The organism is Lactobacillus sp. CA30L (assembly GCF_059900845.1).
Genome location: NZ_JBWXGB010000008.1, coordinates 1 through 41,744, shown reverse-complemented (window position 1 = coordinate 41,744; position 41,744 = coordinate 1). Strand labels below are relative to the sequence as shown.

Below are 41,744 nucleotides of genomic sequence, written 5' to 3'. Positions count from 1 at the left end.
CTCCTTTGTTTTGTCAAGCAGCTTTTTCAGAAAATTTGTCGCCTAGCGCCCTGTGCTTTTGCGCTCAGTGCCCGACGACAGTTATTAATACTAGCAACCTTTCGCTTCTTTTGCAAGCTTTTTTTGCAAAAAAAAGAATGTTTTTTGCAACATTCCTTCAAAAATACCGTTAACTAAGCTTTTTAGCGTTCTTCTCAACGTGTGTCAAAAGCAGATCTATACATTGATACACGTCTCTTATATCATGCTTGCATTCATGCACTAACCAATTATAGACCACTGCATAAATACCCATTGCAACCAATTGAACTTGTCGAACTGAAAACGCTCCGCGTGGTCTCAGGTAATTCTCTATCGCCTGGGCCAGCTCCTTTTTTAAGTCATCATAGAATGCGCGTGGATTCTTGGTGATTAAGAGAATATTCATGTAAAAAATCTTATTTTCGCGTATTTTTACCAGCATGCGGTAAAACATCTGCCCAATTGTTTCACCGTCTGAACTGCGCAACGTCCTTCTCAGCCGCAATCTAATGACGGATACGAATAAATCACAAATATCATGGTAGTGGTTATAAAAGTTGCCCCGGTGGATTTTTGCATCCCGACAATAGTCGACGACCGTATATCTCGCCTTGCTATGTTTTGACAGGCGGGAGAGCAAAATCCTTTCGGTCCTTGTTAACTCCATCTTTAAGCTCCTTTCTTTCAGGCTTATGCACGATTAAAGCGAGCGCTTACAGGTTCAATGTACCACACTATGTTTAACTTACAAGACAAATTAGTATATTTTTTGGCAATTGTAAACTTTATCAATAATCATGCGCCTGCGCCCGCGGCGTGCCCCTTGCCGCAATTTCGGCAGCAAAAAACGCCTGCTAGAGCTATCAAAGCCCAGTAGGCGTCATTAAACTTTATGCGGTGGATGCAGTGAGCATCACCAGCGTGATTTACTCTTTTTCAGCGCGGCGTGCCTTGCGCAGTCGCTTGGCCTTGCGCACCTGGTGGCGCTGCTCGAGCTTGCGCTTTTGTGCATGGTCCTTTTGAATTGCCTGCTTAATCTTCTTCTTGTAGCCCGGCTTACGCTTGTTTTTAACTTTTTTCACGTAACCCTTTATTTTATTATCGACGGTCTGGGCCGTGAGGCTGCGGTTCTTACGACTATGATAGTGCTTGCGGGGGCGCAGCTCGCCCCCCTTAAGTTCGACAAAGTCAAAGTGAATGCCCATCTTTTCAAGGCTGGCAATGCGGTCCATCTCCTCTTCACGAATCAGGGTCACGGCGTGGCCGGTCAAACTGTTGCGTCCCGTTCGCCCAATGCGGTGAACCACAAATTCTAGATCGCGCGGAATCTCATAGTTGACCACGAGGCTGACGCCATCAATGTCTAGTCCCCGCGCGGCCAGATCAGTAGCCACAACATACTGATACTGGTCAGCCTTCACCTCGCGCAGGGTGCGCTTGCGCTCACGCTCCGTGATGCCACCGTGAATCTTGGCCACGCGCAGTCCCTGCTCCTGCAAGAAGGCTGTTATTTCATCCACCATCTGCTTGGTATTGGCAAAAACAAGGGCCAAGTAGGGCTGCCCCATCGTTAGCAACTGGTACAAAATTCGTTTGCGGTTTTTAGAACCAACGTCAAGCAGATCATTCTTAATCGTAGGCGAAATCACCGCCGGATTGTCGATCACGATTTCCTGGGGCTTGGACATGTACTTACGCAGAAAAGTGGTCAGCTTGACCGGGATGGTCGCCGAAAAAGCGGCTATGGTAACAAGCTTGGGCAAGCGTTGAATGATAAAATCGATGTCGCTCAAAAAGCCCATATCAAGGGTCATGTCGGCCTCATCAATGACGAAGTTTTTGACGTAGTCCAAGGGCAAAAGCTTCTTTTCAACGAAGTCGTGCAGCCGTCCGGGCGTTGCGATAACCACCTGGGGCTTGTGGCTGCCGATTTTTTTCAGCTGGCGCTCACGGTCGCTGCCACCAGCCAAGTGGGCAATGGTGATGTCCAACCCCGCCACATCCCGCAGCTGGCGTGCAACCTGGTACAGCTGCTCGGCCAGTTCGCGACTCGGTGCCGTCAGAATAGCTTGCGGATAGGCCAGTTTTTCATCAACATCGTTCAAGACGGGAATCAAAAAGGCGTGCGTTTTGCCTGATCCGGTAACAGCCTGGACCACCGCATTTTGGTGCGTCAGCAGCACGGGAATCACCTTGGCCTGCACTTTCGTCGGTTCAGTAAAGCTGATTTTGCCAAGACCTGCCCGGATTTCAGGTCTGATGCGGTCGTCGTTAAAAATATTATTCATGTTGTTTTTGGTATTCCTTTGTTACTTGAACAAGTTCAGCAAAAATCTGCTTGACCTCGTCCATATCCTTAGCGTTAGCGCCACTTGCCAAGGCGTGGCCACCGCCATCGTGCTTGGCCGCCAGCTCGTTAATAACCGGCCCCTTTGAACGGTAGTGCACACGGAAGGTGCCGTCCTGGTTTTCAACAAAAACGTTCCACGCAATAATGGTCTTGATTCGACCAGGCGTTGAAACAGTACACGAAGCCTGGCTGGAATCAACGCCCAGCTTGTTCAAGGCCTCACTTGTCAAAACCGCGTAGGCCGCACCGCTCGGGTCAACCGTCATATACTCCAACACCTTGGCCTGCAACTTAGCCTGCTCAATTGTAACGTCGCTGATGTTCAGGGCAATCTCATTAATGTCGATGCCCGTGGCCGCCAGTTTGGCCACCACGTCAAAGGTGTGCGCGGACGTTTCGGGGTACATGAAACGTCCGGTGTCGCCAACGATCCCGGCATACAGCGGATATGCGACCGCAGCCGTGAGCGGCAAGTCTTCTGCGATCAGGAAGTCGGCAACAATCTGTGAGGCAGCCGGTGCTTGGTCATCAACAAAGCTCATAGGGGCATACGGTTCCACGTCCGGGTGGTGGTCAATTTTAATCAAAAAATCACCCTTGCTGTAGAGCTTGTTCGAGATGCGGGCGGCATTGCCCGTATCCGTCGTTATTACCAGGGCTCCCTGGTAATCCCCTGCAGACACATCATCCATCCGGTTAATCCAGGCGAGGTCGCCCTCATCGTTTTCACCTGCGCACAGGATTCGCTTATCCGGAAACTTGAGCCGCAGGGACCGGGCAAGACCAGCTTGCGAACCCAGGGCATCGGGATCAGGACTCGTGTGGCGGTGCAGAATAATGGTCGGGTACTCCTCAATTTTTTGATATATTTGCGCAAAAGTGTTCATCTATTTCTCCTTCAGATATTTTTTAATACTTAACTAGTTTACCAGAAAAATGCTTCATTCAGAAAACAAGTCCAGATCCACGTTTTCAAATTCGGCCTCCGTGAAGTCGGTAGCGGTAACGCCCAACAGTCGGATGCCGTCCCGCAAAAAGGGTCCGGCAAGTGGTTCAAACAATTCCCGGGCAGCCTCGTAAATTTCATCCTTGCGGTTGGTTGCATGACGCAGCTTGCGCCTCTTCATGACCGTTTCAAAGCGGTTGTTACGGATCTTCAAGACAATCGTGCTGGCGTAGAAGCCGTGATCCCGCAATTTTTGTTCAAGGTCGGCAACATAGCTTCTGATTTTAGTCAGGGCAGCCTGCTCGTCATAGACGCAAGGCTCATAGGTGCGCTCGATGCCAATCGACTTGCGGTTATGTTCGTCGTCTGGAACTACCCGTGACAGGTCAATGCCGTGGGCGTGCTCCGCCATCAAATAACCCATGCGGTTAAAGTGCTTGATTAGGACGCGCACCGGCATCTTTTGCAGACCTGCGCCCGTATAAATGCCCATTTCAGCCAGCTTAGACTGCGTTTTGGGACCAATCCCGTGAAACCGCGCAATCTCCTGCCGCGCTAAAAAAACCTTGGCTTCGCTGGGAAGAATGACTGTCCGGCCCAAGGGCTTGGAATATTCTGACCCCATCTTGGCCAAAAACTTATTATAAGTGACGCCAAACGAGCAGTTGAGACCGACTTCTTTTCTAATCCGCACCTGCAGGTCGATGGCCAGCCGCAGCGCCGAGGTCGACCCCAACTTATTGCTTGTTACGTCCAAATAAGCCTCATCGAGGGCAATCGACTGGACGGTATCCGTGATTTCATGCATCATCGCGTGGATTTCCGCAGAAACCTGGCGGTACTTGGCAAAGTCGGGCGCCAAAAAGACGAGTTTCTCCGGGGGCACAAGGCGCAGGGCCTTAATCGACGGCATCGCCGAGTGGACGCCAAACTTGCGGGCGGCATAGTTAGCGGTCGCAACCACCCCATGACCATTATTTTGCCGTGGGTCCTGACCGATCACCAGTGCCTTGTTTTTCAGTTCCGGGTGATCGCGCGTCTCCACCGCTGCATAAAAAGCATCCATGTCAACGTGAATGATTCGCCGGTGCGTGTCGTTTTGGGGCAGCAGCCCGTCACTTGCTCTGCCCCTACTCATAAATCCAGCGTTCGGTCGGCGTCTCAAAAATCTTATTGGCCGACTTAGGGCCCATGCGGTACGGCGCGTACTGCGCGGGCTCACGTCCACTCTTGTTGTCCTGCTCCCACGCGTTTTCAACCGCATCGATGAACTTCCAGTAATTCTTCAACTCACTCCAGTGCGTAAAGTTGGTTGAATCGTTAACGAAGACGTCGTGCAGCAGGCGTTCGTAGCCATCAGGCACCTGGTCCGACTCGTCCTTAGTAAAAGCATAGCTCAGGTTTTCACGCCTAATACCGGACGTCGCAATCTTCTTGCCGTTAATGGTGATGTAAATCTGCATGTCCGGATCAATAACAATCGTGATGTTGTTAGAATGGGCCTGACCGTAAAGGTTAGACACGTGCTTCAACACGATGTCGATCCGGCTCTTCTTCTCGCGCATCTCCTTACCGGTCCTGAAGTAAATCGGCATGTCCGCAAGCGGACCCTTGCCGAACTTGACCTCGCCGGCAACGTAGGTTTCAGTGTTGGAAGTGCTGCTTACGTTAGGCTCCTCGCGGTAGGCAAAGGTCGAATCGCTGCCCAGGTACTGACCGCGAACAAAGTGCCGCCCAATCTCGTCTGCAGTGGGAATATGCAGGCTATCCAACAATTCCTGCTTGGCCGCGTGAATGCTCTTAGCACTCAGGTCCTGGGGCTCCGGCATGGCCAGCAGCGTGATAATCTGGAAAATATGATTCTGAACCATGTCCCGCAGTGCACCCGAGGTTTCGTAGTAGCCGCCCCGGGCCTCAACACCCAGCTGTTCGGCCAGCGTCACCTGGATGTTTTTGATCGTGGCGCTGTTCCACACGTTCCTAACCAGCGGGTTGGTCAGGCGCAAAGGGAGGATGTTCTGGATCATTTCCTTGCCCAGGTAGTGGTCAATTCTGAAAATATCATCCTCGGCGAACGACGCGGTAATCTGCCGGTTCAACGCGCTGGCAGTTGCCAGGTCGCGGCCAAACGGCTTCTCAACCACAATGCGGTTAAAGCCGCTGCTGGTCAGGTGCTGGTCGTTAATGTGTTCCGCAATCGTACCGAAGAAGCGCGGTGCCATCGCCATGTAAAAGATGCGGTTGCCGCGCGCACTGTAGCGGTCATCGAGTTCCTGGGCCAGCGTTTTGAGCGTCTCGTAGTGTTCAACGTTGGTCACGTCGTGGGACTGGTAGTAAAAATGACTGCTGAAAGCAGCAAGGTCATTCTCATTGACCTCACCGTGGGTTTCGTGAACGGCATCCCTTACCTGCTCGCGCAGATAGTCGTGCGACCACGGCCGCCGGGCCGTCCCAATGACGGCAAAATTATCGTGAATCAGCCCCTGCTCATACAGGTTGAACAGCGCCGGGTAGAGCTTGCGGTGCGCCAAGTCGCCGCTGCCGCCAAAAATAATCATAACAACTGGAATATTTTTCATGAAGGAATCCTTTCCGATAACTACTTTAGGTCAACTTTATTCTATAATATTTTGCCGGTAAACAGCAGTTTTTTGGCAGGCAATATTAAAATCTTTGTTTTTATAAACAAAGAAAAAGTGCCGACTGGCACTTTTTCTTAATTCTTATTATCTTCAGAAGCTCTATCAGCAGGTTCCGTGCTTGAAGCATCCGGCCGCTCCTCTTCCGGCTTATCCGCACTAGGAGTGCTTGCCGGGGCAGATTCGCTTGCGCTATCCGCAGCAGGTGTTGCTGGTGCTTCCGGCAGAATCTGCTGCACTGCCATCCGGCTAAAGGTTAGGTAGATGCCGTCAGCATCAACGACCACCGTCTTATCCTGCGCGTTGACGGAATCAATCTTGCCGTGCAAACCATCGATCAGGACGACATGGTCACCCTTTTTCAACTCGTTCATCATTTCCATCTTTTTTTGCTGCTGCTTCTTCTGCGGCTTGATCATCGTGAAATACATCAAGGCAATCAATCCAATGAAAATAGCGATCGTCCACACGCTGCTCATTCCATTATTAGCTGCTAAAAATAAAGTATTCACATTTACACCTCATCGTTTCAAAAAATACCAATTACTTAATTATACAAAAATTGTGAGGGCTTTGCACTACTTGTTCGGCATTTGCAACCCAAGCTGCTGGTACGCCTTCTCCGTGACCATCCGCCCCCGGGGCGTCATCAACAAAAAGCCGTGCTGCATCAAGTAGGGTTCGTAAAGCGACTGAATGGTCTCCACGTCCTCGCCGGTATTGGCCGCAAGCGTCCTAATGCCCACTGGACCACCGTGATAATTCTTAATTATCACTTCAAGAATCTTGCGGTCCGTCTGGTCAAGTCCCTCATCGTCCACCTGCAGCTGCTTGAGCGAGCTGGTGGTCGTGGCAAAAGAAATCACCTCTTCGCCCTTGACCTGGGCAAAGTCACGCACCCGCCGCAGAAGCCGGTTGGCCACCCGGGGCGTTCCGCGCGATCTGCGGGCCAATTCATGCGCTGCCTGCGGTTCAATTTCAATGCCAAAAACGCTGCTGGAACGTGCAATAATCTTGCCCAGTTCCTCGACGCTATAATACTGCAGGTGCTCAACAATTCCAAAGCGGCCCCGCAAGGGTGCCGACAACTGTCCAGCCAAAGTTGTCGCGCCAATCAGCGTAAAAGGCGGCAATGGCACGTGCACCGCATGGGTTGTCTGACCCTCACCAATCACAATATCGACGTAGTAATCTTCCATTGCAGAATAGAGCACTTCTTCAATCGGTTTGGCCATGCGGTGAATTTCGTCAATAAACAAAATGTCGCCCGGATCAAGGTCGGTCAGAAGGGCTACCAAGTCCCCGGCCTTTTCAATTGCCGGTCCACTAGTGCTCTTTAAGTGCACTCCCAATTCATTAGCGATGACGAAAGCCAAGGTGGTTTTCCCCAGACCGGGCGGTCCGTACAAAAGAACGTGATCAAGCGCTTCGTCGCGCTTCTTGGCGGCTTCAATGTAAACCGCCATGTCCTTTTTGACGCGTTCCTGCCCCAAGTACTCGCTTAAAGTCTGCGGACGCAGCGAGAATTCCGCTTCTTCTTCCTTGGTTCCCTGGCTCTCGCTGGAAACGATTGAATCTTCATTACCTTCCACCGGCTTCACTTCCTTTAAATAACTTCATTCTATTATAGCAAGATTTACTTCTTTAAGAGCAGGGCCAACCCTTTTTTAATATATTGTTCGGCTGTTGCTGCGTCTTCCTCAACCAGTTTCGGCGTGATCCGGTCAACCTCTTTTTTGGTATAGCCAAGAGCCAGCAGGGCAAGCAGGGCATCGTTCAGTGCGGGCGAATATTCCTGGGTGCTTTGATCAACCCGCTGAACGTAATCACCCAGCTTGCCCTTAAGATCGAGGACAATCTGCGAAGCCGTCTTTTTGCCAACGCCCGGAAAATGAGTCAGGTACTTGACCTCCCCCTGCTCAATGGCAGCAGCAAGCGAATTGCTATCCTCAGCCGCCATGATTGCTAAGGCCGACTTGGGACCAATGCCGCTCACACTGAGCAGTTTTAGAAAAAGCCCCTTGTCTTCTTCAGTCTGAAAGCCATACAGCGTAATCCCCGTATCACGCACCACCTGTTCAATAAAAACACGTGCTTCCTGGCCCTCTTGGTATGCAAAGGGCGTGGGGCTAAATACCTTATAGCCGACGCCGCCAACTTCTACAACAACGTAGTTAGGCTTGATTGCGGTGATTACACCGGTCAAGTATTCAAACATTAATCATTCATCCTTTTTTAAACATTTTACGCAGCTCGCTTTGCCGCAAACGGACAACTACCAGGTTGCCCTTAGCATCATGATAGGGATCAGCGCACCGGCGCAAATTGGTCAAAATAGCGTCGCAGTCAACCGCAGTGAGCTTTTTGTGCCCCGTTACCTTGCGCTCGGCCTGGTCAGCCGCAATGCGCTTGACCAGATTGGCAGAATTGTGCTGGTCAACGTTCAGGAAACTGTCTAAAATTGCCCGGACATTGCTTTCCACGTCGCCACCGAGCCAAGTTGGGTAAGACCGCAGAATAAACGTATCCTGCCCAAAGTCTTCCAGAAAGATCCCGATTTTGCCGATTTGTTCTAGCTTACCCTTAATCTGAATAAAATCCAAATTACCAAACTCCAGGATTAATGGGGTCAACAGGCCCTGCTGGGTGATTTTTTGACTCGCCAGCTCGTCTCTAATCTTATTGTAGGCAAGTAACCGCCGTGCTGCCACTTGGTCAACCAAGTATAAGTCGCCTTTTGCAGCCGCAACAATATAGGCATCCGTCTGGCCCACCAGGCTGAATTCGGGGAGGCTGCTGGCCATAGTCTCATCCCCAGCCGAAACAAGGTCTTGGCTACCGCTGCGGTGCGCAAACGGCGTACGCTGCTGCTGCTTAGCCACATTTGCGCGCCATGTTTTGGTAATCAAATAACGGTCGTCGCTGCGGGGAAGGCTTAAATCAACATATTGCGGGTGCTGCGGACTAGTAATTGGGATGGGCTCAGCCTCGTGCACTTCATTATCAAGCTGTTTCTGCCGCGTAGTTTCAACAACATTTTTATTCAAATTGAACTTCAGCTGATCAACCAGTGTCTCGGTTTTTGTGGCATTCAAGTTGCCCAGCGCATCCCCCTGAATGCCCTTGGTCTCAAGTTCACTGCTGATTGTGCTGACAATCAAGCGCCCGAGCTCCGCCTCCTTCGAGAGTCGCACCTCACGTTTGGTGGGGTGAACGTTGACATCGACTAGGAGCGGGTCGACCTTAATCTTGACGACGGCAATCGGAAAGTGCTTGGCCGCAAGATTAACGCCGTAGCCATCCAGCACGGCCGCGGACAAGTGAAAGTTCTTAATGTAGCGGCCGTTAAGCAAAATTGAAATATAGTTGCGCGTGGACCGCGTTAATTCAGGACTTGAGATCAGACCCGTGATTTCAAAATCACTGTCGCTGCCCTTAACGGGCAGCATCTTTTCGGCAATCTTGCGCCCGTAGACGCTTGAAACGGTCTGGCTCAAATTACCGTTGCCCGCCGTTTTGAGCAGGGTCCGATCCGCGCTAACCAGGGTAAAGGCAACCTGCGGGTACCCCAGGGCAATGCGATTGACAATGTCAACAATTTTCATTATCTCGGTGCGCGGACTACGCAAATATTTCAACCGGGCCGGCGTGTTATAAAACAAATCCCGCACTGTAATCTGCACGCCCTGCGGCGCAGCTGCATCTTCCTGCAGCTGCTTAACCCCAGCAGCAAATTCTGCCCGCGTTCCGTTTGTCCCCGTCGAATTAGTGAGAATTTCGCAGTGGCTGACCGCCGCAATTGAGGCCAGGGCCTCTCCCCGAAAGCCCAGCGTAGCAATATTGAATAGGTCGCGCTCGTTTTTGATTTTGCTCGTTGCATGCCTGGTAAAGGCAAGGTCAATCTGATCCCGGGCAATGCCCGCACCATTATCCTGAACCACTATCTGCTTTAATCCGGCGTCCGTAATTTCTACGCGAATACGGGTACTGCCGGCATCAAGCGCGTTTTCGACAAGTTCCTTGACGACGCTGGCCGGACGCTCGATCACTTCTCCGGCTGCTATCTGATTGGTTAAATTAACGGGCAGCTCACGAATCTTTGCCATAATTATTGTTCATCCTTTAAATCTGCCTGCCAATTTTCCACAAGCTGCATTACCTGCAAGGGGGTCTGATCCGCCAGATAGAGGTTAGAAATTTCGTCCAGGATGTCTTTTTTCTTGTCGGTCACTTCACTTGCAGCTGCACCAGGCGCTTCTTCCGTTTCACCGTCCGGACCGTCGTTCACGCTAAACAAGTCTAACTGAGCCGCTGCGGGATTAAGGCTACTGCCCTGTGCTTCCAGGCGTTTGAGCAGCTTGGTCGCTGTACGCAGAACCTTGCGGGGCATCCCTGCAAGCCGCGCAACGTGAATTCCATAGCTCTGATCGGCTGGACCCGGCAAAATTTTATGGAGAAAAATCAGCTTGCCGTTCTCCTCGGTTGCGCCAACGTGGATGTTCTTCAGGTGCGGCAGCTTTTGTTCCATCACCGTCAATTCATGGAAGTGAGTGGCAAACAATACCTTGGCCCCGACCTCGTCATGCAGATACTGCACGATTGCACCGGCCAAAGCCATGCCGTCATAAGTGGCGGTGCCGCGCCCAATTTCATCAAACAAAACCAGACTGCGCTTGGTAGCATGAAGGAGCGCGTCATTTGCTTCCGTCATTTCAACCATAAAGGTACTCTGCCCCGAAACCAAATCATCAGCCGCACCAATACGCGTAAAAATCTGGTCAAAAACGGGTAAATCGGCACTATCTGCCGGAACAAAGGACCCAATCTGTGCCATCACCACAATGAGTGCCAGCTGTCTCATGTAGGTGCTTTTACCCGACATGTTGGGGCCCGTAATGAGAAAAATATCGGTATCTTCCGTTAATTTGACGTCATTGGGGATGTACGCCCCCGCCTTCATCACCTGTTCAACGACCGGGTGGCGTCCCAATATGACCTTCACATCCTGGCTCTCGGTGTGAAAATGCGGCCGGCAATAATTGTTTTCTTCCGCTACTTGGGCAAAGGAACAGTACACATCGAGTTGCGCAACCTGGCCGGCCAACTGCTGCAAAGCGGGAATATACTTTTTGACTTCCTCACGCAGCTTGACAAACAAATTGTGCTCAAGTTCGGTGGATTTGGTCTGCGCTTCCATGATCAGGCTTTCGTGTTCCTTTAATTCGGGCGTGATGTAGCGCTCCGCATTCGTTAGCGTCTGCTTGCGCGTGTACCGCTCCTGGGGAACCTTGCTCTTATTGGAGTTGGTAACCTGAATAAAATAGCCAAAAACCTTGTTGTAGCCGATTTTCAAGTTTTCGATGCCCGTCTTCTGCCGTTCGGCTTTTTCCATTTCGGCTAGCCACTTCTTGCCGTTGTTCATTGCATCCCGGTAGCGGTCAAGTTGGCTGTCCACGCCGTCCCTAATCAAGCCGCCCTCCATGGTCAGAACCGGCGGCTGGTCCACGATTGTCGTACTGATCAGCTGCGCCACGCCCTGCAGCGGCGTGATTTTTTGGGCAAAATCTGCCAATACGCGGCTGCTTGACTTCGTTAGCGTGGCAATCATCGGCGGAACGGCCGCAAGCGAATGGGCCAGCTGCAGCAGTTCACGGGCATTAACATTGCCAAAGGAAATCCTGCCCGTCAGGCGCTCCAGGTCATAGACACCCTTGAGGGCGTCGATCACGCTTGCACGCGTAAAATACTCGTCAAGCAGAGCCTGGACCATTTCCTGGCGCATAGTCAATTCGTCAACAGCCAGCAGCGGCCTTGCCAGCCACTGCTTGAGCAAGCGGCCGCCCATCGCCGTGTGCGTTTTGTCCAGGACCCAGAACAGCGATCCCATCTTCTTACCGGTCTTGGCCGAAGCCGTCAATTCCAAATTATCCTGCACGGTGTGCGACATCCGCAGGTACTGGCTCACTTCGTAGCTTTGAGCAACCTGGAGGTGGGCCAGGCTACGCTTTTGGGTTTGGAGCAAGTAGCCGACAAGCTGCTTAACGGCCTCTTTTTCAGCGGCGCTCGCCAGCTTCTGCTCAACGTAAGAAACCTCGGCGTGTTCGCCCGTGAGCTCCACCGGGGTAGAGACGGTAATATTCTCCTTAGTCAAAAAATCGCGGTCTGGTTCGCTCAAGTGGCCGTTATAGACCACCTCCCTGGTTCTGAGTGACAATAGTTCATTTGCGACTGCAGACCAGCTTTTTAAATGGGTTGCAAAAATTTCGCCCGTCGACAGGTCACTGTATGCAAGCCCAAAGCCGTTCGTGGTTGTAACCACCGACGTCAAGTAGTTAGACTCCTTGGCCTCGCTCGGTTTTGCGCTCATTAGCGTGCCCGGCGTCACTAGCTGGATAATGCCGCGCTTAACCATCCCGTGCGCCTTCTTCGGGTCTTCCAGCTGTTCGCACAAAGCAACCTTGTACCCCTTTTCAACCAGCGTATTAACGTATGAATCCACTGCGGCGTGGGGAACGCCCGCCATCGGGATGGGATTTTCGGACTTGTTCGAACGGTGCGTTAAAGTCAGCTCTAAAATTTGTGCGCCCTTAACCGCATCATCCTCAAATAATTCGTAAAAATCGCCCACCCGGTAAAAAAGGAAAGCATCGGGATATTGCGCCTTTATTTCATGATACTGTTCCATCATTGGAGTAAGATTTGTATTTGCCATTATTCCTCTTCTTCTTTTCCTTGTTGCTATTTATTATACGCTAAAGACCGGTGCAAAAGAAAAAAGACCGCGCTTTAAGCGGTCTGTTCTTAATTTGGCGTTGAATACATCTGCTGGCCCTAGCTCCTGTTATGCAATGTGCCCCTCAACGCTTTGAAGGTCCCCTTTACCGTCCATTTTGACAATTGCCGCAATTGCAGCGGTGATGCCTTTAACGTCATCCGTTAGACTGAGGGTCGGCGTTTCAGGACGAGCGGTAACCTGCTGAGGTAAAAAGGGAATATGCATAAAGCCCGCCTTAAGGTCGTGAAACTCCTTATCAATCATGTACTGTACTTGGTACATGATATGATTGCAGACAAAGGTCCCGGCCGTGGTTGAAACCGCCGCCGGCAGGCCGGCCTGGCGGATTGCCTGGACCATTGCCTTAACCGGCAGCTGCGTGAAGTAGGCATTTTGACCATCTTCATGAATCGGCGTGGCAATCGGTTGGTAGCCGTGGTTGTCAGCAATTCTGCCATCATCAAAATTGATGGCCACACGTTCAGGCGTCAGGGCATACCGTCCGCCCGCCTGCCCAATGTTTAGCACATAATCGGGCTTTTCTTGCACAACCGCAGTATGCACCACGCGGGCGCATTCGCCGAAGACAGTGGGAATTTCTTTTTTAATAATGCGGGCACCCGCAATGCTATCAGGCAGACGCTTGACCGCCTCAATTGCCGGATTGATTTGATCTTTTCCAAAGGGATCAAAGCCCGTCACCAAAATTTTCATTATTGCACTCCCTCACTAAAAAGCAGCGCCCCTTAGCATCAATAGTTGTAAACATCCTTTGATTTAACGAGCTTGCCCCTGCCAATAATAATATAAAACTCACCCTTGATTTTGAAGGGGTCACCGTAAACCGTGAATGGCTGATGGGCCCTAAGCACTCCAGTCTTTTGGCCGTAGCGATTATAAATAGGGACAGAGCGGCGCAAGAAGTCTCTTCCGTACTTGTCGCCCGTCACGTTGCGCACGGGGATGTAGTCACCGTTGCCAATGCCATAAAAGTTGCGTCCAACCACGGAATTGATTTTTTTACTAATCTGTACACGAGTACCAGGTGCCAGGATAAAGCCATTGCGGCGGTGCCCCGCGGAATTATATATGTAGCTGCTATGCATCAGCCGCCTCTTGTGCTTATTGATTGGGGCCTTGGAATTGCCGCTTGCACTTATTTTGGTCCGCTTAAAGCGGTTAGCCAGCACATAATTTTGGCTGCCAATTGCGTAAAACTTGCGTCCCTGCATCTTGACCGGTGTACCATAAGTGGTCACGGTCTTGCCTTTCTTGACCGTTTGGCGCTTGCAAGGACGGGCGAGCTGGTTGTAAATGCGGGCATTATGGAGAGGCTTGCGCTTGACCCCAAGCAAGTTGCCCTTGGCTACGTACTTGCCCCGGTCAACCTTGCAGAAGCTGCGACCCTTGATTTTAGCAGTCCCCTTAGGGTTGAGCACTGAACCAGTGCGCAGAATAATATCGGGAACGCGCATACCTTTTTCGTCATAAAGGTATGCGTTGTGCTGCAGGGCAACCTGCTTGCCGCCTGCAATATTAACCTTCACGCGTAGTGTAGTCGTTTTCCCATCTGGGTAAGTAATGCTTACATAGCCCATGGCTGGACCATTCAAAATAGTATAGGGCCGCAAGCCCCACCAAAATTTAGTCCCCTGGGGAAAGTCATCATGGTTGGCTACGCTCATTTTGGCATAATACTCATCATTGAACAGCTTGGTCAGGGTTGGGATCGTTATCTCCTGGCCAGCTGGGTGCTCAATGGGCACAACGTGTTCACTCGTATCCGCAGGCTGCGTGTTGCTGATAGCAGGTTGCCTTTCCGCAGTTGCGGGCTGCGCGTTGGGAACGTCCGCCTCTGCTTGTACCGGCCTGGCCAAGTTAAACAAACCTAAGCCCACAAGGGCAATGCAGGCAAGGGATGACCGTAGCATGCGCTTATTTACTAATGCGTTAATTTTACTTTTCATCGCTCTTCTCCTAGTATAATTTTGTGACTACTAGTTTAATTGTGTTTATCATAGTTCTTTACTCATTTTATGTAAAGGCTTTTACTGGTCCAGAGCAGGCCAGGCTTTTTTAAGCAAAAAAAAGAACCGCATGTGCGGTTCTTTAATATTGGGAGTCTAAACTACATCATACCAGGAGCGCCGGCACCGGCAGCAGCAGGGTCAGCAGCTGGCTTGTCTTCTGGGATTTCAGCAACAACGGCTTCAGTCGTCAAGAGTAATGCGGCGATTGAAGCAGCATTCTGCAAGGCGGTCCGAGTTACCTTGGTTGGATCGATAATGCCGGCTTCAACCATATTCTCCCACTTGCCATTGGCAGCGTTATAACCAACTTCATTTTCTTGGCTTTCTAGCTTATTCAGGATGACTGATCCATCTTCACCAGCATTTTCAGCAATTTGACGAACTGGTGCGGCCAATGCATTGAGCACAATGTTAATACCCGTTTGTTCATCATCGTTGTCGCCTTTGAGGTCCTTAACAACGCTCTTAACATCAACTAAAGCAGTACCACCGCCAGCAACATAGCCTTCATCAACCGCAGCCCGAGTTGAATTCAACGCATCTTCGATGCGGTAACGGCGTTCCTTCAGCTCAGTTTCCGTTGCGGCACCAACATGGATTACTGCCACACCACCGGTCAACTTGGCCAGACGTTCTTGCAACTTCTTCTTGTCGAAGTCTGAAGTAGTCTCTTCGATTTGCTTTCTGATTGAGTCCTCGCGATCCTTGATGGCTTCATCCGAGCCTGCGCCGTCAACAATAGTCGTTGAATCCTTGGTAATGGTGATACGACGCGCCTGACCTAATTGATCAATCTTAGTGTCTTTGAGTTCAAGACCAAGATCTTCGGTGATAACCGTACCACCAGTCAAAGCGGCAATATCCTGCAATTGTTCCTTGCGGCGGTCGCCAAAGCCTGGGGCTTTAACTGCAACTACGTTGAAGGTACCACGAATCTTGTTCAAAACCAGGGTTGGCAGTGCTTCACCAGAAACATCATCGGCAATAATAAGCAGCGACTTGCCTTGTTGAACAATTTCCTGCAGAAGGGGCAGGATGTCTTGAATGTTAGAAATCTTCTTGTCCGTAATTAAAACGTATGGGTTGTCCAGGTCGGCTTCCATCTTGTCATTGTCGGTTACCATGTATTGGGACAGGTAGCCGCGGTCAAACTGCATACCCTCAACAACGGACAGTTCCGTTTCGATACCACGCGAGTCTTCAATGGTTATGACGCCATCGTTGCCCACTTTTTCCATGGCATCAGCAATCAGGTCACCAACTTCTTTAGAAGCTGAGGAAACCGAAGCCACTTGGGCAATTTGGTCCTTTGATGAAACTGTATGGCTAATCTTGTGCAATTCTTCGATAACTGCCTTAGAAGCTTTCTCAATTCCGCGCCGTACGCCAACTGGGTTGGCACCAGCAGTAACGTTCTTCATGCCTTCGCGAATGATTGCCTGGGTCAGGACTACAGCAGTGGTCGTACCATCACCGGCAATGTCGTTGGTCTTCTGCGCAGCTTCAGCAACCAGCTTGGCGCCCATGTTCTCATAGTGGTCCTTCAATTCAATCGCCTTGGCGATGGTCACGCCGTCATTGGTAATGTCCGGATTGCCGTATGATTGTTCCAAAACCACGTTCCTGCCCTTAGGACCAATGGTGGCCTTGACAGTATCAGCTAACTTGTCCACGCCCTTTAATAAAGAACGTCTTGCTTTTTCTGAAAATTTAATATCTTTTGCCATTTTATCCGCTCCCTAATTACTTAACAATTGCTAAAATATCTTTTTCGTGAAGGACTAAGTACTTTTCATCTTCATACTTAACGTCAGTGCCAGAATACTTGTCGTACAAAACGACGTCGCCCTTCTTAACCATCATCGGGATCTTGCTGCCATTTTCAGCATAACTGCCTTCGCCCACGGCAACAACTTCGCCCTCAGTAGGCTTTTGTTTAGCATTAGAAGCAAGGACGATTCCGCCTACAGTCTTTTCTTCTTCTTCTTTAACTTTAACGATCACGCGATCACCTATTGGTTGTAACACGTTTGTCCCTCCTAATTAGTAAAAAATCTTTTTTTGGTCATTAGCACTCTTGTCGTTCAAGTGCTAACTTACAATTAAGATAATAAACCCATTCCGCTAAAAAAGCAAGAAAAAATTAGCACTTTTTTGCTTAAAGTGCTAATTTATTTTTTTCACCTATCGTTATCAGCTGCTATTTGCCCTTGTCGCTATCCAGGAAGTAAATCAGCGTCTGCAATTCGGTTGCCAGGTCAACATTTTGAATTCTGACGCCGCTTGGTGCGGACAGCCGAATGGGCGTGAAGTTCATAATCCCCCTGATACCCGATTCAATCATTTCATCCGCAGTTTTTTGTGCGGTATCAGCCGGAACGGTTAGGATGGCAATCGTAATCTGCTGGTCGCTCAGTTGCTGCTTTAGTTCACTCATTTCATAAACCGGAACACCGCTCAATATCTTGCCCGTGATTTTTTGATCAATGTCAAACGCGCAGGAAATCCGGATGTTGTTGCTGCGCTTAAAGTTGTAATTGAGCAGCGCGTGGCCCAGGTTGCCGACGCCGACTAGGGCAACATTGGTTAGCGTATCCTGGTTCAAAATCTTTTTAAAAAAGGAAAGCAGGCTCTTGACGTCATACCCGTAACCACGCTTACCCAGGGCGCCAAAGTATGAGAAGTCGCGCCGAATCGAAGCACTGTCAACCTGCACCGCTTCCGAAAGCTCGGTCGAGGAAACCTTTTCCTTGCCCGCTTCATTTAGAATAATCAAGTAGCGGTAATAAAGCGGCAGTCGTTTGGCCGTCGCCGTGGGTATTTTAATCTTTTCCATTTTCTCAAAAGCCTCCATATTATTGTTTTTTTCGATTTATTCTTGTGATTTGTTCATCAATTAGTAATATTCTACCTATAACTTTGCGCAATTTGCAAATATTTTTTTCACAATCTATCAAATTTTATCATATTGAAGTCTTCTTGTATAACTGATCTTGCCATTACGCCAAAATCAGCAGGATTTTACGTGTTTTTGAGCAAAGAGTACCTGAATAAGGGGCCGCCCGCCAATCCCCTTGGCAGCTTGACCGTTTCGTATGCTAAAATAGTCCCTAGGTGAAAAATATGATCATTGCACAAGGACACGACTTAGAAAAACAATTTGGCGCTAACACGCTTTTTGCCCACGTCAACTTTTCGATTGATGCCAGCGCACGCATCGGACTGGTGGGACCAAACGGTGTGGGGAAAACGACGCTGCTCAAGATTATGACCGGCGAAGAAGAAGCCACGCACGGCGAATTTACCGTTAATAAGGATATTGACGTCGGCTACATTGCCCAGGAAAATGGGCTCAACGAAGACAAGACCATCTGGGAAGAAATGCAAGGCGTTTTTGCTCCCCTAATTAAGATGGGAACAAAGATGCAGGAACTGCAGCAACAGCTAGCGGACCAGCCGGATAGCCAACAGCTGCTTAAGCAGTACGACCAGATGCAGTTCAACTTTGAAGAGCGCGGCGGCTATACTTACCAGGCGGACATCAAAAGCATTTTAAATGGTTTTAACTTTCCTGAGGATACCTGGTCCAAGGTCATCGGCAGCCTTTCCGGCGGCGAAAAAACACGGCTGGCCTTTGTCAAGCTGCTTTTGCGCAAGCCGCCGCTGCTTCTACTCGACGAGCCGACCAACTACCTGGACATGGATACGCTTGACTGGCTGGAGAACTTTTTAAAGGGCTATGCCGGTGCTATTCTGGTCGTATCACACGACCAGTACTTTTTGGATCACCTGGCCAGCCAAATTTTTGAACTGCAATTCGGCAAGCTGACCGCGTTCAAGGGCAACTACTCCGATTATGTCCAAGAACGTGAATTGCGCGACCGCCAGCAGGAAGAGGCCTACGAAAAGCAGCAGGAGAAGATTAAGAAGGACGAGGAATTCATCCAAAAAAATCTGGTGCGGGCCACAACGACCAAAAGGGCCCAGAGCCGGCGCAAGCAGCTGGCCAAAATCGACCGGATTGCGCCACCCCAGCACAAGTCTAAGGTGCGAATGTCCTTTAGAAGCGAGCGGCCGTCCGGCAAGGAAGTGCTGATCCTGCGCGCTTTGACCATCGGCTACCCCACCAAGACGATGGTTCGGGATATTACGCTGCAAGTCAACAAGGGCGACCGCGTCGCGGTGATTGGCGCCAATGGCATCGGCAAGTCGACCCTGCTCAAAACCATTATGAAGAAATTGCCGCCCAAGGAAGGCACAATCAAGTACGGTGCCGCTCTTGACGTCGGCTACTACGACCAGGAACTGCAGCTGCTAGAGCCAGGCAAGACCGTCCTGGACACCGTTTGGGACCGGCACAAGACCATGCCCGAACGCGATGTTCGCTCAATTTTGGCCAGCTTTCTCTTTACGGCCAAGGACATTGACAAGACCGTGGGGCAACTCTCCGGCGGGCAGAAGGCCCGGCTGACCCTGACCGTTTTGGCGCTTGAACACAACAACTTCTTGCTCATGGACGAGCCGACCAACCACTTGGACCTTGAAGCCAAAGAAGTACTGGAAGAGGCGCTGCAAAAGTTCGACGGAACCCTGCTGTTCGTCTCGCACGACCGCTACTTCATCAACCAGCTGGCCAACAAGATCGTTGAAGTCAAAAACGGTGGTGCACAGGTCTACAATGGCAACTACACTTACTATTTGGAAGAAAAGGCCAAGCGGGCGAGCGCCGCGGCCAGCATTGCGGCAGATGCGTCGACTGCTGCCATTCAGAAGGACTCATCCACCAAGCTGTCCTACCAGGAACAAAAGCAGCGCGATTCGCAAAAGCGCAAACTGGAACGGCAGGTCGAAGACGCCGAGGCCAAGATTGACCGGCTCGAAAAGCAGCAGGAAGAAATTCAGACGCAGATGGCCGACCCGGAGATTGCGACCAACTTCGACAAGCTGGGGCCGCTGCAGGAGCAGCTGTCTGCCGTTCAAAAGAAGCTGGACCAAGCTAACACAGACTGGGAAGACAGCCTGATGAAACTGGAAGAATTCGAATAAAAAGAAAAAGTGATTTGAAGCGATATTGCAGTTCCAAATCACTTTTATTTTTTTATTATAACTTTTTAATTTCAAAGCACAATCGTGGTACAATACTATCTAAGGAAGGCGGGTGCAGCAAATGGAGAAATTACGTTTTCCCCTTTAATTTGGCATTAAATTAAGGAGGAACAATCATGGAATACAACTTAAACAAGCAGGCCAGCATAACCGAGTTATGCACGCTCTATGACAGCGTGGGCTGGGGCGCATACACCCAAAATCCCGAGCGGCTGAAAGCGGCCTGCGACCATTCCCTTTTGCTGGTTGCGGCACGAGCAGCCGGCCAACTGGTGGGACTTATCCGGGTCGTCGGCGACGGTGAAACCATCATTTATATCCAGGACCTACTGGTGCAGCCGTCCTATCAGGGACGCGGCATCGGTTCCCACCTCATCGAATTAGTCCTGAAAAAGTACCCTGCCGTGCGGCAGAAGGTGCTGCTAATGGAAGAGGCGCCGGACACCCGGGCATTCTACGAAAAAAACGGTTTTGCTTCCTGTGATCACGGCAGCTTGGTCGCGTTCTACCGCGAATTCTAGACAAAGAAAACTCCAATCTCAATGAGACTGGAGTTTTTGATTTCACTTGTTGAGCATGCTGCTTGCGTAGGGCAATTCCAGCGACGGGTCGGCGTTTAGCGTCAAATCCGCGAACTTGCCCGCCTGGTACAAGTTGTAGGCGGCCGCCCCGATCATGGCTGCATTGTCGCCGCACAGTTTCAAGTCGGGCAGGATAACCTGCGGCCGGACGGCTTGCGGCAAGGCGGCAATCTCAGCCTCCATCCGGTCACGCAGGCCGTGGTTAGCAGCGACGCCGCCGCCCATGATAAAGGTGCGCGGCTGGTACTGCCTGATTGCCCGCATCGTTTTATGCGCCAAGACATCGATGACCGCCGCCTGAAAACTGGCCGCCAGGTCATACTTGTCCAATTCCTGGTGGATCTGGTCGGCGTGGTGACAGGTATTGATGAATGCGCTCTTTAACCCAGAAAAGGAAAAGTCGTAGTCGTCATCCTCCATCATCGCCCGGGGGAAATTGAAGGTGTCTTTGCCCTTTTGAGCCCACTCGTCGATCGTTTTGCCGGCCGGATAGTTGACGCCCAAGACGCGCCCAATCTTGTCATAGGCCTCGCCCGCCGCATCATCGCGGGTATCGCCGACAATGGCAAAGTGCGTCGGATCACTGAGCAAAACAATCTCGGTATGACCGCCTGAGACCTGGAGGGCTAACGCCGGATACGAGATTTCAGCCGTTAACTGGGCGGCCATGATGTGGCCCATGATGTGGTCAACGCCAATGAGGGGCAGGCCCGTCGCCATTGAGGCGGCCTTGGCGGCACTGACGCCGATCAGCAGCGCGCCAACCAGGCCGGGCCCGTACGTCACCGCGATTGCATCGATATCTTGCCAGGTGGCGTGGGCTTCAGCCAGTGCCTCTTTCGTGATCTGACTAATGACTTCAATGTGGTGGCGACTAGCAACCTCGGGCACAACGCCACCGAAGCGTTGGTGGCTCTTAATTTGTGTGGCCACAATCATGCTTTCGACTTGCTGGCCATTCCTGACTACCGCAGTCGAAGTCTCATCGCATGAACTCTCATACGCCAAAATGCGGATATCTTTTTTTCTACCCAAAACTAAATTCCTTCCCAAGGCGATGCAAGTCCGCAACACGTTGCCATGTCTGGCTTTGCACCGCTTCTATAGTGACAGTGCGCAGTGCTGGTGGAGAGGCTGCGCCTTTTAGTACGCCACAAATGCCAAGTGAGCAACTGAATATCCCCGAGTCTGCTCAAACCTCTTCCACGTACGCGCTATCTGGACTATACGGCTGTCCTGTTTTCTTATGCCAGTCAACCTCAGCCTGCGTGCGGCGCAGGTAATTGGGCAGGAGCCCATCCGGGTCAACCGGGTCAGAAGCCATTGCCAACTGACCGATCCGGCCCGCATGAATCTGGTTCTGCTCCCTGCTGCCGTAATTAACGGGAAAAGCCAATTTTTGAATAAGCGCGGCTTGCTTATCAAAGCCCGAACCGATAAAAGCAACGTGCTCCGGCTTTTGACTTGTCACGTAACTCGCTACCGCCTTTAACAGCGTGTCAATATGATAATGTCCGTCAGCAATCACATTAGCGGGCTGACCATTCTGGTTGACGTATGCTCCGGCAAAGTAGTTATCATTGCGCGCATCAATGCCAGTTACAATCAGGGTGCGCTCATCTGGGCAATTAGCGGCCAGGGCCCTCAACGTTGAAATGCCCACCACCTCTTTATGCAAGATGCTGGCAAACATTTTAACCGTCGTTACGCCGATCCGCAGGCCGGTGTATGAACCCGGCCCAATGGCCACAGCAAAACGGTCAATATCTCCTAACTTGAGCTTATTGGCCGCTAGTATTTCAGCAATTAACGGATCCAGGTGTTCGCTATGATTGCGCTGATCGCGTTCACCCTTCTCGACAATCACGTTGGCACCTTCATTGAGTGCTACGCTTAAATGGTCAGTTGCTGTTGATACACTTAAAATTTTCATCTCAGATTACTTTACCTTTTCCAAATCACTTTTTAATCTTAATACGCGCAAGGGCCGTCAAAACGAAGTAGTCAACAACCATCTGTATCCAGGGCGAAATAGCTTCCTTAGGCAGCCTCTGGACCAGGGCGGCACGCAGGTCAAGACCATAGAGCAGGTGCAGCCAGTAGGTGTTGAGCCCAATATTAATGATGACCGTTACTAAGAGCGTGGCCAAGATAATGCGCCACACCTTGACCGGTTTCTGGTAAAAAAGCAGCCCGTAGATAAAAGGCCCCATCATGGCAGTCAGGGTAAAGCCAATAAAAAAGCCCCCCTGGTTGCCAAACAAAACGGACGCAACGAGGTCGCTCACACCGCCGCCGACAGCGCCCCAGACCGGACCAAACAGGTAGCCCAGCATGACGCTGCCGATAAAGCCCAAGCCGACGTGGACCATATTGGTGCCAAGACTGATACGGCTCAAAATAATTTTCATTGCAACAATAATCCCCAGAAGGATCAGGTCTCGTAATTCAACCTTAAGGTTTTCCTTGGTAGTCATTTGCAACACTTTCTTTCTATAACTAGACATACTATAGCTTTCATGCCTAATTATATTATAGATTGCGCCAGCTTAGCTCACAAACGGCTTTATCATTTCGTTCCTCATCCTCAATTGCATGGTAAGACTTGATGCTGTCGCCGTCATCAACTAGCTTGACGCCCACCAGCGGCTCCTCGGCATAGCGTACTTCTTGGTTAAACTTGATGTCAATCGTCTTCACCATGTGGGTATTGAGAAAAGTGCGGTCAATTGTATCAATAAACCAGCTGAAGTAGTGCCCGTTAGTCATGTGATGGTTGGTGTCAAGGTCATCATACCGCACACGGTAACGCCTCTTAGACGGGTATTCGGACTGCTTGCGCAGGCGCGGAAAGCGGGGCGACTTCCGCAAGAACGGCACGCCCAGGTCGTCCATCATTTTTTGATCAGTTGAAACCATCTTCCGCTTTTGCAGGTCAAACAGGACCCATTCGCTTTGGGCATTGATCAGTTCATTGTCATCCGCGTCCGTAAAGGAAAAGCTCCGGTACTCCAAAAAACGATTGTACCCTACCGGTTCAGTCGTTACGGTTACCTGTTCTCCGGGATGGGGCAGGCGTTCAACCTGAATGTGGTACTGGGTGATTACCCAGCCCAAGCCGCGTTCAGCCAGGGATGCTGTCCCCGCGGCGCTCCTTTCCAGCTGGTGCTCCGATACGCTCATCATCAGGTCAACCATTGCTGGCAGCTTCAGGTTTTCATTTTCATCACATTCAAAAAAATTTATTTTGTGTTGTTCACGATATTTCATTGTCAATCCTCATCTTGGTGATAGCGCTCGTATAGTTCATTCTTGGAAACCCGATTGGCGCCTGCAACAGCCTTAATAGCCATTTTCTTGCTCTTTCCCCGTTCAACTTGCTGGTTGACCTGCGCAATCAATTCGGGCCAGGACGCCTGCTGGGGGACAGCGGTATTAGGGGATACCAGAATAACGAATTCCCCGCGGGGCTTATCCTGGACAAAATGATCCCGCAATTCGCTGACGGTTCCCCGGATGAACTCCTCGTGCACCTTGGTCAACTCGCGTGCAGCCACAACCTTGCGGTCGCTGCCCAGCACTGCTTCCATGTTGGTCAGCGTCTTGACCAGGCGGTGGGGTGCCTCATAAAAAATCGAGGTGGCACGTGCGGCTTTTATCTGTTCAAAAAAAGGCTTTTGTGCACCCTGTTTACGGGGCAAAAAGCCGTAATACGTAAAGGGCTGGGCGTCAAAGCCCGATGCAATTAGCGCCGTCGTGAAGGCCGATGCACCGGGTAGCGGCACGACGGGCACGTCCTGCTTAATGCATTCTTGAACCAGAATGTAGCCCGGGTCCGAAATAACCGGCATGCCCGCGTCACTGATCTCGGCAATCACCGCCCCATCCTGCATTAACCGGATTAATTCGGGTGCACGCTCCTTGGAATTATACTTGTGAAAGGACAGCATGCGGTTGTGCACGCCAATTTTTTCCAGCAAAATTCCGCTTGTGCGCGTGTCTTCAGCCGCAATGTAATCCGCTTCGCGCAAAATTCTCTGGGCCCTGATGGTAATATCTTCTAAATTGCCGATCGGCGTCGGCACCAGGTAGAGCTTCCCTTTTTCCTGGGCGTAGCTTTTTTGCTGTTGCATTCTATCAGTCCTTGTGTGCTTTCTTTTTTTCGCCAAAATTATCAAGAATATCCAGGCAGAACATGCAATCAGAACTGGGATCACGGTGTGAGCCATAGTACATGTTGCAGATGTGGTAGCCCGAATTATAAATTTGCCGCAGCGATTCCAGTCCGCTTTGGGTTTTAATCGTGCTGCTGTGCGCGCTGCTTAGCTTGTCCATTTTTTCGCGCAGCAGCTGGTTTTCCACCTTTAACTCCGTATTTTCTTTGAGCGTATCCAGAATACTGTTCTCCAAACTCTCAATTGTCTTGGTCATATTAACCATTGAATCATGCAGCTGCTGCAATTTTGAATAAGGATCCACCATAAACACCTACCGTTTCCATTGCAGGGCAAGATAATCAAGGAGGTTGCGGAAACCAACATTGCTGTACCGCATCTGGTCAACCTTAAGCAGAACCTTCAGCATCCTTGCCCCTAACTGCCGCCTGTCACTCTTCAAATCTGCCTGAGCCCTCTCTTTTAGCGCCAGAAGAAGATAGTCCTGCTCAGGTCTGCTCTTTGCCATCTCCGCCAGCTTGTGCGCGCTCACCAGTGCCAACCCGCTGCGTTCAAGCATCTCCTGGTAAAAATACTTGCTGGCCTGGTCCAAGTTCTTGGTGTCGCCCAGTTCCGCAATTTCACCCGGATTAAAGCCGTTATCTGCAAGCAGTTCAGCGCGACCGCTGCTCTTTCTTTCCGCACCAAAATTAATGATCTGCGTGCGCGAACGGATTGTGGGCAGAATCTGGTCAAGATTCGTGCTGATCAGTATCGTCACCACCGGAGCGATCGGCTCTTCCAAGAGGTTAAGCAGGGCGTTGGCCGCCGCGAGCGTCAACTTCTGCGCATCCTTGATAACAAAGAAGCGGGTTGAGCTCTGAACCGGGCTTTTGGCCAATTCGGCCTTTAAAAAACGAATCTGGTCGATGCCCAGACTCTGCTTGCCTTCAGGAGCGACGAGCAGAACGTCGGGGTTGTTGCCCGAAATAATCTGGCGGCAGTTGCGACAAGTGCCGTCGGGCTTGCTGGTGCCGGTGCAGTTGAACAGGCACGCCAGCCAGTATGCCGTGGCGATAGCCGACTCCGTATTTTGACTGCAGAACAAGTAGCTGTGCGCTATTTTGCCCTGGTCAAAGGCATGCCCCAGCAAAGCGGCCGACTTTGCATCCCGGTTGGCAATCTCAACGTTCATCAGAATTGCTTAAATTCTTCTACGGGCAAAACGAAGCACGTGGCGCCGCCAACCGTAATCTTGATCGGCTGACTGCTCATGTCTAGGGTGCTCATCATCATGCTCGAATTCATGTACTCTTCGCGTGATTTTGACTCTTCCTTAATCAGGCGCAAAACCTGTTTGACGTGATTGTCGTCAATCCCAATGAGAAAGGTCGTGTTGCCTTCGCTTAGAAAGCCCCCGGTGGTCGCTAGCTTGGTAGCACGAATGCTTTCCTTGGCAAAAGCCCGCTGCAAGCGGTTAGCGTCTTCTCGTTGAACAATTGCAATTATTAATTTCATATTAATCAGTCCTTTAGCAACTCTGCTGGTAAATGCTTTGCGATAATTTTAACACAATCTGCCACCACCTGATTGAGCGGCCTGCTGGCGTCAATCACCTTGATGCGACCGCTATACTCACGGTTAATCTGTTGATAACCGTAATAAACTTTCTGGTGAAAAGCTATTTTTTCCTGTTCCAAGCGATCCTGACTGCCGCCGCGCTCCTTAGCAATGCGCGCCAGGCCCACTTGCGGATTAACATCCAAAAAGAGGGTGAGGTCGGGTTCAATTTGCTGCGTAGCAAAGTCGTTGATCTTTTTAACCGGGGCAAAGCCCAGGTTGCGCCCCACGCCCTGGTAGGCTAATGAACTATCGACGAAACGATCGGAAAAGACCACTTGACCAGCTTCTAGCGCGGGAATCACCGTTTCAGCCATGTGCTGACTGCGGGCGGCTGCGTATAAGAGCGCTTCGGTTCTGGCACTCATCCCTTCGCTTTCAGGGTCGAGGATCAGCCGCCTGATTTTTTCAGCAATTAATGAACCACCCGGTTCACGGGTCACTAGATATTGGGTGTTGAGGCGCGGCCCGATCTGGCCCGCTGCTTGCGCCAAAACGGTGCTCTTGCCGGACCCATCCGGTCCCTCAAAACTAATAAAATAACTTTTCATAAACTTCTCCATGTTTCTATTTTACAAGACTTGTGAACGTTTGACACGCCAAATAAGCTTTTTTTCAGAAAATAAAAAAGCCGCCCGTACAAAGGAAGCTCTCGTGCAAAAAAAGTGGCGGCACAACCACTAAATATTGTGGAGCCGCTGCGCGTGACGTATTGAACCGCCAAACACATTTTGGTGCCCGCAAGATTGCAAGCACAACGCGCATTGGTCCCTAGTCGACGTTAATGACGTATTTCTGCCAGGCGCGCCAGATATTCTCACCGGAAAAGCGTTCGGCGTTTTTGTAGGCCGCCGCGCTCATATTTTCCCGCAATGCCTGGTCGCCAAAAAATTGCTCTACCTTAGCAGCCAGTTCGTCCACGTTCCCGCTTGTAACCAGGAAACCGCTGCTGCCAGCAGCAAGCAGGTCGGCCGGCCCGTAGTTGATGTCGTAAGAGATGACCGGCACCCCGTGCGCCTGTGCCTCCATGATAGCGAGCGAAGCACCCTCGTAGCATGAGGTTACCACTAGCAGCTGGGCGGTGTTGTATGCCGCGTCCAAATCCTGCGTATAGCCCATGAAGCGGATGCAATCTTCGAGTTTGAGGTCCTGGACCAGCTTCCGCAGTTTCTTTTCCTCCGCAAAATTATCGCTGCCGTCACCGTAGCCGTAAATATCCAGGCTCAGAAAGGGGGCGGCCTGGTAAACTTGCGCAAACGCATTGATTGCGTCTGCCAGTCGCTTTTCAGGGAACAGCCGGGCCACGACGATGATCTTGCCGGAAATGCGGTCGCCCATTGCAACGCGTGGGGCCCTTAACTGCTCGTCTGCTACAATGCTGACCGGAATCGCCACAATCGGCACCTGCGTGCGGAGCCGCGTGCGCATATCATCTGCCTGCCGCCAGCCGGGCGTGATAATTAAATCGGTTTTGCTCAGCAATTCATTGTTCGAAATGGAATTATAGGTCAACGGCGAATCGGGATCCCAGTAGTCGCGAAAATGGATGCTGTGGAAGTGCTCGATCTTCCGTGCCGGCGTCTTCATGCTGATCATCGGAACGTTGGTAATGTTGCTGCGGTCGGAAATAAAGGTCGACCTTGCATCCCCGTCCTGCTCGTTCAATTCGTCCAGCATGATCGTAAACGCCTGGCCGCTATTCATCAGGGAATGAAGGCAGCCGTGAATATCGGTCAGCTGGATGTTGGTCGCCGCCAGCCAGTTGGGCTTCTGCTCATATGCGATTTCATAATAAACGGTGCCGTTCGGACGGTAAAATAGTTCGTAGATCAGGTGGCTGTCAGCCGTGTCAAATACCTGGGTGAGACTCTTAAAGCCGCGGGTATCATAGAAGTCTTCTTTGGTCCGGTTAGCGTCGCCGTTAAAGTACTGGATGGTATCGATGCTGCCACTAGCAAACATGGTGATGGTCATGGTCTTGCGCCCACCGTCGCAGACCTCATAGCTATTCGCCCCGGCTTGCACCTGACTCGTAGAAGGAAGAGCTAGGTCTTCAAGCGTGGCAACTCGAGCGGGAAAGCTCACCGTGCCCGCAAAAAAGTCAAACATGTTGACATAGTCGCCATCGCTTAACCCATACAGGGGGAGGTTGCTGTGCGCAAACCGGTTAAATTCGGACATGACCAGCTTTGCTCTGACCCCATTTTTTTTAAACAGTTTCAGCCGCTTGACCTCGGCGTGTTCAATTCCGGAACTGTTCGCATCCAGCCTGTTGTTTAAAAAATAATACACTTAATTCTCCGCCCGTCCTTCTTCATAAACATCGTCACCACTACGCTGGTCCTAATTCTAGCACTTTTCGTTTCCCGCCTGCTAATTTTACTGGTACTTAAAAAAGCGCGCAAAAGCGCACTTGTCTTAATCGGAAATTGCATTGGTAAAGCCGGTAAACCGGGTGTGGCGGACGCGCGCTTCATCGTACAAAAAATCGTACTTGGCGTGCAGGATTTTGCCGGCAATAATGTTGTCGTTCGACATGTCCAACGTCGTTGGATCTAAGCTTTTTTGGACCGTAATTTCCCTCTGAAGCTTTTCAATCGTTGCATTCAGCCGGGCATCGCCCATCTTCTTAACTTTATCGTGTGCCATTAGATTGCCGTTCTCCCTTGAACCGCCCGTTTCAGGGTGATTGAATTCGCATACTCGATGTCGCTGCCTACTGCCAGTCCCGCAGCCAGCCGCGTCACCTTGATGCCTGCTGGTTTAATCAGCTTGCTGATATACATAGCGGTCGATTCGCCCTCCGGCGTCGAATTCAGCGCCAGGATTATTTCCTCGACACTGGCCTGCTTCTGCAGGCGAACAATAAGGGACTTGATGTTGATCTCCTCGGGACCAACCCCGTCCATCGGCGACAAAACACCGTGCAGGACGTGGTAGAGCCCGCTGTATTCGCCCATGTCTTCGAAGGCCATCACGTCTTTGGGCTGCTCGACCACCATGATGGTCGACTGCTCGCGGGCGGGGTTGCTGCAGATTGAACACGGATCTTTTTCCGTGATGTTGCCGCAGATGGAGCAGCGGTGCAGTTTTTCCTTAACTTCGTTCAGCGCCGTGCTGAAGCTGTGCACGTCCGCGTCCGGCATGTCTAACGTATAAAAGGCCAATCTCGTGGCCGTTTTTTCACCAATACCGGGCAGCTTCATGTAAGAATCGATTAAATGTGCAATTGGTGCTGGATACTGCAATTAAATCATGCCCTTCGTGTACTTGCCCAAACTTGCCTGCGTTGCCTCGTCGATGGCACTCAGCCCCTTGTTGACCGCATCAATGATCAAATCCTGCAGCATGTCCGGGTCTTCCGGGTCAATTGCATCCTTGCTAATGGCGATGTCCTTGAGCTTGCGGTCACCGCTAAAGGTTGCAGTCACCAGGTCATCCGCAGACTTGCCGACAAATTCCTGGGCCGTAATAGTTTGCTGCTCCTGGGCCATCTGCTCCTGCAGCTTCTTAGCCTGTTTCATCATCTGCTGCATGTTCATGCCGCCCATGCCGCCAAAGTTAGGTCTCTTGCTCATTATTTTCTCCTTTGATATTCAACTTTAATCCTTCACGTTAACCGCATCCTCGAAGAGGTCCTTGGCCTTCTGCACAATCTTGGAAGTGGCTGGGTCAGCAGGCTCGGTTTCCGGCGAAGCGTCCTCGGCGCCCTGCTTCTTATTCAACAGCTGTGCGCGGTGCGTTTGCAAAAATTCCTTGCGCACCGTGAACCAATCCTCATCCGGGACCAGCACGATTTCATACTCGTGCTTGGTAAACTTGGCAATCTGCGCTGTCAGCAGCCCGAGCAGGTCGTCATCGGAGCTGGCCTTTTCAAACCACAGGGTGTACTTGCACTTCATAACCACCTGGTCGGGACTGGCCGCAACCGGCTCAAGCACATCAAGCAGTGCCCTTTGCGAAACCGCCAAAACCGACTGCAGGTCCGGCCATACGTCCTTGATGGCCTGCAGATTTTTCTTCGTCGCGTTCTCTAAGACGTGGTAAACCTGCTTACGGTTCTGCTGGTCCCCACGCTGCTTATTGCGCACCGCTTTTTTCTTGAGCTTGCTGTTTTTAGCGGTGCTAGTCTTAGTTTCTTTTGCTGCTTTTTTGCCCGCATTATCAATGTGAAAAATATGGTCGCTGCTTCTCGTCTGCCGCTTGCCCAGAGCGGAAACCTTGGCGGTCAGCTCAACCACCTGCTTCTTGAGCGCGCTAATCTCGGCCTGCAGGCCGGCACCTTCAGCGTTGCCCGTCTGCTGACCGGCTGCAGGAGCAGAACCAGCGGCATCAGCGGCCTGCGCCGTTGTGCTCTCCACCAGGAAGACCTCCAGGGGAATCTGCTGCTGGTTGGTATAACGCAGGTCGTTGAGCGCCGCGTTGGCAGCGGCAATCACTTGGAAGTAGCGCGGGGCCGGAACGCCCTTAATCTGACTGACAAAATTTTTATTCAAAAAATTATGCTCGTTGGCACCGCCGGCCTTGACGACCATGAGCGCATTCGTCGCCATGTCGATCAATTCGTCCAGGATGTTCTTGGAGCTAGCACCAGCATCTAGCTGCGCCTGGGCCAGACTCAAAGCCTGACTAGCATCCTCATTCAGAATTGCCAGCAAAAGCTGTTCAACCTTTTCTCTAGCCGCAAAGCCCGTAACCTGCAGGGCATCAGCGTAATCCACCCGGTCGTGCTCATAGCTGAGCAGCTGGTCCAGGATGCTTAGAGCATCCCGCATTCCGCCATCGGCCACCTGTGCAATAACTGCCAGAGCCTGGTCATCGTAGACAATTTTTTCCTGATCCAGGATGTAGGCCATCCGCTGCTTCAGGTCTTGCTGTGCGATCCGCTTGAAATTGTAGCGCTGCGTCCGTGAAATAATCGTGGCCGGTACCTTCTGCAATTCTGTTGTTGCAAGAATGAAGACCACATGATCCGGCGGCTCTTCCAGCGTCTTGAGCAGGGCATTGAAGGCGCCCATTGACAGCATATGAACCTCGTCAATGATGTAGACCTTGCAGCGACCTTGTGTTGGTGCGTACTTGACCTGATCACGAATATCGCGAATCTCATCGACCCCGTTGTTAGAAGCGGCGTCAATCTCCATAATGTCCGCCATCGCGCCATGATCAGCCGCAATGCAATTAGCGCACTCATTGCACGGCTCGCCGTCCTGCAGGTTGCTGCAGTTCAGAGCTTTGGCAAAAATCTTGGCGCACGAAGTCTTGCCGGTGCCGCGCGGCCCGGCAAATAAAAACGCATGCGAGATTTTATTGCGCTTAATCGCGTTTTTCAGCGTATCGGTAATGTCTTTTTGTCCGACCACACTGTCAAAAGTGCGCGGACGCCACTTACGGTATAACGCTTGGTAAGCCATGATCATTCTTTCCTAGTAAAAAACTCCTAACTCTTCGAAAGAGTTAAGAGTTTGTCAATGTCTAATAAAAGGCACATGCCCGAGCAACCTTAGTGCTGCTACCTTCCGGTCCTGACACGCTTTGGAAGTCAAACATTGCCCATAGATAATACTACCGTATTTGGGGTGAATTTTCCACTATTTTGCTGATTTTTTCTCAACGCTATTATTTATCTCCGCCTGCTTGGCCTGCTTCTGCTGCTTTCTGATTGCCCGAAAAAAATCCTTCAGCAGCTGACTCGCCTGTGCGCGGTAAAGTCCGCGGATCACATTGGGGTGGTGGTTGAACTTCGCCACGTCAAAGAGGTTGACGACGCTGCCTGCCGCCCCCGCCTTGGGGTCGGGTGCACCGTAAAAGACGTTGGCCAGCCGCGCGTTGATAATTGCACCGGCACACATCGGACATGGTTCCAGCGTCACAAAGAGGCTGCAGTCAACGAGCCGCCAGGTATTAAGCACCGCGCACGCCTGCTTGATGGCAATAAGCTCGGCGTGCTGCGTTGCATCCTGGTCCAATTCGCGGCGGTTGTAGCCCGTGCCGATCACCCGGCCGTCCGGGTCAACCACGATGGCACCAATCGGCACCTCGCCCTGCTCTTGGGCTTTTTGCGCCAGCACTAAGGCCTCCTGCATGTATTTTTGCTTGGCGCTCCCGGTCCAATCCATCATTTTTTAACCGCCTGCAGGACGTAGTAGCCCTTGTCGCGAATTAAAATTGTGCAGTTGCCGAAGGTCGCCTGCAGCAGCTTGCGGGCGCTCGGTTCGCCCTGCTTCTTCTGGATGACGACCAGCAGGACGCCGTCTGCGACCAAGTGGTCGCTAGCGCCCGTCAGGATGCTCGACACCACGCTCTTGCCCGCACGAATCGGCGGGTTGGTCACAATCAGCCCAAAGAGCTTACCTGGTTCAACTTGATCATAAACATCCGACTGGCAGATCTTCACGTTGGTAATGCCGTTGACCTGGGCGTTCTGCCGGGCCAAGTCAAGTCCGCGTTCGTTGACGTCGACCATCTCAACGGTCTGCTCGGGCCAGAACTTGGCCGCAAATAGCCCCAAGGGCCCGTAACCCGTGCCGACGTCCAAAACGCCGTGCGGCGGGAAGTCAGCCTGGGCCATCTGCCTGAGCAGTACGCCGGTCCCGTAATCCACCCGCATCTTGGAAAAGACGCCGGCATCGGTTGTGAACTTGAGGTTAACATTATTCACGCGGTAGTTAATGACGTGCTTATCATGCTTGGACGTCGGATTGGCCGCATAATACATTTGGTTGGTCTTGTTATCCATTATTTGCTCGCTTCTAAAACAATTTACCTAAGTTAATTTTAGCGAACTGGGAAGATTTTGCCAACTGCTTAAAATCATGTACTCCAGTTTTACGCTTAACTACAAAGACAGCCCCTTCATGGCTAGAAGCGACTGTTTAGGTTTAATTATTAAATAAACTTATTAATTTTTGCGCCTGTGGTCTAGCAGTGCCCCACCTAGTACACCAACTAACATTAGCCCGCCTAGTGCCAGCATCGCTACATTAGACCACTTATCCTTGCCCGTTTGCGGCAACGTATTATTTTGTGAAGCTTGCCCTTTTACTGCCTTAGGTGCCGTGGTGCTATTGTTATCGGCACCGTTGAAGTGACTAGTTGCGGCCTTGTTACGGGGCTTAGCAGCACTTACATGCGGACTACGCTGCTGCTTAGCTGTACTTGCTTTAGCATGGCTCTGACTGGGCACGGTACTGTTTTCATTTGTGGTATTGTGGTGTCCCGGGGCAGCAGGCTGAGTCGGAGTAGCAGGTTGTCCTGGCCCTATTGGGGTAACTGGCGCTGAAGTAGCGGGGGAAGGCGGTGACGTAGGAGTTAGCAGCTCCTCTTTTTTAGTATAAATATACTTGATTTCTTGTGACTGCTCTGTAAAGATCCCCATAGTAGCTCCTTCAGCATGATCAAAGATATATCCAGGGATGTTTTTCTTTTTCATCTTCCCATCAAACTTATCTCCTACTTTGCCAGTTAATTCCTGATCCTCAGCAAGTTTATGGGCATATTTATCTTGGTAATGAATAATTATAGGTGCAGCTACACTCTTAGTATATACAAACGTTACAGACTTTGCCTGGTCACTAAAAACAGGGTCAGCATCATTCTTAATTTTCTTAAAGTTGTAGCCGCTAAGCTTAATTTGCGCTAGTTCTGCGTAACTGTCTGCTATCGGCCCCTTGTACTCAACATCTGCCGGTAGCAATGCTCTACCCGACTCATCTTCATAATGAACATCCACGGGTTCTCCCAAACGGATATATGTTTCCGCTCCATGAGTCGGGAACTTAACCAAATTTCCATTAACGTATTTTTGGGCTTGATAATCTTTTATGAAGTCTGGATAAACCCACTTATGCGTAGCAGCAGGCTGATTGATTGTACCCCCACCGACATTTACCCAGGGACGAGTATTAATAACTGTAGGCGTAGTAACAGTTTCTAAACCTGGGTAAAAAAAATAACAATTTTTACCAATTTTTAAAACGGTTAAGTTATTCATTGACAAGAACATAGCTGAAGAATTTACAAACTCAAGATTCTCATCATGATACCTCATATCGAAGTTACTAAGGTCAAGATGCTGCAAGCTATGACATTCCGCAAACATCATATACATACTCTGAACCTGTGCCGTATCGAATTGGCTAACATCGACTTCTGTTAATGAGCTACACCCAAAAAACATACCAGCCATGTCTGTTACCTTAGCTGTATCTAAATTAGCTAATCCTGTAATCTTTTCGACCTTTAAATTCATAAATAGGCTTCTTACAGAACCTTGAAGTTTTATTTTTCCAGTAAAATTAATTTGTTTGAATAATTCAATAGCAACATTCGAAATACTAGCAATAATATTAGGATTTTTCATTACCACTGGTTTGGTAGCAGTACCTCCTGGGACTGTCAAAGTGCCAGTCTGTTCATTAAACTTAACTTCAATATCACTAGTTTGACTGTGCCAAATATACTTTTTTTCAGTTTCAACTGTGGCGGCAGTACCTGAGAATTTATCTACTTGCTTATTATCTTTACTAGGCTTATTCTTAGAAGCCTCTTGCCTTTCAGCTTCAAATGTACTAGCTGGTTCTTCGAAAGTGGTTACCTGCCTAGTTTGTGATTTCACCGTAAACGGCTGGTTAGGCTTTTCCGAATTTGTCTGCTCTACCTGGCTGCTAACAGCGCCCGGACAGCTATCGGCTTTAACCGTTCGGTGGCCATCCAGACGCATTAGACCCAACACAGCTGTGGTAAAACTGGCGACTAAAAATTCCTTACCACTTTGATATAACATCTTTTTCTGCTTAAACATATATACCTTTCTAATTAAATTTTGTTCCTACCATTAAGAATATGGTGATAACTATAATATGCTTAGTATAGTATATATTTTTTAAAATGAATAGTTTTATCACTTTAAACATAATCTGCAGGTTACTAAACCAGCACCCTCTGGTTTTCCGTGCACCTGTTATTTAAAGTTATTCTTATAGATCAAGTTACTGAAGTTTAATAAAATTTGGGCTGAACCGCTCGCTAACAAATAGCTTGAAGTGGCAATAGATGACCCTAATCCAGTAGTTGTAGGTTCAAACTGTTTAAGCTTGCGGTTAAACTCTGTATCATTAATTTTATAATCGGCCAAAAACGGAATACTTCTAAGCTTAAGTTGTTTTTCCGACTACGTTCGATCAAGAAAAAAGGCTACCAGGAAAATATTTTTCAATCACTAAAAAGGACGTTGTCTTGAAGTTAACCCTCTAGATTGGACCAAAATCCATCTGGAGGGTTTTACTATGGTTAAATTTACCTTCAAACAAAAATTACAGGCGCTTAACTTGCTCAAAGAAGGCTACAGCAGCCATTCTGTGGCGCAAATGATTGGCACCAGATCACATCAACTAATTGATACCTGGGCTGCGCAATACCAGCACTTTGGCGTAAAGGGCCTAGAAATTCGGCACACCCAGCAAAATTATCGTGGTCAATTCAAGCTCCAAGTCTTAAACTGGAGAAAAGAACATGACGAGACCTATAAAAATGCCGCTATTCACTTCAAAATTGCCACGCCCAGCTTAATTTGTACTTGGCAAAAACGTTTTAACGAAGGCGGACTTGATGCGCTCTTTACCAAACGAGGCCGACCACCGATGAACAAATCGCCTAAAAAACCAGTTAAGCATACCAGCAGCGAGTTATCTGAATTAGAGCGGCTGCGCTTAGAAAACCGTCAGCTCCATATTGAGAACGACTACCTAAAAAAAGTCGAAGCCTTAGCTCGGCGCAAAGACGCTCAACGCAAGAAGAACGGACCATCGACCATCATCCAAGAGCTAAGGCATGAGCACAACTATCAACTGCAAGAACTATTGCACGATAGCTTTTTAGCCAAGAGCACCTACGAGTATCACCCGCGCAGCAGGCGGAAAAAATACAGCGACCTGGCTTTACTGACGCTAATTAAAGTGGTTAAAAGGCGTAATCCCAGCTTTGGCTACCTGCCCATGACCGACACGCTAAAAATCAAGTACGGCCTGCAGGTGAACCATAAACGCGTTTACCGACTGATGAAGGAGCACAATCTGCTGGCCCGCAAATACAACCTGCGTGCAGGCAAGTATGATTCATCAAAAGGTCCTCAAGGTAAGAAGGCGAAGAATCGCTTCCACCAAAAGTTTAAGACTGATCGGCCCTACCAAAAGGTGGTCACCGATATCAGCGAATTTCGCTATGGCAATAAGGGCATGAGCGAACGGATATATTTCTCACCCTTTAAAGATCTTTACAGTGGTGAAATCATCAGCTACACCATCAGCCAACGGCCGCAGACCAAGTATGTTCTGGATGGACTCAAGCAGGTTTTGACCATCCGGCCTAAACTGCCTTACCGCATGACGATTCACAGTGACCAGGGCATTCAATACCAGTCCAAAGCATGTCGCGGCGGGCGACCTGCCACGACAATGCGGCCTGTGAGAGTCTCTTTCACATCATGAAGGTTGAACTAGACTATTGCACCTATACCTATCCTACTAAGAAGGCGCTGCAGGAGGCCATGGAGAAGTGGATTTAATACTACAATCAGGTACACGCTAAAGGGCCGCACCCCGATTGAATATCGGAAGTTAGTCCTTAGCTAGAATTTATTAAACTGTCCTAATTTTGGGGTTCACATCAGAATCGGAATCGTGCGTTGGGTCTTGCTTAATGATAAAATGTCTAACTTTTTAGTTGCACTTCAATTTTGGTAAACACTCCCATTATTAATTATTTTTTGAGGTTTATTTCTCGATCAAACATGTCATGAAGTTCTGGGGCCCAATTATGTGCAATAAAAATAATCGTCTCTGATCCAGTTAGTAGACTTTTCAAAATATTAAGTGTAGCCTTCTCATCAATAGCTGAGGTTCCTTCATCGATTAATATTAACTTACTGCGATACACTTTAGTCCGAGCCAACACAATTTTTTGTCTTTGGCCACCAGATAAATTGTTTTTATCTAAATCAACATAAGTTTCAATTCCCTGTGGGAATTTATCTAGATCATCTGTTAGTTGCATCTTTTGCGCCCAAATCTGTGCAGCCTTGTTCAATTTACTATTGAACATTGTAATATTTTCTTTAATAGTACCAGGAAATAAAATAGGATCTTGTGGAATATAACCAATTCGATTTAAGTTAGGTTGAATATTCTTTCCCTGCTCATCTTTAAAAGTGATTTCGCCAGAGGTTGGCTCTAACTCATGCAAAATCAGCCTAAATAAAGTAGATTTTCCGGCACCACTGTCACCAGAGAGCAGAACTTTTTCACCTGCCTTAATCTGAATATCAGGATATGACAGGTATTCACCATTAGCAAAATCTTTTCTTAAGCTGGTAATGTTTAAGCTTGCAAAATGATCAATATTGCCAACACTGTCAGAAATCACTTTAGTCTTAGTAGGAGTAGGTTCAATGGCTTTAGTTATTTTAGCGTTTAGCATTTTAGCTGATTGAATTAGTGTCACATTTTGATTTAGTGCGACTAATTCAGAAAACACTAAACTGGCAAAATTACCAATACTAAAAAATACACCAAAATTCAATTGCTTAATGATAATTAAAAAACCAGCCAAAAATAAGATCAAGCTTTGAGCAAGCATATTTAAACTAGTGGATAGCGTGTCAATTTTGGTCGATGTTTTTTCTTTCTTGACTTTTGCATTCTCTAGGGCTGAAGCTCCACCGGACAAAACACTGAGCAGCTTATTTTTGGCTTGATAGCGCTGTAAAATGGCTAATCCATTAGTCCATTTTTGAATCAAATCAATATACAGTTGATTTTTTTCAGAAACGTTATTTGTTAAATTTTGTAAAGGCTTAGAAATAAGCTTAGGCAAAAAGAGCAACATAATGGCTAAAATTACAATCAATAGTAGTAAATAAACATTGAAAGTTAAAACAACCGAAATAGAAAAAACGATATCTAAAATAAAGTTCAGTATCTTGAATAATGGATCTAAAAACATCTCCGTTAGCATGTTTAAATCATTAGTCAAACTATTTTGTATTTTAGCAACTTCACCGTCAGTATAGCTATTATCATAATAATTCGTAGTTATCTTTTCTCTAATATGATGGAGATACTTTTGCTCATGTTTTGTATATAAATATCTTCCTGTATAGATTAGAATATAGCTTGCTATACTTGCTATCGTCGAAAGCAATGAGTATATTATGAATTTCTCCATATTTAGGTTCTTAACTGCATTAGCAGTCGGTGTTAGAAGATAGCTGCTATATGCTGTTAATCCACTACCCAATATAGCTAAGGCAATAATCAAAATGATTGTTTTAAACCTAAATTTTAAAAAGCTTGAAATTTTCATTGTACTCTCTTTTTATTTAATATCGAATAATTTTAATGCGCTGGTTAAGGCTTTTATAATCCCTTTGTTTCCATCTTCGAAATTAATAGTAGCTTTAGAAAAGGTGGTATCAACTATATATTTGTTTCCACTCCAGTTATAGGTATATGTGTCAAAACATGAAATCATCACTTTTATATGCTTGTCTACAGAAAAGTCATGATACAGTTCTCGATATTTAACAAGTACATACACTATACCTGCCAGTCCATGATTAAAAGATGCATTTTTAGGCATCTTATCATTTGTTAATTCATGTGCTAAAGCAAATGCAAGTTTATCATATTTGGTTTCTTTAAATTTTTCTTTTAATGTTAGACATAAATTTAAGACACCTGCAGTACCATCATATAAGTAAGGAGAAAGATAGGTTGAAGAATATTTCATTCTATAATTTATGCCCTCTTTTTGTTTTACTTGATAATTTTGATTAACAAAATTAAGGACTTCTTCCAATTGGCTTATATATTCTTTATCCTTAAAAAATGTACTAATTACTGAAGCAGTGCAAAATAAAAGTGACAGTATTGTTCCTAGACCTAAAGAATTAATATCTGAACTTTTTTCCTTTACAATAGTGAGCAACTTATGAAAGTCTGAAAGCAATTGCTTATTACATTCCTTTGTAAATACTTTTTTATCACAATATCCTTTTTCAAGGATATCCATTTCTAATATCATATATTTTTGAGAAGTTAGAAAAGTTTTGCCATTTTGATCAGTCAATCGGGATTGATTAAACTTGATATTATCAATCCTACTTACTAAACATGTTTTAGTTAAACTCTGCAGTAAAGAATAAGGAAAAGCTAAATTAGTGTCACTTTTCCTTCCCTTGTAAGGTGTGCTTTCTAGTAAATTTACAATATCATGTAAGTTTGTTTTAGGATCTTTTAGCAACTTTCTAGTGATATCTACAAATATGACAGGAACATTCTCTATTTTAGCAAATTTCTCAAAAAAATTAATTGACATTTTACCAGTAAAGTCTATATTTAAAAACATATTAGCTCTACAAAATAATGACATTATCAAATAACCAAGTTGCCTTTTATCTTGTTCTTCTAAAGTTAAAGATGATATTGATTCGTCATAAAAGCCAGGCGTTCTATAAAAAATTTTACTTTTTGTTTTGTTTTTTATTAAAGCAGATTGACCTAAGTCTATGAAATAGGTTTTATTAGTTGATACATTTATTAAGATATTGTTTGCCGATATATCTCCTAAAAATATTCCTTTGTCATGAAGTACAGATAAGTTCTTTATAATATCTATTATGACGTATGAATAGGTTTCATATAGCTTTTTCTTATTAACATTAGCGTTTATAAAGCTATGACGTGGTAAAGCACGAAAACTTTCTACATTTATTCCTTCTATAAATTCTTCTACCAAGAAGTAATCTTTATCTTCATAGAATGAATTTATATAATTTGGAATAAAATCATCGTGTTTTAGTAATTTTAGAAACTTTTCTTCATTTTTAAGTTTCTGTATTTCTGTGTAAACTTCATCTTCATATCCATACTTAGCATTTTTTAGTACTACGTGTTTTTTATTGGCTAATGCTTCAAAAACTGATCCAGAAGCTTTTGAATTCAAGCTTTTTTTAGGTATATAGTCTTTGAAAATATGTTTCGCTTGTTTATATGTATCGGAATTTTGGGGAAATGGTTCCGTAACAAAATAGGGTAATTTATATTTTAATTCCTCATAGTCCTTATAAAGTTTTTTCCCATCTAAATCATAAATATAGTTATCAGATTGAGTTATTGTTCCATAACGATAAAAAATATTATTTGAGTCTTTATATCTTCTATCAGTTAATACATATATACCAGACTCAAATCTTAACTCTGGTAACTCGTATAATTTTTTTACTAAGTATTTAAATTCGTTAAGGCTGGAAGGATAAATAGTGATAAATTTTCCAGTTGACCATAAGGGAGCACTTCCTGACAAATTTTTCCGAACTTCATCCTGATTAGAAATGTACTTAAATGAATTTTTTTCTCTTTTGCAAAATAAAAAAATTGTATTTAAGATCTTGATATAAGAATTCCAAGAACTTGATATATGAATTTTGAAACCTTGATGAGGGAAATTTGTATCCACATTAAAATTAAATTGTAAATAATAGTTATCAGCATTCCTGGAAATAAAAGATAAATCTTCTGGTTTAATGTCATCTGGTAAAATGTTAGTTGTCTTCTTGTTCGTATATACGTCTAACTGTAAAGGTAATTTTAGATTATTCAATATAATACCCTCCTATCAAATATTAATTAATTATAGCATATAACTAACAAAAATATTATTGACTTTTAATATTTTTGTGCAATAATATAATATAGAGTTAATAATAAATAGAAAGGGGGGGAGTATTATGGAAGCTCTTTTAGACCTACAACGCTTAGCTGCAGAAGAAAATGACAATCCTGAATCTAATCAATTTGAGGATAGTAATAGATGTACTCTTACACGTTCGTGTGTAAAGTAATTTAATATTTAAAAAAGATAGATCTTGATAAAAAATCTATCTTTTTTGCTATTCACCATTTGATGTTAATTAAAACTAAAAAGTATACAAAAAGAGTCTGGGAAAAAACTATTTCCCGGACCAACAAAAAAAGACGTTGAACTCAACGCCTTTTTTCGTATACATTTTGTCTTGGCCCTGATATTATTTATTTACCAAACTCAAATAGATCGGAGACCAATTTCAATGTACCAAAATTATACCACAGGCCAAACTGCTTTAGTACTCAATTTAGATTTTGTTATTCCCCAGGACCACCTGGTTCATGCCATTAGCCAGTTCGTTGATTCCATTCCGCTGGCAGTGCTTGAAGGCGATACTCCTGCAACCGGCAGACCGGCCTACCATCCGGCCCGCATGCTCAAGATTCTGCTCTTTGCTTATGCCCGCAAGGTCTTCTCTGGGCGCAAGATTGCCCAGATGCTGGTCGAAAACTTGCCGATGATGTACTTGGCGAACCAGCAGACCATGTCCTATCATACCATTAATAATTTTCGCTCTAGCCCGCACGCTAACCAGCTGATTAAGCAGTGCTTTCTCTACTTTAACAATCTGCTTCAAGAAGAGGGCTTACTCTATGAGCA

38 protein-coding genes and 1 other RNA gene are annotated in these 41,744 nt (G+C 48.0%); 4 read left to right on the top strand and 35 right to left on the bottom strand.

Annotated elements, in window-relative coordinates:
- Positions 1–169: 169 nt before the first annotated feature.
- The 15 genes from AC2JF8_RS08430 to AC2JF8_RS08360 all read right to left on the bottom strand — a co-directional run bounded on the left by AC2JF8_RS08430 (position 170) and on the right by AC2JF8_RS08360 (position 17,597).
- Complete coding sequence (locus AC2JF8_RS08430) at positions 170–688, bottom strand: hypothetical protein (RefSeq protein WP_500762685.1); 519 nt, start codon at positions 686–688, stop codon at positions 170–172.
- Between the two features lie 259 nt (positions 689–947).
- On the bottom strand, positions 948–2,309 hold the full coding sequence (locus AC2JF8_RS08425; RefSeq protein WP_500762684.1) for a DEAD/DEAH box helicase: 1,362 nt from the start codon (positions 2,307–2,309) through the stop codon (positions 948–950).
- A complete protein-coding gene (locus AC2JF8_RS08420; protein WP_500762683.1) occupies positions 2,302–3,258 on the bottom strand; it encodes a DHH family phosphoesterase in 957 nt (318 codons plus the stop codon). The genes AC2JF8_RS08425 and AC2JF8_RS08420 overlap by 8 nt, the downstream gene beginning before the upstream one ends.
- A gap of 54 nt (positions 3,259–3,312) precedes the next feature.
- Positions 3,313–4,455 (bottom strand): DNA polymerase IV, encoded by a 1,143-nt coding sequence (gene dinB / locus AC2JF8_RS08415; protein WP_500762682.1) that lies wholly within the window; start codon positions 4,453–4,455, stop codon positions 3,313–3,315.
- Positions 4,448–5,896 carry a glucose-6-phosphate dehydrogenase gene (gene zwf / locus AC2JF8_RS08410; RefSeq protein WP_500762681.1) on the bottom strand — a complete coding sequence of 483 codons (1,449 nt, stop codon included), beginning with the start codon at positions 5,894–5,896 and terminating at the stop codon, positions 4,448–4,450. Before zwf ends, dinB begins: the two co-directional genes overlap by 8 nt.
- Positions 5,897–6,033: 137 nt before the next feature.
- The gene (gene yajC, locus AC2JF8_RS08405) at positions 6,034–6,468 is read right to left on the bottom strand and encodes a preprotein translocase subunit YajC (protein ID WP_500762680.1); all 435 of its coding nucleotides are present in this window, start codon (positions 6,466–6,468) and stop codon (positions 6,034–6,036) included.
- 66 nt (positions 6,469–6,534) lie between these two features.
- Complete coding sequence (ruvB, locus tag AC2JF8_RS08400; protein WP_500762679.1) at positions 6,535–7,548, bottom strand: Holliday junction branch migration DNA helicase RuvB; 1,014 nt, start codon at positions 7,546–7,548, stop codon at positions 6,535–6,537.
- Positions 7,549–7,592: 44 nt separating this feature from the next.
- On the bottom strand, positions 7,593–8,174 hold the full coding sequence (gene ruvA, locus AC2JF8_RS08395) for a Holliday junction branch migration protein RuvA (RefSeq protein WP_500762678.1): 582 nt from the start codon (positions 8,172–8,174) through the stop codon (positions 7,593–7,595).
- Positions 8,175–8,181: 7 nt separating this feature from the next.
- Positions 8,182–10,062 carry a DNA mismatch repair endonuclease MutL gene (mutL, locus tag AC2JF8_RS08390; RefSeq protein ID WP_500762677.1) on the bottom strand — a complete coding sequence of 627 codons (1,881 nt, stop codon included), beginning with the start codon at positions 10,060–10,062 and terminating at the stop codon, positions 8,182–8,184.
- Positions 10,063–10,064: 2 nt separating this feature from the next.
- Positions 10,065–12,644, bottom strand: a complete 2,580-nt coding sequence (mutS, locus tag AC2JF8_RS08385) for a DNA mismatch repair protein MutS (RefSeq protein WP_500762688.1) — start codon at positions 12,642–12,644, stop codon at positions 10,065–10,067.
- A gap of 153 nt (positions 12,645–12,797) precedes the next feature.
- Positions 12,798–13,445 carry a pyroglutamyl-peptidase I gene (pcp, locus tag AC2JF8_RS08380; protein WP_500762676.1) on the bottom strand — a complete coding sequence of 216 codons (648 nt, stop codon included), beginning with the start codon at positions 13,443–13,445 and terminating at the stop codon, positions 12,798–12,800.
- 38 nt (positions 13,446–13,483) lie between these two features.
- Positions 13,484–14,698, bottom strand: a complete 1,215-nt coding sequence (locus tag AC2JF8_RS08375) for an SLAP domain-containing protein (protein WP_500762675.1) — start codon at positions 14,696–14,698, stop codon at positions 13,484–13,486.
- Positions 14,699–14,859: 161 nt separating this feature from the next.
- Positions 14,860–16,488, bottom strand: a complete 1,629-nt coding sequence (groL, locus tag AC2JF8_RS08370) for a chaperonin GroEL (protein WP_500762674.1) — start codon at positions 16,486–16,488, stop codon at positions 14,860–14,862.
- Positions 16,489–16,504: 16 nt separating this feature from the next.
- Positions 16,505–16,789, bottom strand: a complete 285-nt coding sequence (gene groES, locus AC2JF8_RS08365) for a co-chaperone GroES (protein ID WP_500762673.1) — start codon at positions 16,787–16,789, stop codon at positions 16,505–16,507.
- A 172-nt stretch (positions 16,790–16,961) separates the two neighbouring features.
- Positions 16,962–17,597 carry a redox-sensing transcriptional repressor Rex gene (locus tag AC2JF8_RS08360; RefSeq protein WP_500762672.1) on the bottom strand — a complete coding sequence of 212 codons (636 nt, stop codon included), beginning with the start codon at positions 17,595–17,597 and terminating at the stop codon, positions 16,962–16,964.
- 287 nt (positions 17,598–17,884) lie between these two features.
- Between AC2JF8_RS08360 and AC2JF8_RS08355 the strand changes: the two genes are divergently transcribed.
- Together AC2JF8_RS08355 and AC2JF8_RS08350 are read left to right on the top strand one after the other, a co-directional pair.
- Positions 17,885–19,807, top strand: coding sequence for an ABC-F family ATP-binding cassette domain-containing protein (locus AC2JF8_RS08355; protein ID WP_500762671.1), 1,923 nt, complete (start codon positions 17,885–17,887; stop codon positions 19,805–19,807).
- A 176-nt stretch (positions 19,808–19,983) separates the two neighbouring features.
- On the top strand, positions 19,984–20,388 hold the full coding sequence (locus tag AC2JF8_RS08350; RefSeq protein ID WP_500762670.1) for a GNAT family N-acetyltransferase: 405 nt from the start codon (positions 19,984–19,986) through the stop codon (positions 20,386–20,388).
- 42 nt (positions 20,389–20,430) lie between these two features.
- On the opposite strand, the gene tsaD is transcribed toward AC2JF8_RS08350, so the two are convergent.
- From tsaD to AC2JF8_RS08260, 18 genes are all read right to left on the bottom strand, one after another.
- Positions 20,431–21,483, bottom strand: a complete 1,053-nt coding sequence (tsaD, locus tag AC2JF8_RS08345) for a tRNA (adenosine(37)-N6)-threonylcarbamoyltransferase complex transferase subunit TsaD (RefSeq protein WP_500762669.1) — start codon at positions 21,481–21,483, stop codon at positions 20,431–20,433.
- Positions 21,484–21,640: 157 nt separating this feature from the next.
- Positions 21,641–22,381, bottom strand: a complete 741-nt coding sequence (gene tsaB, locus AC2JF8_RS08340) for a tRNA (adenosine(37)-N6)-threonylcarbamoyltransferase complex dimerization subunit type 1 TsaB (protein ID WP_500762668.1) — start codon at positions 22,379–22,381, stop codon at positions 21,641–21,643.
- Positions 22,382–22,406: 25 nt separating this feature from the next.
- The gene (locus tag AC2JF8_RS08335; protein WP_500762667.1) at positions 22,407–22,925 is read right to left on the bottom strand and encodes a folate family ECF transporter S component; all 519 of its coding nucleotides are present in this window, start codon (positions 22,923–22,925) and stop codon (positions 22,407–22,409) included.
- A 55-nt stretch (positions 22,926–22,980) separates the two neighbouring features.
- Complete coding sequence (locus tag AC2JF8_RS08330; protein ID WP_500762666.1) at positions 22,981–23,718, bottom strand: acyl-[acyl-carrier-protein] thioesterase; 738 nt, start codon at positions 23,716–23,718, stop codon at positions 22,981–22,983.
- A 2-nt stretch (positions 23,719–23,720) separates the two neighbouring features.
- Positions 23,721–24,581, bottom strand: a complete 861-nt coding sequence (gene rsmI / locus AC2JF8_RS08325) for a 16S rRNA (cytidine(1402)-2'-O)-methyltransferase (RefSeq protein ID WP_500762665.1) — start codon at positions 24,579–24,581, stop codon at positions 23,721–23,723.
- 4 nt (positions 24,582–24,585) lie between these two features.
- A complete protein-coding gene (gene yabA / locus AC2JF8_RS08320; RefSeq protein ID WP_500762687.1) occupies positions 24,586–24,927 on the bottom strand; it encodes a DNA replication initiation control protein YabA in 342 nt (113 codons plus the stop codon).
- Between the two features lie 9 nt (positions 24,928–24,936).
- Positions 24,937–25,797: a DNA polymerase III delta subunit-related protein gene (locus tag AC2JF8_RS08315; RefSeq protein WP_500762664.1), complete on the bottom strand. Its 861-nt coding sequence runs from the start codon at positions 25,795–25,797 to the stop codon at positions 24,937–24,939.
- Positions 25,797–26,120 (bottom strand): cyclic di-AMP receptor DarA, encoded by a 324-nt coding sequence (darA, locus tag AC2JF8_RS08310; protein ID WP_500762663.1) that lies wholly within the window; start codon positions 26,118–26,120, stop codon positions 25,797–25,799. Before darA ends, AC2JF8_RS08315 begins: the two co-directional genes overlap by 1 nt.
- A 5-nt stretch (positions 26,121–26,125) precedes the next feature.
- Positions 26,126–26,773: a dTMP kinase gene (tmk, locus tag AC2JF8_RS08305; protein ID WP_500762662.1), complete on the bottom strand. Its 648-nt coding sequence runs from the start codon at positions 26,771–26,773 to the stop codon at positions 26,126–26,128.
- Between the two features lie 220 nt (positions 26,774–26,993).
- Positions 26,994–28,514, bottom strand: a complete 1,521-nt coding sequence (locus tag AC2JF8_RS08300) for a glycosyltransferase (protein ID WP_500762661.1) — start codon at positions 28,512–28,514, stop codon at positions 26,994–26,996.
- A gap of 126 nt (positions 28,515–28,640) precedes the next feature.
- Positions 28,641–28,871 (bottom strand): YaaL family protein, encoded by a 231-nt coding sequence (locus AC2JF8_RS08295; protein WP_500762660.1) that lies wholly within the window; start codon positions 28,869–28,871, stop codon positions 28,641–28,643.
- Positions 28,871–29,470 carry a recombination mediator RecR gene (gene recR / locus AC2JF8_RS08290; protein ID WP_500762659.1) on the bottom strand — a complete coding sequence of 200 codons (600 nt, stop codon included), beginning with the start codon at positions 29,468–29,470 and terminating at the stop codon, positions 28,871–28,873. The genes AC2JF8_RS08295 and recR overlap by 1 nt, the downstream gene beginning before the upstream one ends.
- A complete protein-coding gene (locus tag AC2JF8_RS08285) occupies positions 29,471–29,800 on the bottom strand; it encodes a YbaB/EbfC family nucleoid-associated protein (RefSeq protein WP_500762658.1) in 330 nt (109 codons plus the stop codon).
- A gap of 24 nt (positions 29,801–29,824) precedes the next feature.
- Complete coding sequence (gene dnaX / locus AC2JF8_RS08280) at positions 29,825–31,636, bottom strand: DNA polymerase III subunit gamma/tau (RefSeq protein WP_500762657.1); 1,812 nt, start codon at positions 31,634–31,636, stop codon at positions 29,825–29,827.
- Positions 31,637–31,689: 53 nt separating this feature from the next.
- Positions 31,690–31,786, bottom strand: an RNA gene (gene ffs / locus AC2JF8_RS08275) — signal recognition particle sRNA small type.
- A gap of 27 nt (positions 31,787–31,813) precedes the next feature.
- Positions 31,814–32,341, bottom strand: a complete 528-nt coding sequence (tadA, locus tag AC2JF8_RS08270; RefSeq protein ID WP_500762686.1) for a tRNA adenosine(34) deaminase TadA — start codon at positions 32,339–32,341, stop codon at positions 31,814–31,816.
- The gene (locus tag AC2JF8_RS08265; protein ID WP_500762656.1) at positions 32,341–32,961 is read right to left on the bottom strand and encodes a class I SAM-dependent methyltransferase; all 621 of its coding nucleotides are present in this window, start codon (positions 32,959–32,961) and stop codon (positions 32,341–32,343) included. The genes tadA and AC2JF8_RS08265 overlap by 1 nt, the downstream gene beginning before the upstream one ends.
- Positions 32,962–33,123: 162 nt before the next feature.
- The gene (locus AC2JF8_RS08260; protein WP_500762655.1) at positions 33,124–35,025 is read right to left on the bottom strand and encodes a MucBP domain-containing protein; all 1,902 of its coding nucleotides are present in this window, start codon (positions 35,023–35,025) and stop codon (positions 33,124–33,126) included.
- A gap of 484 nt (positions 35,026–35,509) precedes the next feature.
- Here AC2JF8_RS08260 and AC2JF8_RS08255 point away from each other — a divergent pair, with 484 nt between their 5' ends.
- Positions 35,510–36,709 (top strand): IS3 family transposase, encoded by a 1,200-nt coding sequence (locus AC2JF8_RS08255; RefSeq protein ID WP_500762654.1) that lies wholly within the window; start codon positions 35,510–35,512, stop codon positions 36,707–36,709.
- Between the two features lie 271 nt (positions 36,710–36,980).
- Here AC2JF8_RS08255 and AC2JF8_RS08250 read toward each other — a convergent pair whose 3' ends face one another.
- Both AC2JF8_RS08250 and AC2JF8_RS08245 read right to left on the bottom strand, forming a co-directional pair.
- Positions 36,981–38,582, bottom strand: coding sequence for an ATP-binding cassette domain-containing protein (locus AC2JF8_RS08250; RefSeq protein ID WP_500762653.1), 1,602 nt, complete (start codon positions 38,580–38,582; stop codon positions 36,981–36,983).
- A 12-nt stretch (positions 38,583–38,594) separates the two neighbouring features.
- Positions 38,595–40,880 carry a class III lanthionine synthetase LanKC N-terminal domain-containing protein gene (locus tag AC2JF8_RS08245; RefSeq protein ID WP_500762652.1) on the bottom strand — a complete coding sequence of 762 codons (2,286 nt, stop codon included), beginning with the start codon at positions 40,878–40,880 and terminating at the stop codon, positions 38,595–38,597.
- Between the two features lie 466 nt (positions 40,881–41,346).
- On the opposite strand from AC2JF8_RS08245, the gene AC2JF8_RS08240 reads away from it, so the two are divergent.
- The coding region (locus AC2JF8_RS08240; protein ID WP_500762651.1) for a transposase at positions 41,347–41,744 on the top strand (398 nt) is incomplete at its 3' end.

What these genes read in the sequence shown, in the direction of transcription:
- AC2JF8_RS08430 (WP_500762685.1), bottom strand. Translation starts at nt 688, where the DNA reads ATGGAGTTAACAAGGACCGAAAGGATTTTGCTCTCCCGCCTGTCAAAA.
- AC2JF8_RS08425 (WP_500762684.1), bottom strand. Translation starts at nt 2,309, where the DNA reads ATGAATAATATTTTTAACGACGACCGCATCAGACCTGAAATCCGGGCA.
- AC2JF8_RS08420 (WP_500762683.1), bottom strand. Translation starts at nt 3,258, where the DNA reads ATGAACACTTTTGCGCAAATATATCAAAAAATTGAGGAGTACCCGACC.
- dinB (WP_500762682.1), bottom strand. Translation starts at nt 4,455, where the DNA reads ATGAGTAGGGGCAGAGCAAGTGACGGGCTGCTGCCCCAAAACGACACG.
- zwf (WP_500762681.1), bottom strand. Translation starts at nt 5,896, where the DNA reads ATGAAAAATATTCCAGTTGTTATGATTATTTTTGGCGGCAGCGGCGAC.
- ruvA (WP_500762678.1), bottom strand. Translation starts at nt 8,174, where the DNA reads ATGTTTGAATACTTGACCGGTGTAATCACCGCAATCAAGCCTAACTAC.
- mutL (WP_500762677.1), bottom strand. Translation starts at nt 10,062, where the DNA reads ATGGCAAAGATTCGTGAGCTGCCCGTTAATTTAACCAATCAGATAGCA.
- mutS (WP_500762688.1), bottom strand. Translation starts at nt 12,644, where the DNA reads ATGATGGAACAGTATCATGAAATAAAGGCGCAATATCCCGATGCTTTC.
- pcp (WP_500762676.1), bottom strand. Translation starts at nt 13,445, where the DNA reads ATGAAAATTTTGGTGACGGGCTTTGATCCCTTTGGAAAAGATCAAATC.
- AC2JF8_RS08375 (WP_500762675.1), bottom strand. Translation starts at nt 14,698, where the DNA reads ATGAAAAGTAAAATTAACGCATTAGTAAATAAGCGCATGCTACGGTCA.
- groL (WP_500762674.1), bottom strand. Translation starts at nt 16,488, where the DNA reads ATGGCAAAAGATATTAAATTTTCAGAAAAAGCAAGACGTTCTTTATTA.
- AC2JF8_RS08360 (WP_500762672.1), bottom strand. Translation starts at nt 17,597, where the DNA reads ATGGAAAAGATTAAAATACCCACGGCGACGGCCAAACGACTGCCGCTT.
- AC2JF8_RS08355 (WP_500762671.1), top strand. Translation starts at nt 17,885, where the DNA reads ATGATCATTGCACAAGGACACGACTTAGAAAAACAATTTGGCGCTAAC.
- AC2JF8_RS08350 (WP_500762670.1), top strand. Translation starts at nt 19,984, where the DNA reads ATGGAATACAACTTAAACAAGCAGGCCAGCATAACCGAGTTATGCACG.
- tsaB (WP_500762668.1), bottom strand. Translation starts at nt 22,381, where the DNA reads ATGAAAATTTTAAGTGTATCAACAGCAACTGACCATTTAAGCGTAGCA.
- AC2JF8_RS08335 (WP_500762667.1), bottom strand. Translation starts at nt 22,925, where the DNA reads ATGACTACCAAGGAAAACCTTAAGGTTGAATTACGAGACCTGATCCTT.
- AC2JF8_RS08330 (WP_500762666.1), bottom strand. Translation starts at nt 23,718, where the DNA reads ATGAAATATCGTGAACAACACAAAATAAATTTTTTTGAATGTGATGAA.
- rsmI (WP_500762665.1), bottom strand. Translation starts at nt 24,581, where the DNA reads ATGCAACAGCAAAAAAGCTACGCCCAGGAAAAAGGGAAGCTCTACCTG.
- AC2JF8_RS08315 (WP_500762664.1), bottom strand. Translation starts at nt 25,797, where the DNA reads ATGAACGTTGAGATTGCCAACCGGGATGCAAAGTCGGCCGCTTTGCTG.
- darA (WP_500762663.1), bottom strand. Translation starts at nt 26,120, where the DNA reads ATGAAATTAATAATTGCAATTGTTCAACGAGAAGACGCTAACCGCTTG.
- tmk (WP_500762662.1), bottom strand. Translation starts at nt 26,773, where the DNA reads ATGAAAAGTTATTTTATTAGTTTTGAGGGACCGGATGGGTCCGGCAAG.
- AC2JF8_RS08295 (WP_500762660.1), bottom strand. Translation starts at nt 28,871, where the DNA reads ATGGCACACGATAAAGTTAAGAAGATGGGCGATGCCCGGCTGAATGCA.
- AC2JF8_RS08285 (WP_500762658.1), bottom strand. Translation starts at nt 29,800, where the DNA reads ATGAGCAAGAGACCTAACTTTGGCGGCATGGGCGGCATGAACATGCAG.
- dnaX (WP_500762657.1), bottom strand. Translation starts at nt 31,636, where the DNA reads ATGGCTTACCAAGCGTTATACCGTAAGTGGCGTCCGCGCACTTTTGAC.
- tadA (WP_500762686.1), bottom strand. Translation starts at nt 32,341, where the DNA reads ATGGATTGGACCGGGAGCGCCAAGCAAAAATACATGCAGGAGGCCTTA.
- AC2JF8_RS08265 (WP_500762656.1), bottom strand. Translation starts at nt 32,961, where the DNA reads ATGGATAACAAGACCAACCAAATGTATTATGCGGCCAATCCGACGTCC.
- AC2JF8_RS08260 (WP_500762655.1), bottom strand. Translation starts at nt 35,025, where the DNA reads ATGTTTAAGCAGAAAAAGATGTTATATCAAAGTGGTAAGGAATTTTTA.
- AC2JF8_RS08255 (WP_500762654.1), top strand. Translation starts at nt 35,510, where the DNA reads ATGGTTAAATTTACCTTCAAACAAAAATTACAGGCGCTTAACTTGCTC.
- AC2JF8_RS08250 (WP_500762653.1), bottom strand. Translation starts at nt 38,582, where the DNA reads ATGAAAATTTCAAGCTTTTTAAAATTTAGGTTTAAAACAATCATTTTG.